Origin of the sequence: Nocardia nepalensis (genome assembly GCF_048910785.1) — a bacterium.
GTDB lineage: Bacteria > Actinomycetota > Actinomycetes > Mycobacteriales > Mycobacteriaceae > Nocardia > Nocardia nepalensis.
Map to the genome: position 1 here is coordinate 226390 of NZ_JBKBET010000041.1, position 56653 is coordinate 283042.

General features: G+C 66.4%; 54 protein-coding genes (2 of these 54 running past the window's edge). 22 read left to right on the forward strand and 32 right to left on the reverse strand.

Annotated elements, in window-relative coordinates; all coding sequences use genetic code 11:
- Positions 1-1023: the 5' portion of an FAD-dependent oxidoreductase gene (locus ACHQ4I_RS40910; RefSeq protein ID WP_420777289.1), read on the reverse strand. The gene continues 591 nt to the left of window position 1, outside the view; only the first 1023 of its 1614 coding nucleotides appear in the window; the start codon lies at positions 1021-1023; the stop codon falls past the left edge of the window.
- Positions 1024-1143: 120 nt separating this feature from the next.
- Between ACHQ4I_RS40910 and ACHQ4I_RS40915 the strand changes: the two genes are divergently transcribed.
- On the forward strand, positions 1144-1629 hold the full coding sequence (locus ACHQ4I_RS40915) for an NHL repeat-containing protein (RefSeq protein WP_420777290.1): 486 nt from the start codon (positions 1144-1146) through the stop codon (positions 1627-1629).
- Positions 1630-1671: 42 nt separating this feature from the next.
- Here the strand turns inward: ACHQ4I_RS40915 and ACHQ4I_RS40920 are convergent, their stop codons facing one another.
- On the reverse strand, positions 1672-2805 hold the full coding sequence (locus ACHQ4I_RS40920; protein WP_420777291.1) for an AraC family transcriptional regulator: 1134 nt from the start codon (positions 2803-2805) through the stop codon (positions 1672-1674).
- 94 nt (positions 2806-2899) lie between these two features.
- Here ACHQ4I_RS40920 and ACHQ4I_RS40925 point away from each other — a divergent pair, with 94 nt between their 5' ends.
- A complete protein-coding gene (locus ACHQ4I_RS40925) occupies positions 2900-4435 on the forward strand; it encodes an aldehyde dehydrogenase family protein (RefSeq protein ID WP_420777292.1) in 1536 nt (511 codons plus the stop codon).
- A 9-nt stretch (positions 4436-4444) separates the two neighbouring features.
- Here the strand turns inward: ACHQ4I_RS40925 and ACHQ4I_RS40930 are convergent, their stop codons facing one another.
- Positions 4445-5089, reverse strand: coding sequence for a formylglycine-generating enzyme family protein (locus tag ACHQ4I_RS40930; RefSeq protein ID WP_420777293.1), 645 nt, complete (start codon positions 5087-5089; stop codon positions 4445-4447).
- A gap of 240 nt (positions 5090-5329) precedes the next feature.
- Here ACHQ4I_RS40930 and ACHQ4I_RS40935 point away from each other — a divergent pair, with 240 nt between their 5' ends.
- Positions 5330-6991: an alpha/beta fold hydrolase gene (locus ACHQ4I_RS40935; protein WP_420777294.1), complete on the forward strand. Its 1662-nt coding sequence runs from the start codon at positions 5330-5332 to the stop codon at positions 6989-6991.
- 108 nt (positions 6992-7099) lie between these two features.
- Here the strand turns inward: ACHQ4I_RS40935 and ACHQ4I_RS40940 are convergent, their stop codons facing one another.
- From ACHQ4I_RS40940 to ACHQ4I_RS40955, 4 genes are all read right to left on the reverse strand, one after another.
- Positions 7100-7786 carry a TetR/AcrR family transcriptional regulator gene (locus tag ACHQ4I_RS40940; RefSeq protein WP_420777295.1) on the reverse strand — a complete coding sequence of 229 codons (687 nt, stop codon included), beginning with the start codon at positions 7784-7786 and terminating at the stop codon, positions 7100-7102.
- Positions 7787-7788: 2 nt separating this feature from the next.
- Positions 7789-8394 carry a TetR/AcrR family transcriptional regulator gene (locus ACHQ4I_RS40945; RefSeq protein ID WP_420777296.1) on the reverse strand — a complete coding sequence of 202 codons (606 nt, stop codon included), beginning with the start codon at positions 8392-8394 and terminating at the stop codon, positions 7789-7791.
- 91 nt (positions 8395-8485) lie between these two features.
- Positions 8486-8932, reverse strand: a complete 447-nt coding sequence (locus ACHQ4I_RS40950) for an SRPBCC family protein (RefSeq protein WP_420777297.1) — start codon at positions 8930-8932, stop codon at positions 8486-8488.
- A gap of 10 nt (positions 8933-8942) precedes the next feature.
- Complete coding sequence (locus ACHQ4I_RS40955; protein ID WP_420777298.1) at positions 8943-10670, reverse strand: nitroreductase family deazaflavin-dependent oxidoreductase; 1728 nt, start codon at positions 10668-10670, stop codon at positions 8943-8945.
- Between the two features lie 301 nt (positions 10671-10971).
- Here ACHQ4I_RS40955 and ACHQ4I_RS40960 point away from each other — a divergent pair, with 301 nt between their 5' ends.
- The 9 genes from ACHQ4I_RS40960 to ACHQ4I_RS41000 are packed head-to-tail and all read left to right on the forward strand — an operon-like array spanning position 10972 to position 19503.
- The gene (locus tag ACHQ4I_RS40960; RefSeq protein ID WP_420777299.1) at positions 10972-11844 is read left to right on the forward strand and encodes an MlaE family ABC transporter permease; all 873 of its coding nucleotides are present in this window, start codon (positions 10972-10974) and stop codon (positions 11842-11844) included.
- On the forward strand, positions 11844-12707 hold the full coding sequence (locus ACHQ4I_RS40965) for an MlaE family ABC transporter permease (protein ID WP_420777300.1): 864 nt from the start codon (positions 11844-11846) through the stop codon (positions 12705-12707). The genes ACHQ4I_RS40960 and ACHQ4I_RS40965 overlap by 1 nt, the downstream gene beginning before the upstream one ends.
- A gap of 7 nt (positions 12708-12714) precedes the next feature.
- Complete coding sequence (locus ACHQ4I_RS40970; RefSeq protein ID WP_420777301.1) at positions 12715-13767, forward strand: MlaD family protein; 1053 nt, start codon at positions 12715-12717, stop codon at positions 13765-13767.
- Positions 13764-14783 (forward strand): MlaD family protein, encoded by a 1020-nt coding sequence (locus tag ACHQ4I_RS40975; protein WP_420777302.1) that lies wholly within the window; start codon positions 13764-13766, stop codon positions 14781-14783. The genes ACHQ4I_RS40970 and ACHQ4I_RS40975 overlap by 4 nt, the downstream gene beginning before the upstream one ends.
- Positions 14771-15772, forward strand: a complete 1002-nt coding sequence (locus ACHQ4I_RS40980; RefSeq protein ID WP_420777303.1) for an MlaD family protein — start codon at positions 14771-14773, stop codon at positions 15770-15772. The genes ACHQ4I_RS40975 and ACHQ4I_RS40980 overlap by 13 nt, the downstream gene beginning before the upstream one ends.
- 4 nt (positions 15773-15776) lie before the next feature.
- On the forward strand, positions 15777-16874 hold the full coding sequence (locus ACHQ4I_RS40985; RefSeq protein WP_420777304.1) for an MlaD family protein: 1098 nt from the start codon (positions 15777-15779) through the stop codon (positions 16872-16874).
- Positions 16871-17935, forward strand: a complete 1065-nt coding sequence (locus ACHQ4I_RS40990) for an MlaD family protein (RefSeq protein ID WP_420777305.1) — start codon at positions 16871-16873, stop codon at positions 17933-17935. Before ACHQ4I_RS40985 ends, ACHQ4I_RS40990 begins: the two co-directional genes overlap by 4 nt.
- Positions 17932-18921, forward strand: a complete 990-nt coding sequence (locus ACHQ4I_RS40995; protein WP_420777306.1) for an MlaD family protein — start codon at positions 17932-17934, stop codon at positions 18919-18921. The genes ACHQ4I_RS40990 and ACHQ4I_RS40995 overlap by 4 nt, the downstream gene beginning before the upstream one ends.
- A gap of 18 nt (positions 18922-18939) precedes the next feature.
- Complete coding sequence (locus ACHQ4I_RS41000) at positions 18940-19503, forward strand: hypothetical protein (RefSeq protein WP_420777307.1); 564 nt, start codon at positions 18940-18942, stop codon at positions 19501-19503.
- A 5-nt stretch (positions 19504-19508) separates the two neighbouring features.
- Here ACHQ4I_RS41000 and ACHQ4I_RS41005 read toward each other — a convergent pair whose 3' ends face one another.
- Complete coding sequence (locus ACHQ4I_RS41005) at positions 19509-20129, reverse strand: TetR/AcrR family transcriptional regulator (protein ID WP_420777308.1); 621 nt, start codon at positions 20127-20129, stop codon at positions 19509-19511.
- Entirely contained in the window at positions 20126-20806 is a 681-nt protein-coding gene (locus tag ACHQ4I_RS41010) for a TetR/AcrR family transcriptional regulator (RefSeq protein ID WP_420777309.1), read from the reverse strand. The genes ACHQ4I_RS41005 and ACHQ4I_RS41010 overlap by 4 nt, the downstream gene beginning before the upstream one ends.
- Before the next feature lie 118 nt (positions 20807-20924).
- Between ACHQ4I_RS41010 and ACHQ4I_RS41015 the strand changes: the two genes are divergently transcribed.
- A complete protein-coding gene (locus ACHQ4I_RS41015) occupies positions 20925-22298 on the forward strand; it encodes an ABC1 kinase family protein (RefSeq protein ID WP_420777310.1) in 1374 nt (457 codons plus the stop codon).
- On the opposite strand, the gene ACHQ4I_RS41020 is transcribed toward ACHQ4I_RS41015, so the two are convergent.
- Genes ACHQ4I_RS41020 through ACHQ4I_RS41060 form a run of 9 tightly spaced genes read right to left on the reverse strand, consistent with a single transcriptional unit; the run spans position 22295 to position 30655 of the window.
- Positions 22295-22861, reverse strand: coding sequence for a hypothetical protein (locus ACHQ4I_RS41020; RefSeq protein ID WP_420777311.1), 567 nt, complete (start codon positions 22859-22861; stop codon positions 22295-22297). The genes ACHQ4I_RS41015 and ACHQ4I_RS41020 overlap by 4 nt on opposite strands.
- A gap of 16 nt (positions 22862-22877) precedes the next feature.
- On the reverse strand, positions 22878-23822 hold the full coding sequence (locus tag ACHQ4I_RS41025) for an MlaD family protein (protein ID WP_420777312.1): 945 nt from the start codon (positions 23820-23822) through the stop codon (positions 22878-22880).
- Entirely contained in the window at positions 23819-24838 is a 1020-nt protein-coding gene (locus ACHQ4I_RS41030) for an MlaD family protein (protein ID WP_420777313.1), read from the reverse strand. Before ACHQ4I_RS41030 ends, ACHQ4I_RS41025 begins: the two co-directional genes overlap by 4 nt.
- Positions 24835-25878 (reverse strand): MCE family protein, encoded by a 1044-nt coding sequence (locus ACHQ4I_RS41035; protein ID WP_420777314.1) that lies wholly within the window; start codon positions 25876-25878, stop codon positions 24835-24837. Before ACHQ4I_RS41035 ends, ACHQ4I_RS41030 begins: the two co-directional genes overlap by 4 nt.
- On the reverse strand, positions 25878-26915 hold the full coding sequence (locus ACHQ4I_RS41040) for an MCE family protein (RefSeq protein ID WP_420777315.1): 1038 nt from the start codon (positions 26913-26915) through the stop codon (positions 25878-25880). Before ACHQ4I_RS41040 ends, ACHQ4I_RS41035 begins: the two co-directional genes overlap by 1 nt.
- Complete coding sequence (locus ACHQ4I_RS41045) at positions 26912-27922, reverse strand: MCE family protein (RefSeq protein ID WP_420777316.1); 1011 nt, start codon at positions 27920-27922, stop codon at positions 26912-26914. Before ACHQ4I_RS41045 ends, ACHQ4I_RS41040 begins: the two co-directional genes overlap by 4 nt.
- Positions 27919-28947, reverse strand: coding sequence for an MlaD family protein (locus ACHQ4I_RS41050; RefSeq protein WP_420777317.1), 1029 nt, complete (start codon positions 28945-28947; stop codon positions 27919-27921). The genes ACHQ4I_RS41045 and ACHQ4I_RS41050 overlap by 4 nt, the downstream gene beginning before the upstream one ends.
- 2 nt (positions 28948-28949) lie before the next feature.
- The gene (locus ACHQ4I_RS41055) at positions 28950-29819 is read right to left on the reverse strand and encodes an MlaE family ABC transporter permease (protein ID WP_420777318.1); all 870 of its coding nucleotides are present in this window, start codon (positions 29817-29819) and stop codon (positions 28950-28952) included.
- Positions 29819-30655 (reverse strand): MlaE family ABC transporter permease, encoded by an 837-nt coding sequence (locus tag ACHQ4I_RS41060; protein ID WP_420777319.1) that lies wholly within the window; start codon positions 30653-30655, stop codon positions 29819-29821. The genes ACHQ4I_RS41055 and ACHQ4I_RS41060 overlap by 1 nt, the downstream gene beginning before the upstream one ends.
- A 155-nt stretch (positions 30656-30810) precedes the next feature.
- Between ACHQ4I_RS41060 and ACHQ4I_RS41065 the strand changes: the two genes are divergently transcribed.
- Together ACHQ4I_RS41065 and ACHQ4I_RS41070 are read left to right on the forward strand one after the other, a co-directional pair.
- Positions 30811-31458 (forward strand): class I SAM-dependent methyltransferase, encoded by a 648-nt coding sequence (locus ACHQ4I_RS41065; protein ID WP_420777320.1) that lies wholly within the window; start codon positions 30811-30813, stop codon positions 31456-31458.
- A 96-nt stretch (positions 31459-31554) separates the two neighbouring features.
- A complete protein-coding gene (locus ACHQ4I_RS41070) occupies positions 31555-32208 on the forward strand; it encodes a histone deacetylase (RefSeq protein ID WP_420777321.1) in 654 nt (217 codons plus the stop codon).
- Positions 32209-32210: 2 nt separating this feature from the next.
- Here ACHQ4I_RS41070 and ACHQ4I_RS41075 read toward each other — a convergent pair whose 3' ends face one another.
- From ACHQ4I_RS41075 to ACHQ4I_RS41110, 8 genes are all read right to left on the reverse strand, one after another.
- A complete protein-coding gene (locus ACHQ4I_RS41075; protein WP_420777453.1) occupies positions 32211-33092 on the reverse strand; it encodes an alpha/beta fold hydrolase in 882 nt (293 codons plus the stop codon).
- Between the two features lie 198 nt (positions 33093-33290).
- Positions 33291-34436 carry an acyl-CoA dehydrogenase family protein gene (locus tag ACHQ4I_RS41080; RefSeq protein ID WP_420777322.1) on the reverse strand — a complete coding sequence of 382 codons (1146 nt, stop codon included), beginning with the start codon at positions 34434-34436 and terminating at the stop codon, positions 33291-33293.
- A gap of 435 nt (positions 34437-34871) precedes the next feature.
- Complete coding sequence (locus ACHQ4I_RS41085) at positions 34872-35771, reverse strand: lysophospholipid acyltransferase family protein (RefSeq protein ID WP_420777323.1); 900 nt, start codon at positions 35769-35771, stop codon at positions 34872-34874.
- Between the two features lie 182 nt (positions 35772-35953).
- A complete protein-coding gene (hflX, locus tag ACHQ4I_RS41090) occupies positions 35954-37420 on the reverse strand; it encodes a GTPase HflX (protein WP_420777454.1) in 1467 nt (488 codons plus the stop codon).
- A 608-nt stretch (positions 37421-38028) separates the two neighbouring features.
- The gene (dapF, locus tag ACHQ4I_RS41095; protein ID WP_420777455.1) at positions 38029-38907 is read right to left on the reverse strand and encodes a diaminopimelate epimerase; all 879 of its coding nucleotides are present in this window, start codon (positions 38905-38907) and stop codon (positions 38029-38031) included.
- Between the two features lie 27 nt (positions 38908-38934).
- Positions 38935-39780: a TrmH family RNA methyltransferase gene (locus tag ACHQ4I_RS41100; RefSeq protein ID WP_420777324.1), complete on the reverse strand. Its 846-nt coding sequence runs from the start codon at positions 39778-39780 to the stop codon at positions 38935-38937.
- On the reverse strand, positions 39777-40694 hold the full coding sequence (gene miaA / locus ACHQ4I_RS41105) for a tRNA (adenosine(37)-N6)-dimethylallyltransferase MiaA (RefSeq protein WP_420777456.1): 918 nt from the start codon (positions 40692-40694) through the stop codon (positions 39777-39779). The genes ACHQ4I_RS41100 and miaA overlap by 4 nt, the downstream gene beginning before the upstream one ends.
- A gap of 62 nt (positions 40695-40756) precedes the next feature.
- A complete protein-coding gene (locus ACHQ4I_RS41110; protein WP_420777325.1) occupies positions 40757-41545 on the reverse strand; it encodes a class III extradiol ring-cleavage dioxygenase family protein in 789 nt (262 codons plus the stop codon).
- Between the two features lie 265 nt (positions 41546-41810).
- On the opposite strand from ACHQ4I_RS41110, the gene ACHQ4I_RS41115 reads away from it, so the two are divergent.
- Positions 41811-43292 carry a DUF349 domain-containing protein gene (locus tag ACHQ4I_RS41115; RefSeq protein WP_420777326.1) on the forward strand — a complete coding sequence of 494 codons (1482 nt, stop codon included), beginning with the start codon at positions 41811-41813 and terminating at the stop codon, positions 43290-43292.
- 288 nt (positions 43293-43580) lie between these two features.
- Here ACHQ4I_RS41115 and ACHQ4I_RS41120 read toward each other — a convergent pair whose 3' ends face one another.
- Complete coding sequence (locus tag ACHQ4I_RS41120) at positions 43581-44330, reverse strand: Rv2732c family membrane protein (RefSeq protein WP_420777327.1); 750 nt, start codon at positions 44328-44330, stop codon at positions 43581-43583.
- Entirely contained in the window at positions 44327-45883 is a 1557-nt protein-coding gene (gene miaB / locus ACHQ4I_RS41125) for a tRNA (N6-isopentenyl adenosine(37)-C2)-methylthiotransferase MiaB (protein ID WP_420777328.1), read from the reverse strand. Before miaB ends, ACHQ4I_RS41120 begins: the two co-directional genes overlap by 4 nt.
- A gap of 264 nt (positions 45884-46147) precedes the next feature.
- On the opposite strand from miaB, the gene ACHQ4I_RS41130 reads away from it, so the two are divergent.
- The 4 genes from ACHQ4I_RS41130 to ACHQ4I_RS41145 all read left to right on the forward strand — a co-directional run bounded on the left by ACHQ4I_RS41130 (position 46148) and on the right by ACHQ4I_RS41145 (position 49471).
- Complete coding sequence (locus ACHQ4I_RS41130) at positions 46148-46876, forward strand: amino acid ABC transporter ATP-binding protein (protein WP_330257363.1); 729 nt, start codon at positions 46148-46150, stop codon at positions 46874-46876.
- A gap of 66 nt (positions 46877-46942) precedes the next feature.
- Positions 46943-47776, forward strand: a complete 834-nt coding sequence (locus ACHQ4I_RS41135; protein WP_420777329.1) for a glutamate ABC transporter substrate-binding protein — start codon at positions 46943-46945, stop codon at positions 47774-47776.
- Positions 47777-47900: 124 nt separating this feature from the next.
- Positions 47901-48575, forward strand: a complete 675-nt coding sequence (locus tag ACHQ4I_RS41140) for an amino acid ABC transporter permease (protein WP_420777330.1) — start codon at positions 47901-47903, stop codon at positions 48573-48575.
- Complete coding sequence (locus ACHQ4I_RS41145; protein ID WP_420777331.1) at positions 48572-49471, forward strand: amino acid ABC transporter permease; 900 nt, start codon at positions 48572-48574, stop codon at positions 49469-49471. Before ACHQ4I_RS41140 ends, ACHQ4I_RS41145 begins: the two co-directional genes overlap by 4 nt.
- Positions 49472-49769: 298 nt before the next feature.
- On the opposite strand, the gene ACHQ4I_RS41150 is transcribed toward ACHQ4I_RS41145, so the two are convergent.
- Positions 49770-50750: a LysR family transcriptional regulator gene (locus ACHQ4I_RS41150; protein WP_420777332.1), complete on the reverse strand. Its 981-nt coding sequence runs from the start codon at positions 50748-50750 to the stop codon at positions 49770-49772.
- Positions 50751-50846: 96 nt separating this feature from the next.
- On the opposite strand from ACHQ4I_RS41150, the gene ACHQ4I_RS41155 reads away from it, so the two are divergent.
- Positions 50847-51731 carry an NmrA family NAD(P)-binding protein gene (locus ACHQ4I_RS41155; protein WP_420777333.1) on the forward strand — a complete coding sequence of 295 codons (885 nt, stop codon included), beginning with the start codon at positions 50847-50849 and terminating at the stop codon, positions 51729-51731.
- Between the two features lie 331 nt (positions 51732-52062).
- On the opposite strand, the gene recX is transcribed toward ACHQ4I_RS41155, so the two are convergent.
- The 3 genes from recX to ACHQ4I_RS41170 form a co-directional block, all read right to left on the reverse strand.
- Entirely contained in the window at positions 52063-52614 is a 552-nt protein-coding gene (recX, locus tag ACHQ4I_RS41160) for a recombination regulator RecX (protein ID WP_420777457.1), read from the reverse strand.
- Positions 52615-53551: 937 nt separating this feature from the next.
- Positions 53552-54595: a recombinase RecA gene (gene recA, locus ACHQ4I_RS41165; protein ID WP_420777334.1), complete on the reverse strand. Its 1044-nt coding sequence runs from the start codon at positions 54593-54595 to the stop codon at positions 53552-53554.
- A gap of 323 nt (positions 54596-54918) precedes the next feature.
- Positions 54919-55941 (reverse strand): Lrp/AsnC family transcriptional regulator, encoded by a 1023-nt coding sequence (locus ACHQ4I_RS41170; RefSeq protein WP_420777335.1) that lies wholly within the window; start codon positions 55939-55941, stop codon positions 54919-54921.
- Between the two features lie 96 nt (positions 55942-56037).
- Between ACHQ4I_RS41170 and ACHQ4I_RS41175 the strand changes: the two genes are divergently transcribed.
- Positions 56038-56653, forward strand: the 5' portion of a protein-coding gene (locus ACHQ4I_RS41175; RefSeq protein ID WP_420777336.1) for an MFS transporter. It continues 794 nt past the right edge of the window; the window shows 616 of its 1410 coding nt (coding positions 1-616); the start codon lies at positions 56038-56040; its stop codon lies beyond the right edge, outside the window.

The following is a 56653-nucleotide window of genomic DNA, read 5'->3' on the forward strand; positions in this document are numbered from 1 at the left end:
GGAGGTGATGGCGATATCGCTGCGATAGTCCGCCGTGCGGTCCATGGTCGTTGCCGCGGGAATGGATTCGTCATTGGTGCGCACCAACTCGCCGAGCCGGTCGGAGAGCCCGGGCAGTGAACCGTTGCGTTTGCAGGCGCTGAGCAATTCGTTCGTGCCGAGCGCGCCTGCCGCGACGACCACCGCGCGTGCGGTGAATTTCCGCGTGGCCCACCGCAATGCCCCCGGCCGCCGTGCCCGGAGCACATAGCCGTGCTCGCCGGTTCCCGGATTTCCGGAACCGTCTGCGAGCGGCGCGATATCGACCACCTTCCGATCGGGCATAATGACTGCTCCGGCCTGCTCGGCCAGCCAGAGATAGTTCTTCGGCAGGCTGTTCTTCGCACCGTAGCGGCAGCCGAGCATGCATTGACCGCAGCGAATGCAGCCGGTGCGTTCGGGTCCGGCGCCACCGAAGTAGGGGTCCGGCACCGTTTCTCCGGGCGCGCCGAAATAGACCGCGACCGGAGTGCGTCGATACCCGTGCGGCACACCGAGATCCGCGGACAGCTCGCGCAACAGGGTATCGACAGGCCGCCCGCCCTTATAGGTCTGGACTCCGAACATCCGTCGCGCCGCATCGAAATGCGGTGCCAGCTCGGCGCGCCAGTCCGCGAGCTCCGCCCACTGCGGGTGTCGGTAGAAATCGTCACCCTGCGGTTGATACATGGTGTTCGCGTAGACCAGGCTGCCCCCGCCCACTCCCACACCGGAGAGCACCGTCGCGTGCTTATAGGGTGCCATCCGCATGATTCCGTGCAGACCGAACGTCGGCAGCCACAGGAATTTGCGCAGCCGCGCCGCACTCGTCGCGAAATCCGCGTCCCCGAAACGCCGCCCCTGTTCGAGTACGCCGACCCGATAACCCTTCTCCGACAACCGTAGCGCGCACACGCTGGCCCCGAATCCGCTGCCGACCACGATCCAGTCGAAATCGAATTCCGCCGAATTCCGTTCCCCCATCCCCGATAGGGACTCCGCCACGATGTAATCCTCCACGCTAACTGTGTTTCCTGGGACGCTAGGCGGCCGGATCCGGACCGGCCATGGCTGGCCGGGCCGTCCAATTGACACTTTCCGCCACCGGCCGCGAGCGTGGCGTCGATGGTCGAACAGCTGGCCGATGCGGTCGTGGCCCGGTCGGAGATCCGCTGGCTAGATTTCGACCACTGCGACGAACACGAGGTTTCCATGAGATCGACATTCGTCCGCCGCGCCGCGACGATCACCGCCGTTCTCGCGGCCACCACCATTCTCGACGGTGGCGCGTCGGCCGATGTTGCTACCGAGGATCCGGCCATCAGCGTCACCCAAAACCCGGTCGGCATCGCAAGTTTCGCCGAGCGCTTCACTGCCGGACCGGACGGCGCGCTGTGGTTCACCCTGCCACCCGCGGATGTAGCCCGCCTCGATACGACGGCACTTCGGCTGGAACGCATTCCGGCCGGGGGTCTGCTGCCGGGCACCACCGGCATCACCACCGGTCCCGACGGTGCCATCTGGTTCGGCACCCTGCTCGGCGGCTATCTCGGCCGCATCGACCCGGCCACCCGCTACCCCATTTGCTCGCGGGCGGGCACAAACTCTTGATCACGCTGGCCGCGAATTCGACCGCGGTGCAATGACAGTCGGCTAACCGGTGCCGACCAGATGGTCCCGGCCGAGTGCGGGTGCCGCTTTGATCGGCGCGACCGTCCGCCCACCTCGCGCCCGAAACTCCTGCGGCGGACAGCCTTTCCATCGCCGGAATGCCCGGATGAACGATGCCGCCTCCGCGTAACCGAGCCGCGCGGCCACCTGTTCGGTGGTCATATCGGTATGGCTCAACAGCTCCTCGGACATCATCTGCCGGACCTCGTCGAGCAGATTGCGGAAGGACGTGCCCTCGTCCCGCAGTCGCCGCGACAGCGTCCGCGGACTCATGAAAAGCTCTGCGGCGACCGCGATCTGATCCGGAATCTCGCCCGGATTGCGAACCAGCAGATCGCGCACCGAACCCGCGACACCGGTGCGCGCACGCCGCGCGGTGAGCAGATCGCGGCAGAGTTGTTCGCAAGTGCCGCGCGCCCAGTCGTTGGCCTGCGGCAGTGCGACATCGAGATAGGCACTGTCGAAGGCCAATTCGTTGACCGCCGCGCCGAAGACCGGCTCGACACCGAAGACGTTGCGGTAGCGCGTCGTATCCGCCGGAGCGGGATGCCGGAAGCCGACCCGGGTGGCGGGCACCCCCGCGGAGAACAGTTCCCGGCCGATGGTCTGGATCCCGGTGATGACACGTTCGGTCAGGAACGCACGCACGTCCTCCGGAATCTCCGAGTCGTCGAAGATCAGCCGCGACTCGGTCGCCCCCTCCTCGAAGGTCAGTCGGCCGAAGACGAAGGCGAGGTCGACGTAGCGCAGCGACACCTCGATCACCTCGCGCACCGTGCGACTGCTCAGCAACGCCAGCCCCCACGGGCCGTACAGCGATATGTGGTAGCGGTCCCCCGCCTCGACACCCAAACCGGATTCATCGCCGAATCGCGCGAGCAGATTCCGCACGACGCGCACCTCCTGGCGCGCGGTCACCTCGGCATTGGGATCAATTACCGAATCGGGCACCAGTGCCGTGCCCTGCAGGCAGATCTCCGCCGGCATTCCGCGTTCCTGCGCCAATTGCATCAGCACATGCACGCTGGATGTACTCCGCAGTAGATCCCAATCGAACACTTGAACTGCATCCTCGTCGAACCGGTCTTCTTGCTGTTGGCGGAACATATCAATCATTCCTTCTCCACCGCAGGAAAATCATGAATCCGCCGATCGAGTGCGGTCGAGGTGCCACGCTGGAACCCTGGACTCAGCACAGGAGGTGAGCCGGATGAGTACGGCAGAACAGCACGCCGAGATCGAGGTCCACAACCCCGCCGACGGCAGCGTCACCGGCCGGGTGCCCGACGAATCGAGCGCCGCCGTCGCCGCGACCGTGCGCGAACTGCGCCTGTTCCAGCCGGAATGGGAGGCGATCGGCCCGGATAAACGCGCCGAATGGCTGTTTCGGCTCCAGGATTGGCTGATCGACAATTCCGCCGAGCTCACCGATGTGGTCCAATCCGAAACCGGCAAAACCCGCTACGACGCGGAAATCGAGGTGCCCGCCGCGGTCAACCTGATCAAGTACTGGGCGCGCAATGCCGCGAAATTCCTCCTCGACGAGCACCCGGCCCCACACAGCCCGCTCGGCCGGACCAAGCGTCTGGTCAAGGCCTACCGACCGCATCCGGTGGTCGGGATCATCACGCCATGGAACTTCCCGCTGCTCAATGTGTGCTTCGATGCGCTACCCGCGCTGATGGCCGGCGCCGCGGTGCTGGTGAAGCCGTCGGAAGTGACGCCACTGAGCGCGCTCGCGCTGGCGCGAGGGTGGTCGCAGATCGGCGCACCGCCGGTGTTCGCGGTGTCGACCGGGCGCGCGGATACCGGACGCGCGGTCGTCGAGGCGGTCGATTATGTGCAGTTCACCGGGTCCACGAAGACCGGTAGGGCCATTGCCGCGGCCTGTGGCGCGACCCTGACCCCGTACAGTCTGGAACTCGGCGGCAAGGATCCGGCCATCGTGCTCGCGGATGCCGATATCGAGCGGGCCGCCGCGGGCATCGCCTACGGCGGGCTGTTCAATTCCGGGCAGGTCTGCGTGTCGATCGAGCGCGTGTACGTCGAGGCGCCGGTCTACGACCGGTTCGTGGCCAGCCTGACCGAACAGGTGCACGAGCTGCGGCAGGGCCACGACGGGCGCGGGTTCGACTTCGATATCGGTGCGATGGCGACCACGGCGCAGCGCGATATCGTCACCCGTCATGTCGAGCAGGCGGTAGCCGCGGGCGCGCGAATCACCACCGGCGGCAAGGCAACTGGCGTTGGCACCTTCTTCGAACCGACCGTGCTGGTGGATGTCGACCACTCGATGTCGTGCATCACCGAGGAGACCTTCGGCCCGACCATTCCGGTGATGAAGGTCGCCGACGAGGACGAGGCGGTGCGCCTGGCCAACGATTCGGTATACGGGCTCTCGGCCACCGTGTGGACCGGAGACCGCAAGCGCGGCGAGCGGGTGGCGCGGCGGCTGGAGGCGGGTGCGGTCAATGTCAATGACGCATTCGCGAATCTGTTCAGCTTCGCGCTGCCGATGGGCGGGTGGAAGGACTCCGGAATCGGCGCGCGGTGGGGCGGTGCCGCCGGAATCCGGAAATACTGTCGCCAGCAGGCGATTACGGTGCCGCGCGGACCGGCACTGAAACGCGAGTTGGCGTGGTATCCGGCCTCGCGGGTGCGATTGCGCGCCCTGGCCGGATTGATGCGAGCGCTCGACGGACGCGGCAAGCGCAAGCTGCCGAAGTTCTTCGGCGGGAGGCGATAACGCGCTGGTTCAGGCGAATACCGAACGGGCAATACGAAATCCGACGTCGTCGATCCGGTAGGTCGGATGGCTGCGCCGCCGCACCGAGGCTCGGCAGCTCCACTTCTCGTCCGACCACCCGCCCCCGCGCAGCACCCGATACGAGCCGTACACCTCGGCATCGTAGATATCCCAGCACCAGTCCCAGACATTGCCCAGCATGTCGTACAGCCCCCACGCATTGGGCAGTTTGCCGCCCACTTCGTGACTGCGCTCCCCGGAATTGCCTCGGTACCAGGCGATCTCGTCGATCTCGCCATAGCGCGGTCCGCTGGTACCGGCACGACAGGCGTACTCCCATTCGGCCTCGGTCGGCAGCCGATACCCGTTCGCGGCGGCATCCCACTCGACCTCGTCATCGTGCACGCGGTACGCGACCGTCAACCCGGCGAGCGAGGACAGGCCATTGCAGAACCGGATCGCATCGAACCACGAGACACCCTCGACCGGCAGCCGATCACCCCGAACGCTACTCGGCCGCGCACCGATGACCTGTTCATACTGCGATTGCGTGACCGAAAGCGCCGCCATCTCGAACCCCGCCACCTCGACGGGCCAACTCCGCTGAGTCCGCCGATCCGACAGCGTCACCCGTCCCGCCGGGACCGCGACCATCTCGATTTCCGCACACACAGGTAGGCGATCTTAGCCGCCCCGCTCGCGGGCCCTGGTCGCGGCAGGCGAGATCGGGTGAGTTCTGGTTGTCCACCACCTGAACGGCTGACGGCGGAATCGCCGGTAACAGGCTTCGTCCGCCACGTGATTCGCAATTCCCGCCAACCACCGTCCATGGCCGCCCGATAGGCCCGGTAGCCGCCATAGGCTCGCAGTGTCTGTGACAGTGAGGAGCTCGAGGTGCGCGCGGAAGAGGTGCTGGAAGTTGTCGACGGTATCGCAGTGAGCATGGTGACCCACCGGGCTCCGCTCCCCGAGGGGTTCCCCGCGCATCCCGCAGACTGTGATCAGCTTCGGCACCTGCGAGTTCGAATGGCCGACGGCCCGGCCGATCCCGCGACCGCCGACGCGATCATCGTCTTGCTGCCGGGGGCCATCGCGGGTGCTCGATCACTACAACCGTTGGCCCGCAATACGATTCGCACCTTGCACGCTGCCGGAGTCCGAGCCGAGTGCTGGGCGATCGATCGCCGCGCCAATGGGGTCGAGGACCACAGCCCTATCGAGGTGGCGCTGGCCGAGAGCGATCACCGGCTGCCCTTCGACTACTACTATCGCGGAATCGAGGTCGGCGGAAGGGTTTTCGGCGGTTTCCGCAAGGACCGCGAACTCGGTTTCCTCGCCGAGTTCGGCATGGCGCGCACTCTCGAAGATCTGCACGCGGTGCTCGTCCGCGAAATCCGCGATCCTGATATGCGCGCGGAAAGGGTGTTCCTCGGCGGACATTCACTCGGCGGGATTCAGGCGGGCGCCTATGCCGCATGGGATTTCGACGGCACACCCGGATACGAGCAGATCGCCGGTCTGATCGCCCTGGACACCATCACCCATCTCGATCCGCTGCGGCTGCGCTCACGCAAGGCGCTCGGCACCGCCCTGCGACCTCTCGCACGCGGCCTCGAGCGAACCCCAGCCGCGATGCGCCGCGGACTGATGCCGCGCAGCACCGCCTTCCTGCGGGGCGGGTGGGGAAATGCCGAACTGTTCGCGATCATCGCGGCCGTCGCGGCGGCGGCGACCATGGCCCCCGAAGACGAGACCGATATCTTGCGGCTGATCCCGGAAAACACCACCACCCGCATCGCCCTGCGCGGTTCGACCGCCCGCACCTGGCGCGAATTCCTCACCGGCACACCCGATTACCGCGATCTGCGATTGACCAATCTGGCGCTGCTCGGTCTGCTCGGCGGCGCGCACACCTCGGTCAATTTCGCCGTTCTCTCGATGAGCTGCGGCACCCTCGACAGCGCCGCGGTCGCGCCACGCACCTTCCCGCTGCCCTTCGAGGCCGGGCGCCTCCCGGGGTTGCGCTCGCTGTACAAGGCCGGTTTGGGCACCCAACCCCGGTACAGCCCAACATCATTCGACGAGCTCTACCACTGGCGCGGCTATCGCCGATGCGGCACACCGGACGCACCGATCCAACTATCCAACAGCGGCAAACCGGCGTCCACGACGGGCGGCGAGGTCGTCGATATCGTCGAACTGGCCAGGATCCTCGCGGGCGGGCGGCTCAACGTATTCGAGGACTACTTCCCGACCCGGCAGACCATCGACGCCGTCGCGGTCCTCGGCGGCTGCCGCACCGGCTCGCTCGCGCCGATCCGCCACGAAGACGGCGCATCTCGACTGCCGTACATCAACGTAATGGGCGAATCCAGCTTCACCAACGTCATCACCCGCTTCGGCGTATATCCGGAACAGGTGCACTGGGTCCCCGGCTATTTGCACTGCGACCTGGCAGCGGGCGCCGACCCGAGCCCGCACGGAACACCCGAACCGGTGGCCGCCCACCTCGCCGAATTCGTCCGCTCCACACTGGGCGCCGAAGCAGCAGCATGATGACCCGAACGCGCCTGGGCAGAGCGGATCGCGCGCGCCGGGCCGACCGAATTATCCATGGCCGCAGCCCATCTCCGTCACGCCGAACGCGCCAGCAGTCGCCGCTGGCTACGACTCGCGAAAGAACAGATAGTCGAACAGCGCCAGAATCCGATCGATATCGAACTGTTCGGGATCGTCGAGCACCAGCCGCGCCGCGGTCTGGATGGTCCCCTGCACGACCTGGGTGAGCACATCGGCATCCACCTCGTCGGCGTCGGGTTGATCCGCCAGCCACAGGCCGATCGCGTGCCCCAGCGGTGTACGCAATTCGTCGCGCGATTTGGCGACCCGCTCCCGCAGCACCGGCGGCACCCCATCGATCGGGAAATACACCAGCCGCCAGGTGTCGGGCATCGAGCGCACCTCGGTGAGGAAGCGTCCGAGCATCGCGGGCAGCTGTTCCGGTGTGACAGAACCCGGATCGGGCGTCGTGGCATCACCGGCGACGGAGCGTTCGACGGCGGCGGCCATGCGGGCGGTCTCGCGTTCGATGAGTTCTTCCAGCAGTTCGTCGCGGCTGCCGAAGGAGTCGTAGACGACCGGTCTGGTCACTCCGCCGCGCTCGGCGACGGCGGCGATGCTGACGCTGGTGAAACCCTCCTCGGCCACGATGGCCAGTGCCGCGTCGAGCAGTTGCTCGCGCCGGTCGGCGGGCTGGAGTCGTTTGGCGTACTTGCGCTTGGCAGGCCGGGGTCCGCCGGTCTTATCGGCCGCCGACTTCTTGGCGGGCGTCACTTGTTTCGCGTTCGCCATCGCTACGACTCCCCGGCTCCGACGGCGGCGACCGCCCGCCGCGCCACCCAGCGCAGTGTCTTCGCCACGGCCTCGCGACGTTCGGCACCACCCTCGGCGAGGACGATCCTGGCTCCGGTCTCGCTCGCGCTGATCACCGCGTGGCTCAACAATTCGCTGTCGATATCTTTTTCGCTCAGCGCGCCCATCACCGCGATCAGCGCCTGGCTGCGCTCACGGATCGCATTGCGGGTGCGATCGACGCGCTGGTGCACCTCTTTGGGCAGACCGTCGCCGGGCATCAGCACGAACCGCCAGGTTTCCGGCGCCGCGACCACGAGATCGAGATAGATATCGACGGCGTCGGCCGCCACATCCGATGCCATCGCGGCTAGGTCGACACCCTCCGGGACCACCGGGGTCGCCGCGGCCGCCATCTCCTGCACGCGCTGGTCCTCGCGATCGAGCAGCGCCTCGAACAGCTCGTCGCGATCGCCGAATTCGGCGTACAGCGCGGGCCGGGTAATGCCCGCGGCACGCGCGATGGCGTGCATACTGACGCTCGCATAGCCCTCGCGCACAATGAGGTCCCGTGCCGCGTCGAGAATGTCGTCACGTCGTGTTGACACTTGCTCCTCCCAACGTCGGCTGACGGACACCTGTTTCAGATTGCTTCCGGCTGGGCCAGTGTACGCATTCCCATCGCGCGCGCTATATACCTCATTGCCTTGCCGCGCGCCGTTCGGATTCGCTGGCCACAGCGCGGATGAGGAATCCGATGACCAACCGTATCCCGGCCCGCACGATCGGCGCGGGCATCGGGAACGGCAGATTCACCTCGTGCCGGTATTCCAGGCGGGTCGAGCCACCGGAATCGGCCAGGTCCACCGCACCGCGGATATCACCGGGCAACCCGGACAGTATCCGGTAGGAAAACCGGTATGGCGCCGCATATTCGGTAACCCCCTCGCGCACCGCGGGAAACCACCGCCCCAGGACGTAGATCGCCCGGACAGCGCCGACGCCGTTCGGCTCCGGCGCGGCGTCGCACTCCATATCCACCGCCCGCAACGGGGTGATATCGGCGTATCCGCGATGATCGGTGAGCACGTCGACCACCACCCCGGGCGGCGCGGCGACGGTCCTGATCATCGTGACCCCAGCCATGACCTCGCTCCTATTCCGCCGCGTCCACGACCAGCTCGGCGAGCAATACCTTGGCGACACGAGCCGCGAACCGGGTCGCGAGCCCGAACTCGTCGCATCCGGTCCTGTCGTACACGCGCGGACCCGAGAGCAGCAGCGTCGATCCCCGGTACCGAATAACGGCGGTACCGGCGGCCAGCACATTGCGCACCCAGTCGGCGGTGTCGCCGTACGGGAGCGGGACCACCACGCGATTCCCGTCGCGGAGTACGAGTACCGGTGTGTGATAAGACTTCCCGGACTTGCGCCCGGTGTGGGTGAGGAGTCCGAGACCGGGCGCCCGTCCGGCCAGCGGCCGCACCAGCCGGTTCGTCACGGCTCGATTGACCGCGGGAAGCCGGGCGGGCATGATCCGATCGCTGTCGTCCTCGGGCCGCAGCAACCGCAGCGGTCCGCGCCGCAGCGCACCCGGCTCCGGTTCGACGCCGAAACTGCGGAACAACATGCCGATCATGTCGTAATGCCCGACCAGCAGGCACAATGCGGCCAGTTTCCGGTCGCTGTAGTGCGCGCGCAAGCGGGTCCAGGTGTCATCGGAAATGAATCGGTCGGTGTGCAGTTCGTCCACCGCGGTCAGCAGCGCCCGCTGCCGCTCGTTCCAGCCCGGCGCGGACGGACCGATCGCCACCCGCTCGACCGTCTGCGGCGAGACGCCGCTGAGCCGGGAAAAGTGTGCGTGGTAATACCATTCGTAGCCCACCCCGCTGTTCCAGGTAATGCGCAATGTGGCCAGCTCGGTATCGGGCCGCGAAAGGTGTGAACCGAGTACCAGTTTCGCCGCGAACGGCAGGTAATGCCGCATCATTCGCGGATCCATGCCGATGGCATCGGCGGCCGCTACCCCGGCTCTCACCCCAGCGCCCGTGGCGAATCCACCGAGCCGGGACAGCGTCCAGGTGAGCGGGCCGACCGCACGCAAGGCGCCGAGCGCGATCCGATCCGGCGGCGCGCCGCGCAGCTGCACTGCAGCGCACAAGCGGGTCAGAATATTCGAATCCGACACGGGGACAGCGTTATTCAGGGCGGTCCCCGCCGGTTCGCGTCGCACGGAATCGCCGGTCAGCACCGCGCCGAGTTCGGCATCACGTCGCAATATCCGAATCGGCCAGGCCTGCCACGCACCGGGTTCCGGACGGACGTCCACACTGTTGAACAACATGGCCAGCATTGCGTAATTGCCGGTCAGCAGACAGATATCGGCCAACTGCGCATCGTCGAAGAACAAACGCACCGATGCCCACGTGTCATCGGAAATCACTCGGCGCGAGGTCAATTCGTCCACGGCGGTCAGCAGCGCCCGCTGCTTCGCCGACCACTCCGCGGCCGCGGGCCCGACACCGACGCGCGCCACATCATCGACCGAAAGCCCGGCCGATCTCGACACGTATACATGGGTGAACCATTCGTAGTACGCCCCGCAATTCCACGCCGTCCGCAGGATCACCAACTCACTGTCGGCGCGACGCAGCCGGGTCAACGAGTTCACATATCCGAAGTACAGCCCGTAGAACTTGACCATTCCCGGCGTCAGCCCGACGGCCTCGATGGCGCGCACGCGCCCGCCGCCGGTCACCGCGCCCGCGGCCCGCGAAGCCGCCCAGGCCAGCGGCCCGATGCTGGTCAGCCGGCCCAACTGCGCGCGCGGTGTCCGCAGCCGCCACCACAGGTCCGGCGCGGTCCGCGCCTCGGTCTCCGTCATCGTCACGCCCTTCCGACGTCGGGCAACGTCGCCCGGGTCGGCATGAATATTACACCGCTGTATTTGATGTCGATCGAAATTGATCCTGTTGTTTTCCCTGCTCCGCAATGTTAGCGTTTGCCCCGGCAGCCGATGGTGTCGATCACACCGGGGGCGGTTGGTGACCGCGTTCACAGCCACTCGCGATCATCACGGCGACGGCTGTCGAGAACTGTCAAAACACTGACGTGTCACGTCAAACGGGCAGTGTGGCCTGGCAATTAGCGTGGCCCTTTGGGGGAAGTACAGGGAGGAACGATCGATGGACTCCGACGCGCCGAGCGCGGCGCCGACGCTGACGCCGATAGCAGCATCGGCACCGACGGCGACGCGAATAGCGCGGAAGAATCTCACCGATACCACGCTGTCGAGCCTGCGCACCTTCGGTCGCGTGGTCGACCTCGGTCTGGAATCGACGCGCGGCACCGTCTCCGATATCGTCGCGCGTGAGTTCCAATGGCACGAAATGCTGCGCCAGGCTTGGTATCTGGTGACCGTCACCGCGATTCCCGCAGTGCTGATGGCGGTGCCGTTCGGAGTTGTCGTCTCGGTGCAGGTCGGCAATCTGATCCATCAGCTCGGCGCGGATTCATTGATCGGCGCAGCGGGCGGGCTCGGGGTCATCCAGCAGGGCGCACCGATCGCGACCGGACTGCTGCTCGGCGGTGCGGGCGCGTCGGCCATCGCCGCCGACCTCGGCGCGCGCACCGTCCGAGAGGAGATCGACGCGCTGCGCACCATGGGCATCAGCCCGGTGCATCGACTGGTGATTCCGCGGGTGACCGCGATGATGCTGGTCGCGCCGCTGCTCAATGTGCTGATCATCTTCGTCGGCATCGTGGCGGGCTACGCCGTCGCGATCGGCGCGCAGAATGTCACGCCCGGTAGCTACTGGGCCACCTTCGGTTCCTTCACCGTGCTCACCGACGTGTGGATTTCGATGATCAAGGCGGTGCTGTTCGGATTCATCGTGGTGATCGTGGCCTGCCAGCGGGGGCTGGAGGCCAGAGGCGGGCCGCGCGGGGTCGCCGACGGCGTCAACGCCGCGGTCGTGCTGTCGGTGGCGTCGATCATCGTGGTGAATCTGGTGATCACCCAGGTCGTGGCCATGTTCCTGCCGCTGCGGGTGGCGTGATGACCGCTACCGCGTACGTACCCAAGGGATTTCGCTGGGCCAACCGCCTATTCGACCGGGTCCGGGTGCTGGCACCGCTGGAGAACGCGGGCTTCGCACTGGGCTTCGTCTTCCAGGCGCTGGCCGCTATTCCATTGACGCTCAGGCGCTATCGCGGCGAAACCATGCGCACCATCACCGATATGACCTGGGGGCGCGGCTCGGTCATCGTCGGCGGCGGCACGGTGCCGATGTTGATCGTGCTCGGCATCGCCATGGGCGCGGGCGTCGGCATCCAGGGCTTCACCACCCTCGACCTGATCGGGCTCGGCCCGGTCACCGGTGTGGTCTCGGCCTTCGCGAATACCAGGGAACTGGCCCCGATCGCCGCGGCGGTCGGATTCGCCGCGCAGGCGGGTTGCCGGATGACCGCCGAAATCGGCTCCATGCGGATCTCCGAGGAGATCGACGCCATCGAATCCCTCGGCCTGCGCTCGGTTCCGTTCGTGGTGACCACCCGGGTGATCGCCGGAGCGATCGCGATCGTGCCGACCTTCCTCATCGCGCTGATCCTGAGCTACCTGGCCTGCGACACGGTGGTGGTACTGCTGCACGGCCAGGCGGGCGGGGTATACGAGCACTACTTCTTCCAGTTCACCAGCGGCTACGATGTCCTCGCCGCGGTGGTCAAGATCCTGGTGTTCGGCGTCGCGGTCATCCTGATCCATTGCTATTACGGGTTTTTCGCCTCCGGCGGACCCGAAGGCGTCGGCATCGCATCCGGACGCGCGGTGCGTGCCAGCTTCGTCGCGATCATCGCGCTGGATATGGTGCTGACCCTGCTGCTGTGGGGCGTCAACTCCTCGATCGAATTCCCGGGATAAGAAGAAGATGCCCAATTACGGATTGCCAGGTGTCACCATGGGCAAGCGCGGCTCGCGCGCCCTCGGCGCGGCGGCATTGGTCGTCGCCGTCGGAGTCACGCTGGCCTGGACCGGATATCAGAACCGACCCGACGGCGAGCGCATGCAGGTGCAATTGCGCACCCAGCAGATCGGCGAGGGCATTATCGAGGGCACCTCGGTGCGTCTGGACGGCGTCGATATCGGCACGATCACCGATATCGCCAGCATCGGCCAAGGCCGCCAGCTCATCACCCTCGACCTCGACAAGTCCCAAACCTCCGGACTCACCGAAGATCTCGCCGTCGACTACACACCGGAGAACCTCTTCGGCATCAGTGCCGTCACCCTCGAGCGCGTCGACGGCGGCGCACCGCTGCACTCCGGTTCGGTGGTCGATCTCGCGGGCGCGAATGCGAACCGGGTCGCCGATGCCACGATGGGACGGCTACTGCGAGCGCTCACCGAGACCTCGACCGAGGTATTCACGCCCCAATTCGCCCAGGTACTCCAGACTTTCAGCGGTGAGCTACAGGCCTTCACCCCGATACTGGAGGCCGTCATCATGCTGAGCCGGGCGATCGCCGACACCCAGCGCTACCCGTCCTCGTTCCTGATCGACCAATACGCCTCGTTCTACGACGGATTGGGCTCATTCACCTCCTCGACCTTCAAACTGCTCAAGTCGGTGCTCGATATCGAGGTCCTGCAAAACGATCGTCCCAAATACGACGCGTCCATCACCATGATCACCGACCAGGCATTTCCGGCCGTCGGCACCATCGGCGACATTTCCCGCCAACACTTCTCCGGCTATACCGACATGTTCGCGCCCTTGGTCGCCGCCCTCGCCGCGACCGTCCCGAATCCCGGACAGTCCCATGCCGAGCTGACCGAACTGATCCAACGCCTCGATCGCATGTTCGCCGACACCGCGAACGGACCGACGCTCAATGCCGCCATCACCCTGCGCGGCGTGCCGGGTATTGCCGTGCCGCTGCTCGGGCAGCAGGGATTCGCCATGCTGGGAGGCGCGTCGTGAAACCGACCTCGACCATCGCGGTGGCATGGAAGCTCGGACTGTTCGCGGCCGCGATGATCGCACTGCTCGCGGTGATCGCCGCGGCCATCGTCCGGCCGGTCGGCGGCGATACCACCACCTATCGTGCGGAATTCACCGACGCCAACGGCTTGAAGACCGGTGACGACGTGCGCATGTTCGGCGTCGCGGTCGGCAAGGTGGCCGATATCTCCCTGGAAAACGGCCGCGCCGCAGTCGAATTGACGGTGCAGCGGGACCGGCCGGTCTACGACGCGAGCGTGCTCGCCATTCGCTACCAATCGCTGACCGGTCAGCGCTATATCGATATCCGCCAACCCGAACATCCGACGCCGAAACAGGCCGAGGGTGTCACCATCGGCACGGATCGCACCATCCCGTCCTTCGATATCACCCAGCTCTTCAATGGGCTGCAGCCGGTGCTGCAGGAGTTCTCTCCCGGCGCGCTCAATCAGTTCACCGAGAGCGTCCTCGCGGTGATCGAGGGCAATGGTTCCGGGGTCGGGCCCGCGCTCGACGCGATCGGGCGGCTCAGCTCGTATGTGTCGGATCGGCAAGCCGTGCTCACCACGATCGTCGGCAATCTGGAGTCGATTTCAAACCAGATCGGCGGTCGCTCACCGCATTTGGTGACCCTGCTGCGCGGCCTCTCCGATGTGTTCACCGCATTCCAGGAGAAACTCGACGGCTTGATCGACTTCGCCAATGTCGCCCCGTCCGCACTGGGCCCGCTCAATAGCCTGCTGGCCACTCTCGGCTTCACCGAAGTCGCCAACCCGAATCTGGAAAACGATCTACACCTGCTGTTTCCGGATCCGGCGACGGCCTTGGATCTGCTAGGCAAACTCCCCGGCCTGCTGCAATCGCTATCCGCACTGGTGCCATCGAGCCGCACCGGGGTCCAGGTCGACCTCACCTGCTCGAAGGGCCGAGCCCAGGTGCCGTCCATGGTGGCGGTACTGATTGCCGGGCAAAGGATTTCGATATGCAACAGCTGAAACACGGGCATGACCGGCACGAGACCACCAAACAGCGCCGGGAACTGCGCCTCGGCCTGCTCGGCGCGATTCTGCTCGTCCTCGCGCTCGGCGCGACCGCGGTGATCTACGTGCTGCCGATCGGCAAGGCCAGCTACACCGCCTATCTGCCCGAGGCGCAGTCGATTCGCGTCGGCAATCAGGTGCGGGTCGCCGGGATCACCGTCGGCGCGGTGACTTCGCTGGAGTTGCAGCCGGATCGGGTGAAGATGAAGTTCACGGTGGACCGCAATGTCTTCGTCGGCGACGCCACCACTCTGGAAATCCGGATGCTCACCATTGTCGGGGGTCATTACGTGGCCATGACTCCGGCCGGGCAGAAACCGTTGGGCAAGACGGCGATTGCGCCCGATCGGGTGAAGCTGCCGTACAGCCTGGTGCGCACCCTGCAGGATGCGGCCAAACCGGTCGCCGACGTCAATGCCACGACGCTGCGCGAGAACCTGGCCGCCTTGCAGACCTCGCTGGATCAGAGCCCGGATGGCCTGCGGCGCATGGGAAATGCCATGCAGTCCTTCGTGACCATCCTCAACAGGCAGAACGCCGAGGTGTCGCGATCGCTGACCGTCACCGACGAATTCCTCACCGTCATCAATGGAAACCGTTCGCTGGTCGGCCAATTCGTCCGCAAGATCGGTCTGCTGGAGGTGCAGGGCCTGAACAAGAAGGCCGAGATCACCGAGGCACTGGTGATCGCCGCCGAACTGCTCTCCAGGATCGCGGGCCTAGAACCGTCCTGGCGCGAACAACTACAGCCGATGGTCGACAAACTCATGGAGGCACTGCCCGCACTGCGCGAACTCGTCGGAAAGCTCGACGATTCGCTCAACACGCTGCGCGGTGTCAAGGAGAAGCTGCAGACCGCGGTCGATCCGCAGGACGGCATTGTCATCGATCAGTCGGCGGATACGATCACCACCTGCATCCCGGTCCCAGGAAAGGGGTGCTGAGGCCGTGAGACGCCTACTCGGTTCGCAGGGTTTCGTCACCATTATCGGCGGAATCGTCATCGCGGTCGTCGCGGTGGCGGGCTATCTGGTGGCATTTCGGCCCCTGGAGAAATCACTCGGTTACTGCGCGATCATGCCGGACGCCGTCGGCCTCTACGTCGGCAACCACGTCACCATGCTCGGCATGCCGGTCGGCAACGTCACCTCGGTCGAGCCCCAAGGCGACGGCGTGCGCGTCGATTTCGAGGTGAACGCCGACCATCCGCTGCAGGGTCAGGTCAGCGCGACCACCGTCTCCGACACCCTCGTCGCCGACCGCGACCTCGCGGTACTCGGCGAGCCCGGCGGCCCCGCGTGGAAGCGCGACACCTGCATCACCCAGACCTTCACCCCCAAGAGCATCACCGAATCCCTGTCGGCCTTCTCGCGCCTGGCCAGTGAGCTCGACGCGCACGGCGCACCGGGCGAACAGACGCGCATCCGCGATAGCGTCGCCGCCTTCCAAAGGGCCACCGCCGGAACCGGACCCGCGATCAATGGCCTGATCAAGGACCTCGGCACCGCGCTGCGCGCCCCCGATGCCGCCATCGGACATATCGGCGCGCTGATCGATGCGATCGGTCAGCTCTCGAAAAGCATCTCGACCAACTGGGACGACATCAAGACCGCGCTGGTCAACGCCGGAGCCGGTATCGCCTTCGTCAACGAAATCTGGCAGAAAGTGGTGCAATTGGTCGATTCGCTGCTCGTCGACCTGCCGCTGTTCAACGACATCTCGCGCAAGTACGGCCGCGAAATACTGCGCGGACTCGACGATCTCGCACCGAATCTGCGCTTGCTCAGCGCCAATGTCGCGACGCTGCAACAGATCGTCGATATGATCCCGGCACTGGTCGGCGCCTTCCAACATGCCATCGACCCGCAGAGCGGGCAGATGAAACTCACCTATGCGCCACCGAAAGTCGCTCTGCCCCAAGAGAACGCCGATCAGATCTGCGCCACGCTCAATGCCGTGACGCCCGGTCGGTGCCGCGGCGCGGCGAACGGTCTGGCCGCAGTCGACCTGGCCGCACTCGTTTTCGGACCGGTAGGTGCCCGATGAGAAATTCCACACTCGTGCGACGCGCCGGAACCGGTCTCGCGGCGGCGTTGGCGGCCGCAATGCTGCTCGGCGGTTGCGCTTTCGATCCCTCATCGGTGCCAGTGCCGGGGGCGTCGGTGGCGGGCCCGACCTATCAGGTGCGGATCGAATTCGCGAACGCGCTGAACCTGCCGAAGCAGGCCAAGGTGGTGGCCAACGGCGCTCAGATCGGCAGTCTGCGCAGCGTCACCGTCGTCGACCCGTCGGCACAGAATTCGGGCCGCATCGACGCCGTCGTCGACATCTCCCGCTCAGTCGAACTGCCGACCACCACCACCGCGCAACTGCGGCAGAACACCATCCTCGGCGATATCTACATCGGACTCACCACTCCCCCAGCCGATTTCGCCAGCACCATCGCACCGGGCGGCACGATTCCGCTGAAACAGACGCGGCCCGCACTCCAGATCGAGGACCTGATGGCGGGCATGTCCACCTTCATCGGCGGCGGGGCGCTGCACAGCATGCAGGAGATCATCAACCGCACCAACGCGGTACTGCCCGCGCAGTCCACCGAAACGGCGCGGATCTTCCAGACGCTCGGCCACGACGCCCAGGACGTCGCCGACAATCTGGACTCGGTCGGCCGCCTGCTCGACGCGATCCAGCAGGACCTCGGCGCGGTGCTGGACAATAAGGAAGAGCTGGACGCCCTGCTGTCCGAACGCGGTGCGCGCGATATCCCGGCGTTCGCGAATTCGCTGGTGCTCACCCTCGGCGTCGTCGGCGCCCTCGGCATCATCGGACACGCGATCGACTGGCTCGGCCCCTTCCTGCAGGCCAGTGACGCCGCCGCCAAGGCGTTCGTGCCAATGCTGTTGGCGGCCAACCCACTCGACCTGTCCGCGCCGTCCAACCTCAACCGCCTGGTGGCACTGCTGCGCGACAAGGTCATCCCGTTCGTGGAGCAAGGACCGAAAGTGAATCTGACCCGCATCGGCGTCGAGGGCGCGCCCGTCTCCACCGACGAACAGGTCGATCGCATCATCGCGAACCTGCGGATGATCGGCGCGGTGCGTTGAAACCCCGTCGCATCAAACCCGGTTCGGTGGTCTCCCTGGCCGCCATCGCCGCGATCCTGATCATCGGCAGTAGCTACCTGAGTTTCGGCGTGGTCAAGGTCGGCTGGCTGAAGAACTACACCGACGCGACCATGGTGCTCGCCGACTCCGGCGGGCTACTGCCCCGGTCCAAGGTGCTGTTGTCGGGCATCGAGGTCGGGAAGGTGACTTCGGTGTCGCACACCGGAAATAAGGTCTCGGTGCGGTTCCGCGTCGACGACAGATACCGCATCCCGACCTCGAGTATCGCGCGGATCGAAAGTCTGTCCGGACTCGGCGAGTCCTATCTGGACTTCCGCCCGCGCGGCGGTGGCGCGGGCCCATATCTGCGCGACGGCCAGACGGTGGACGCCGACAAGATCGTCATGCCGATCTCCATCGCGGAGGTGGCCCAGACCGCGACGCGCATCTTGAACCAGCTCGATCCGCAGGCGATGGGCGCGATCATCGAAACCTTCAGCCAGGGGCTGGCGGGCACCGAAGGGGTCATTCCGCAGTTGTCCCGGTCCACGGATCTGCTCGCGGCGACGCTGCTGGCCCGCTCGGATGTCATCCGGGACATGCTGGTCGCATTCCAGGCCAAGGCCACCGATATGTCCTGGTCCGGGCCGGCGCTGCACGACGCCGCCGATCCGTGGGCCGCGTTCGGGCCCCGGGTCAGCGAGGTCGCCGCCTCGATCGCCAGGGTGATCCGCAAGGGCGATGTGCCCGCCGACTATCTCACCGATACCGCCGATACCGTCGGCCTCGTCCCGTTCCTGCGCCAGCTGGCCGCCAAGATCGACCAGATCGGACCGGACCTCGCGTCGATGATCCCGCTATTGCAGCCACTGACCGCGCTCGCGACGAATGCCGTGCGCCCCTTGGATATCGGCGGTCTGATCACCCAGGCGCTCAGCGCCACCAGCCCCGACGGCACGCTGAACTTCCAGATCACCGTCAAATAGCCACCTTTCGGAGCAGCAATGACAGTCGATACGACCAAGTCCGACACCGATGCCGGTGCGGCACAACACCGTTCGATCTCGATTCCGATCGCAACCGTCGCCTGGGGCACGGCGCTGGCCGCGGTGACCATCCTCGCCGTGACGCTCGCCGGATTCCTCTTCGCCGCCCGCAGCGACCTCGCCGACCGGGACGCCGTCGCCGCGGACAATAAACGCGCCGAGCAGGTCGCCACCGACTACGCCGTCGGCGCCTCGACCGTCAATTACGCCGAATTCGCTTCGTGGGTAGGCAGACTCAAGCAGAACACCGCACCGACCCTGGCCAACAAATTCGACACCACCGCGCCGAAGCTCGAGGAACTGCTCACCCCGCTGAAGTGGACCTCCACCGCCAATCCGATCACCGCCAAGGTGGTCTCCGATAACAACGGCGTCTACCAGGTCGACGTTTTCGTCAATGTCAGTTCGACCAACGCCCAGAATCCCGACGGCGCGCAAACGACGGTCACCTATACCGTCACCGTCGACCGCAATTCCGACTGGAAGATCACCGATGTCGGCGGCGGCCTGCCGATGAAGTAACCCGGTCAGGGCTCCGGGGCGAAGGCCGCGCGGATGAAGGCGGTGAGCTCGGCGGTGACGCGCTGCTGCGACAGCCCGTCCGCATCGCCGCGCATCGCGGAGAGCAGGGCCGACAAGATGACCGAGAGCATCACCTCACCGGCGATGCGCGGGTCCAGATCCGGATCGAGGAAGCCGCGGGCGATGCCGTCGCGGATGCGTTCGCGCGCGGCGTCACCGTAGGCGCCCATATTCTCGACCGAACGGTGGATGACCCGGTCATCGATCGAGGAGACCTCCAGCAGAATGAAATTCACCAGACCGGGTTCGCTTTCGACCAGCGCGAAGCAGCGGTCGACCGCACGGCCGAACATCGCGCAGAATTCGTCCAGCGTGGTCGGCGCCTCGGTATCCGGCCCGATCACGCGCTCCCCGATCAGCGCGTAATAGTGGTCGATGACCGCGTCGAGGATGTCGCGCTTATTGTCGAAGTAGTTGTAGAAGGTCCCATGGCTCACCCCGGCCCGGGCGACGATATCGGCGACCGCGACATTGCGATAGCCCTTGCCGACGAACAGCTCGTAGGCGGCCAGCACCAGCTCCGAACGCCGCTTGGCACTGCGCTCGACCGCCGCCTCGGTACTCATCGGGCCGCACCCCGCTTCGCCGCCGCCTTACCGTGCGGCCGTAGCGCTTTCATCATCAGATTCAATACGACGGCCACGGTGTGCTCACGCTTTTCGGCGTTGCCCGGTCCGAACAACTCCCGCATCAGTCCCGGCATCACCAACGTCAGAATGGTATGCGAAAGCACATCGACATCGATATCGTCGCGGATCCACCCGGCCTCGATCCCCCGGCGCAATTCCTTGGCGACGAATTTGGCGACCACCATCTCCAACCCGAGCAGCCGGTCCGCGAGTTCCTTATCGATGGCGCTGGCCTCGACGAACAGCAGCCGGACGAATTCCGGTTCACGCTCGACCAAGTCGTAGAGCCGCACCGACGCGGCCCGCAGACTCTCCATCAGCGCCTCGAGCGAATCGGGCCGTTCCATCACGGTCTTCGGGTCCACCGTGACGCTCAGCTTCTCGATGCCGAAATCGACCACATGGTCCAGGATTTCGCGCTTACTCGTGAAATACCGATAGACCGTGCCCTGTCCGATGCCGGCGTGCGCGGCCACATCGGAGATGGCCGTGCCCTCATAGCCCTTCTCGACGAAGACCGCGTAGGCCGACTCGATGATCTGCTGGCGCCGCCGCTGCGCCAACCCGGCCTCCGGCGGGCGACCGCGACGCGCGGTGCGCGGCTGCTCCGCCACATTTCTCCCATCGACAGACTTATCGGCCGGTGTCTACCATCGACCATGAGTTGGGACTGATGTGTCAGTCTATCAACGCGGACGTACGCGCGAGGGCCCCATCGGAATGGAGATTCCCATGTCGGATCGTATCCGCACCTCGCGCATCGCCCGTGGCGGCACCGTCGGGCGCTACGCCGCGCGGCAGGCGGTGCGCAATGCCCGCACGCGATTCGCCCGCATGACCCGTCCGTCGAATCCGGACGACGAGGCGACCACGCGCGAATTCCTGCGCGCCACCGACGAACTGGTCGAAATGCTGGGCACCATGAAGGGCGCGGCCATGAAGGTCGGCCAGATGCTGTCGATCATCGACCTCACCCTGATTCCGCACGATAAACGCGCGGACTTCCAGCGCAAACTCGCCGTCCTGCGCGATAGCGCGCCCGCGATCTCGTTCGAGCGGATGCGCACGGTGATCGAGGACGACCTCGGCCAAACCCTCGCGCAGGCGTTCGCGGAATTCGACACCGAACCGCTCGCCTCGGCATCCATCGGTCAGGTCTATCGCGCTCGGTTGCACGACGGCATGGCGGTGGCGGTCAAGGTCCAGTACCCCGGCATCGCCTCCGCCGTGCGCGCCGATCTGAAGAATCTTGCCCTCCTGCTGAAACTTTCGAAGCGGATGCTGCCGACCGCGGGCAGCGACGCATTCATTGAAGAGCTTACATTTCACATATCGGATGAGACCGACTATCTGCGCGAGGCGAAGACCCAGCACGAAATCGCCACGCAGTACGCCGGACATCCGTTCCTGCGCATTCCCGATGCCGTACTGCCGCTGTGCTCACCGCGGGTGCTGGTCACCGAATTCGTGGACGGCATGCGTTTCGACGCGATCACCCGCGAATCCGCCGCGGTGCGCGACCGGGTCGCCGAGATCATCTACCGGTTCTACATCGGATGCATCTACCTCGACGCACAATTCAATGGCGATCCGCATCCGGGCAATCTGCTGCTGACCCCCGACGGCCGGGTGGCCTTCCTCGACTTCGGTCTGTTCAAACGAATGGATCCGGCCAGCGTCGATTTCGAGCGGGCGTGTGCCGATCTGGCCTTCGACGAGCGCGCGGAGGAATTGCACGCGCTCCTGCGCACCGCGGGGGTCCTGGAACCGAATGCGACGATCACTCCGGCGCAGATTCTCGAATACTTCTACGACGCCTCGCCGTGGACCTTCGACGATGAGGAACTCGAGGTCACCGGCGAACTCGCGGGCGGGGCGCTCATGACGATCGTGGATCCGCGCACGGCGGCGTTCGAACGGATGCACCGGCAGACGCTGCCGCCGGAGCACTTCTTTTCCCGGCGCGCGGATTTCTACGCCTTCGGCATGATCGGCCAACTGCGCGCGAGCGCGAATTGGCATCGGATCGTGCGGGAATGGGTACGCGGTGAGCCACCCGCGACCGAACTCGGCCGTGCCGATGCCGAGTGGCGGGCGCTCCGCTAACGCGAGGCGACCGCCTGCTTCGGACCGTAATCCACGACCTGCCAGGCGCCGCCGTTCTTCGACACCGTGACGATCAGCAGATTCGCGGCGGTGGCCGGTTCGGGCTGCTGAACATTCTGGGTGCGCTGGGTCGCGAAGACGGTGACCGCGTACTGGTCGTTGTCCTTGGGTTCGACCGCGGTGCCGATCACCTCGCCGGTCGCGACGACCTGGGCGCCGGTCATGATGTTGGCGAGGGTGTCGTGCACCTCCCGGTAGCGGTTGCGCAGAGCGTCCGAGGTGCCGCTCTGCACGCCGTCGAAGAAGGCTGGGATATTGCGATAGTCGTAGGTCAGCGATTTGAGGGTGTAGTCCTTGGCCACCTCGGCGGCCTTGTCGCGGTCGGCGTTCTGCTGCCGCAGGGCGTCGAGGTCGTTGCCGGTGGCCTGCCAGCGCAGTCCGAGCATGGCGGCGAGGACGGCCATGAGGACCGCGACGCCGGTGAGGGCGTAGATTCGGGCATCGTGTCGGGATTCGACGGACGTCGGGACATCGATCGCTGGCGCATTTTCGTTGTCGCTCACGGCTTTCCTCACTTCGCTACTTCGGGAACTCGACCGTGACCCGCGCGGGGCCGCCCGCCGAGAAGACGGTCGACAGGAGGTCGATGATCGAACCCGCGTCCACGCGTAGCGGTTTGATCACCGACGTCGCCGGTTTCAGCACCGTGGCCAGATACGCCAGGTCCGGTCCGAGCAGCCCCAGGTATTCGTCGATCTTCTGCACCAGCGGTCCGATCGAGTTGTCCCACACGTTTTCACCTGCGTAGGAGTAGTCCTGGAAGGACCGGATCAGATGCAGCACATTGGGCAGTCCACGGTCGATATCGCCGTGCACGTCACCGATTTTCGGGCCGTAGCCCTGGAAGTGGTCACCGAGGGTCTGCCCGTTCAGGTACAGCCGGGTCAGCGCATCGCGCTTGTCCCGCAGCATCTGACCCACGAGAGTCAATGCGCGCGTGAGGTTCTCGACATCGGCCCGACGCCCCGCGAAGCCCTCCGACAGTGTGCTCGCCAGCCGGGTGACCTTATCCGGATCGATCTGCGCCGAGAGCGCGTCCATATTGGCGAGTGCGTCACTGACCGTGGTGGCGATCTTCACCTGCGCGGCCGGAATCACGCTGCCGTCACCGAGATACGGGCCCTTCGTCGTGGCCGGGCGGAAGTCCATGAACTGCTCCCCCGCCGCCGACAGGTTGCTGATGCGCACCGCACTGTCGCGGGGCAGTCGATATTTCGCGTCCACCTCGATCCGCACGGCCAGCCCTGCGGCCGTCGCGGTGATCGCCCGGACCCGCCCGATCGGCATGCCGCGCAGGTCCACCTCGGAGGTCGGCATCAGCCCACCTGACGAAACCATCAACACCGTCATGGAATTGGTGTCCTTGCGCGGATCCATGTCCAGCACGCCGACGATCATGTAGGTGGCGCATACCAGTGTCATCACCGTCAGCAGGATCAGCGAGACCGGGCCGGACAGCTTCATCGGACCATCCCCATCGAACGCAGCACCTGGATCAGCTGATCCGAACGGACTTCGGCATCGGTGTGCACCGCGGCGGCGCTGACCTGCCGCACCCGGATATCGGGCGGTGCGCTGAAGAACGGAATCAGCTTGTCCCGCAGCAGCTTGTTCACCAATTCGGCGTTCATCGCGACTGTGGTGTCGGCCGAGGCGATGGTGAGCGCGGTCGGAGCGATGATGCCGATGATCTGGTGCAGATCACCGACGAGCGGCAACGCCAGATCGCCCACATTGTGGGCGAGCGCGCCGGCCTTCACGATCGTGTCCACCACGCCGAGCAGGACATCGGCGAGACCTTCGGCACGGCTGGGCCCGAAGGTGAGGGTGCGGTCGACGCCGCTCTTATCGGCCTCCAGCGTGGTGGTGACCGCGGCCGCGGACCGCAGGATCCGATCGAGGTCATCGGTATTGGCGGCGAGATCGCGCAGCGCATTGCGCCCACCGGCCAGGATGCGGTCGAGTTCGGCCGGATCGGTCGGGTGGGCGGCATTGAGCTGGGTGATGACGCCCTGCATATCGGCCCAGCGGCCGCCGGTCACGATATTCGACAGTGCGCGCAGGATGTCCTCGACATTGGTGGCGGGCAAGGTCTGCGACATCGGGATCACGTCGCCATCGCGCAGGAAGGGGGCGCCCGCGTTCTTCGGCGCCTCCAGTGCGATGTGGATATCGCCGAGGATGGTGCTCTGGCGCAGTTCGGCCTTGGTCGACTTCGGCAGTTGCACATCGCTTTTCAGCTCGACCGTCGCGATGGCGGTATCACCGACCAGGTCGATGTGTTGCAGCACACCGACTTCCACGCCCTCGGAGATCACCTTGGCCCGGTCGGGCAGATTCAGCACGGAACCGAATTCGATGGTGATCGTGTACTTATCGCCGGTGAGATAGGTTCCGGGAATCGGGATGTCGGTCGCGCGCACACCGCAGCCCGCCACCAGGAACAGGGCCGCGAGCAGGGCTGGGATCATTCGTCTCATCGGGGAGCTCCCAGGATCACCTGCGCCAGACCGACTTCGCTGGTCTTGCCACCCACGGTCTGTTCGAATCGCGGTGGGCGATAGTCGATTCTGGCGGCACCGAGATTCGCGTCGAAGAGCGCGCCGAGGGCTCCGGCGACCTGCGGCACGTGCAGCAGGATGTCGGAGATATCGCCGGAGCGCCGGGTGATCTGTTCGATCACCGGCATCGCCTGATCGAGGAAGCCGTAGGCCTGCTGATCGTATTTGTCGACATTGCGGGCAATAACGGGCAGGAACTGCACGGCCAGGTCGATCGCCTGGGAGAACTCGGTGCAGACCCCGTCGATCATCTGGATGCCGTCCTTCAAATTGTCCAGCAGCGTCTGCATATCCGGCCAATTGGTGACGAACATGGTGACGAGTTGATCGAGGTTGTCGATGAGCCGGCGGAAGACCACATCGCGGTCGGCCGGATTGCCCACCAACTGGGAAAGCCTGGCCATCAACGTATTCCACTGTTGACCGGTGCCAGCGAAGGCGCGGTCGGCGGCGGTGAGGGTGTCGTCGAGTAGTGCGTCGCCGGGACGGCCGCCCGCCGCGGACTGTCCGCCGAGGAGATCGGAGGAGAGTCTGCCCACCGCGTCCAGCGCCTCGCTGATGCCGATCGGAGTCCTGGTCCGCTCCAGCGGAATACACTGTGCCGAATCGAATTTCGCGCCGCCGGTATAGGACTTGGTGAGCTCGACGCGGCGGTCGGTGACGATCGAACTCGACAATGTGACCGCACCGACATCCGCGGGCAGGGCAATGCTGTCGGCGACCTTCATCGAGACCCGCATGCGATCACCGCGCGGCTCGATGGCCGAGACCGTGCCGACCTCGACGCCGAGCACGGTCACGTTATTGCCCGGATAGAGCCCGACGGTATCGGCGAATTCGGCGCAGATCTGCTGTTGCGGCCGATACAAGTACGACACCGAGGACGCACCCGTCGCCCCGATCGCGACCACCGATGCGAACGCCACCGCGACCACTACCGCCTTGCCTCGTCTGCGCATCAGCAGGCCTTGCCTTCGAACGGAATACAGAGCTGCGGCCCCTGCAGCACGCTGGCCGATTGGTCGACGGTCACGCCGTCGACGCCGAGCATGGCCGAGATCTTGGTCATGAAATCCTTGATGCCGGTGACGACGGTATCGATGCGAGCCGGATCCTGGACCAGCTTGTTGAACAGCTCCTCCAGCTGCGTCACCGAAGGCTCGAGCGAGTCCCCATACGCCATGACCGGGCGGTGCACCACCAGGAACAGCCGCTTCAATAGGTTGAACACCCTGACCACCTCGACCTTGCGCTGGCCGAGCACCACCGCGACGACACCGAGTTGGCGGACGAAATCGGCGAGCACTTCCCGATCGTTGGTGATGGCGCCGATGTATTCGTCGGAGACCGCCAGCGCCGCGTCCAACTGCCCGGAGCGGTTGGCGAGCACATCGCTGAGCTCGGTGAAGTTGCCGACGATAGCGCGGATCGCATCCGGCTGACCGGCCAGCGCCCGGTTCACCTGCGCGATGGTCGCGCGCAGTGTCGCGCCGTCCACATCGCGCACCGCCGGCGTCGCGGTCTCGAGGACATCGGTCAGTTCGAACGGCGTCAGCGTGCGCTCCGGCGGAATGTGCTTATCGCCAAGGGGTTCGGTACCCGCCGGACTCAGCGACAGATAGTGCCCGCCGATCGGGGTCAGCATCTTCAGTTGCACCGCGGACTTATCGCCGACGCGCACCCCGCGATCCACGCCGAAACGCACCTCGACATGATCGCCCGCCAACCGGACCGAGCGCACCTGCCCGACCTTGATGCCGGCGATGCGCACCTCATCGCCCGAGCGCGCACCCCCGGAACTGCGGAAGTCCGCAATGTAGGCGTCTTCCCCGAATGGGACCGCGTACACGACACCGGCGGCCAACAGTGCGACGACGCTGACCACGACACCCGCGATCCCCCAGCGCAATTGCCTGCGCGATTGCTTACCCTCGGCGTGCTTGCCGAGCACCGCGGCGATCAATTCGCCGATCGTGGCGACCGCATACCGGATCATTGGCACACCACCAGCTTCTGATTACCGAGCACGACCCGACCGATCCCGGGAATCGCGGCCTCGCCCGCACTACAGGTGAAAGTCCTTGGCGGCGTGCTATTTCCGAGCAGCGAATTGTTCAAACCGGTGAGCAGTCCCGGCATCAGCGATAGCACTTCGACGATCTGGTCGGTCTGCGGCAGCAGCCTGCGCAGCAGCCCGTCCAACGGTCCGTAGCTGTCGTCGTAGGCGCCCTGTAGCTCCTCCAATAGCGGAACCAGCGGCGCCATCGTGCGATTCGCCTCCTCGACGGCGGTTACCAGAGTGGAGGTCTTGGTGCTGAACTGGCGCAGGATGCCACCGAGCTGTTTCACGAGATCGCCGACGGCGGCGGACTTTCCGCCGATCTCGCCGGAGATCGAGCCGAGATTGCGAATCAACAGCACGATCAGCGCCTCGCGATCCTTGGCGTAGGCGGTGAGGTGGTCGAGGTCCGCTAGCACGGGACCGATGCCGGTGCCGTCACCGTTCAGGACGCGAAGCAGGTTCTGCCCGAACTGATTCAGCTGAGCGGTATCGAGAGTGCTGAACAACGGCTTGAATCCGTTGAACAGTTTGGACACATCGAAACTGGGGATGGTGCGCTCGACCGGGATCGTGGCTCCCGAGGCCAGCCGCGCGCCAGCGGGCTGCTGGTGCACCAGCTCGATATAGCGCTGCCCGATCAGGTTCTGATAGCGGACCGCCACCTGGGTGTTGTCGTAGACCGGGCGGTTCTTGTCGACGGTGAATCGGACGCGGGCGAGCGTGCCTGCCAGCTCGACGGATTCGATCCGGCCCACCGCCACGCCGGACATGCGCACGGTATCGCCCTCGTATAGTCCGGAGATATCGGTGAATAGCGCGCTGTAGGAGATATCGGTCTCGGGTACCGGAACCTTCAGTGCGGCAATGACGAATGCCGAACACACCGAGACAATGGCCACGAAGACCGCCAACTTCACCGACGCACTCGCCACCGGGTTCATCGCGCACCCCCGATCAGCGACTCGGCAAGGTAGGGCATGTTTTTCACGATCACCTCGAGCTGAAGCTGCACCCGGCCGTCGACGACCGGGAAGGCGGAGCCGATGGCGTCGATGAGCTCGGGAACGCGGTGATAAGCGGGCGCGACGGAACCGATCGATGCGGCGATCGGCACGACCAGATCCAGCAGCGTATCGATGATCTCTGCCAGATTCGGGTTCTTGTCCCGCAGCAGATCCGCGACCGCGACGACCAGCTTCTCGCTCACCCCCGACACCGATTTGCGGGTGCGCTCCCGATTGACCGAATCGCCGAAATACGCACTGTGGTCGAGGACTCCGAGAATGACATCCACCGCCGACGGCGTGGTCTCGGCGACGCCGACCGAGGTCTGCGCGCCGATATCGAGGTAGTGCGCCAATGGCGCGCGCTGGTTGTCGGCGAGCACACGCGCCATATCGAAGAAGGCCGAAACCGTCGGGCCCAGCGTCGCGGAATTGTCGATCAGCAGGTCGAAGACCTTGCGCACGTCATCGGAGTCGAGCACCTGCGCCAGCCGGGCCGCGCGCCGGAATACGCTCGCCACCGTCGCGTTCGCGGCATTCTCGCCGATCGAGAGGGTGGCGTTCTCGCGCAGCGGCGCGCCCTTACCCTCGGTCACCAACTCGATGGCACTGGAGCCGAAGACATTCGAGGAGCTGAAGCGCGCGGAGACATCGTCGGTGAGCGCCGCGGCCTGGGTTCGATCCAATTCCAGCACGATGCGCTGATGGCCGTAGCCGACGGTATCGACACGGCGCACCGTGCCGATCGCGAAGCTGTGGAACTTCACCTCCGCACCCGGCGCGAGGCCCTCACCGAGGGTTGCCGCGTCGATGGTGATGGTGAAGCGGTCGGCGAATTTACCCTGGGCGTAGTTCGTAATGACCAGGCCCGCAACGACAATGACAGCGGCGACGAGCAGCCCGCGCGCCCGCAGCGCCCACGGTCGCGCCGACCGTCCGGAATAATCACGAAAGACCGGCATGGCTACCCCGAAATCCTGATGCCGACATCGAGTCCCCAGAACGCGATCGTCATGATCATGTCCGCGATAACCACCAGCACCAGGCTGGCCCGGATCGCGCGCCCGGAGGCCCGGCCGACGCCCTCGGGCCCGCCGGTGGCGTAGAAGCCCTGGTAGCCGTGGATCAGGATGATCATCACCACGAAAACGGTCGCCTTGACCAGCGAGGCGAGGACGTCACCGGGTTGCAGGAAGGCGTCGAAGTAGTGGTAGTAGGTGCCCGAGGATTGGCCGTGCAGCACATTCACCACCACCGCGCACGACAGGTAGCTGAGGATCAGCGTCAGCAGGAACAGCGGCACGATGGTGATGACTCCCGCGATTACCCGGGTGGTCACCACGAACGGAATCGGCCGGATGCCAATGGCTTCCAGCGCGTCGATCTCCTCGGAGATGCGCATGGCGCCGATCTCGGCGGTCATCCGGCAGCCCGCCTGGGCGGCGAAGCCGATCGCGGCCACCATCGGCGCCATCTCCCGGGTATTGGCGTAGGCGGAGACGAATCCGGTCAGCGGACCCATGCCGACCATATTCAACGCCGTGAAACCCTCCACCCCGATGGAACCGCCGACCGCGACGCCGAGGAAGATCAGCACCGCCACGGTGCCGCCGCCGACGATCAAAGCGCCACTGCCCCAGGTGATATCGGTGAGCACGAGCATGGTCTGGCGGCGATAGGCGCGCAGTGTATGCGGCACCGCGGCCAGCACCTGCGCGACGAAAGTCACTTGATGACCAAGGGATTCGAGCACGGTCATCGGCGCGCGGACGCCGCTCGCGGCAACCCGGCCCGCCGTTCCGAAGGGTTGATAGCGCGCGGGTACCTCGACCATCAGCCCACCCGCTGCGGGATGAACATCGAAACCAGCTGGGTGATCACGAGATTGACGCCGAAGGCCGCCATCACCCCGATCACCACGGCGGCATTCACCGCATTGGCGACCCCCTTCGGTCCCGAATGCGCCTCCAGACCGCGCTGGCAGGCCACGATCAATACGATGACGCCGAAGATCACCGACTTCACGATCGCCACGACCAGATCACCCATCGATGCGAAGGCCGCGAACGAGGACAGATAGCTGCCCGGCGTGACGCCTTGGAATCCGACGGCTATCACATAGCCGGTGAAGACGCCCATGAAGATGATCAGCAGGCACAGCAGCGGAGTCAGCAGAATCATCGCCGCCAAGCGCGGGGCGACCAGCCGCCGCACCGGGTCGATCCCCATGGTGCGCATGGCGTCCACCTCTTCACGGATGGTGCGCGCGCCCAGATCCGACGCGATCGCCGAACCCGCCGCGCCGCCGAGCAGCAGCGCGGTCACCATCGGCGCGCCCTGCCGGATCACCCCGAGCCCGCCCGCCGCGCCCGCCACCGAGGTCGCGCCCACCTGCTGGGTGAGGCTGCCGACCTGGACCGAGACGATGACACCGAACGGAATCGCCACCAGCACAGCCGGAATGGCGGTGACACTGACGATGAACCAACCCTGCTGAATCGTCTCGCGCCACGGATGGCGCAGCGCGACAATGTCGCGGACCAGGTACCCGAAGGCCGCCACTGTGAGTTGCAGCGCCCGGCCGAAGGTACGCAGCCCGGAGAAGACCAGATCCAGCCCCCACCTGATAATTGGCTCCGGTAATCGAGCCACCCTGTCAACGAGCGCCAACTTGACCCCACCTTGCGTCTTGCCCTGCTGAGACAGTAACGCTTACCTGACTGACATATCACTCTTTGCGAAAAATTCGCATCCGCCCCGGTCAGGGGCTTCCCAATCTGTCTCAGACAACTTAGGCTGGGCTAAACCTTCGGAAAGGGACAACGATGTCTGCCATGCAACACGCGCCCGCGCGGGCCCTCAACGGGCTGGTGACGCACGGGTGGAACCGGGCCGCCCAGCTCTACAACTTCCCGATCCTGCAGCGTCTGGCCTATCGCCCGCCGCAGGACGAGATCATCGCTCAGTTGCGGCGCAGCGGGGCGCGGCGGATCGCCGATGTCGGTTGCGGCACCGGCATTCTCGCCTCGCGCATCGCATACGAATTGCGGCCGGAGGTGGTGTACGGCTGCGACGCGTCAGTGGGAATGTTGAAGCAGGCGAGGTCGCGTTCGGACCAAGTGCAGTGGCGTAATCGGCAGGCCGAAGATCTCGGGTTGCCCGACGAGGCGGTGGAGGCGGTGGTGTCCACGCATGCGTTCCACTTCTTTGACCATGCGGCGGCGCTCGCGGAGTTCCATCGGATACTGGTTCCCGACGGATTGCTCGCGATCGTGATCAATAACCCGCGCAGCCGGTGGGCCATGGCATTGCAGCCGCCCGCGGTGCAGGGTCTGGCGTACTTCCCGCCGCCGGACGAGATGCGCTCGCTGGTCGAGGCGGCCGGATTCACCATCACCGAGCAGCGGCCGGTGCGTCGGCCGATGCCGAATTCGATGGTGCCGGATGTGCTCACGGTGGCCCGGCGCGGCTGAGAAAGCCCGCCCTCCGGCGCGGCTGGCCCAAGCGTGGCATGCTCGATTCATAGGCGATTTCGAATCGAAGGTGGGTGTGATGCCCGGACCAGCGCCATGACCGCCACCGTGTGGTACGCGTCCTACGGCTCGAATATGCATCTGAGCCGCTTTCGCTGCTACCTCGCCGGAGGCACACCCGACGGCGGCGCAATGACACTGCCCGGCTGTCGTGACCGGGCCGAACCGCTGCGCTCGGTCCCGATCACACTTGCGGGCCTGCAGTACTTCGCCACCGAATCACTGACCTGGACCGGCGGCCGAGCCTTCTACGACCCCGACGCCCCCGGCGAGACCCCCGCCCGCGCCCACCTCGTCACCATCGCCCAGTTCTCCGATATCGCCGCCCAGGAGATGTACCGAGCACCCGGCACCGACCTGGACCTGACCGAGGCAATCACCAACGGCCGCCTGACCATTGGGCCCGGCCGCTACGAAACCCTCGTCTGCACAGGCACTTTCGAAGGCCATCCGGTCTTCACCATCACCGCGCCCTGGCGCTACACCGACCTGCCCGGCAACCCGCCCGCTGCCACCTACATCCGCCATCTCGCGGCGGGCCTCACCGAGTCCCACGCATGGGCCGTCGAGGAAATCGCCACCTACCTCGCCACTCGCCCCGGCGCGGATCTCGGCTGGACGCCCGCGACCATCGCTGCCCTGCTGGACAGTCAGCCCACTCAGCCGGCGGCGGAGACGATCGGTCCGTAGTCCTAGTCGGTGTCCGTGATGCGCAGGATCTCCTCGACGATCAGCTCCGGTTCGGTGAACATGATGAGATGACCCGAGCGCTGCGCCTGGACCAGTCGACCGTTGGGGAAGGCGGCCGCGGTACGGCGATGCGCGGCGGTCAGCGCTGTTCGGGTCGTCTTGTCGAGCCGTGGCAGTTTCGTTCCGGTAATGACGCTGACCTCGAGCGCACCGAGTTCGTGGGGCTGTTCGCGGAGGTTTCGCAGACCCTCGGTGAATTGGTCCTGTTCGGCGATCATGGTTCGCGCGGCTCGCATCGTGAAGTCCTCGGCGCGATGCTCGGCGGCGACGTCGGCGGGTTGCCTACCGCCCATCCGGCTGCCGAGCAGCCGATACAGGCCGGATCCGGCGAGCGCGGGCATGAGGACCCGGGTCATCGCATACCGCTTCCGCGCCGAGGGCAGGAAATACAGTTCGCAATTCTCATCGCTCTGGTCGACCAGCACGATGCCTTGAACGCCTGCGGGATTCGCCCGCGCGGCGACCCGCACGATGGGGCCGCCCCAACTGTGCCCGACGAGGATGACGGGCCCATCCCCCAGTTCCCGAAGAACCGCGGCGAGATCGTCGGCCATCCGGTCGAGCGTGCGCGGTCGCGGATCGTCATCGCTGCGCCCCGTCCCGGACCGATCGTAGACAACGGCGCGTACGCGCTCGGCCACCACAGGCTGCACCAACCCCCAGATCGAGCGCGAAAATCCCATCCCCGACTCGAAGACAACGGTCGGCCCACCCGTTCCGCGCACCATATAGTGCAGCCGACGGCCGTCGGTTGTCGTCGCGAATCCGCTTGTCCCGAAGGTGTGTACCTCTTGGCGCCCCTGCCCGGCGACCCGCTCGATCACTGTGCCCAACCCGTCTTCCGTCGATGGTCCGCGGAGCTCGCTGTGCCTGCCGCTCGAGCCTCGATGGCCCGATTACAGGACTAGACAAGTTCGGCCGATGATGCAAACCGATCCGCTATCGGCCGAGTCGATCTCGGCGGGGGCACTCCAGCCGGAGGCGGGGCGAGCGCCGCCGACTGGAGTCGAAACCGGCTGCGGTCAGGACAGTTTCAGCGAACGCCCGATGATTTCCTTCATGATCTCGGTGGTGCCGCCGTAGATGGTCTGGACGCGAGCGTCCATGTACGCCTTGGCGATCGGGTATTCCTTCATGTAGCCATAGCCGCCGTGCAGTTGCAGGCAGCGGTCGATGAGGTCGAGCTGTTCCTCGGTGCTCCACCATTTGGCCATGGCGGCGTCCTCGACGGAGAGCTTGCCCGCGTTGAGATCTTCGATGAAGCGGTCCACCAGGACGCGGACGGCGGTGGTCTTGGTGGCCAGTTCGGCCAGCACGAAGCGGGTGTTCTGCAGTGCGCCGATCGGCTTGCCGAAGGCCTTGCGGTCGCGGACGTACTGGATGGTCATATCCAGGCAGGCTTCCATGGCCGCGGCCGCCATGACGGCGATCGACAGGCGTTCCTGCGGCAGGTTGTGCATCAGGTGGATGAAGCCCATGCCCTCGGTGCCGAGCAGGTTCTTGCCGGGGACGCGGACGTCGGTGAAGCTCAACTCGGCGGTGTCCTGGGCCTTGAGGCCGAGCTTGTCGAGGTTGCGGCCGCGTTCGAAGCCGGGCATGCCGCGCTCCACGACGAGCAGGCTGAACCCCATCGCGCCCTTGGTCGGATCGGTCTGGGCGACGACGATGACGATATCGGAGTTGATGCCGTTGGTGATGAAGGTCTTGGCGCCGTTGAGGATCCAGTCGTCGCCGTCCTTGACCGCGCGGGTCTTGATGCCCTGGAGGTCGGAGCCGGTGCCTGGTTCGGTCATCGCGATGGCGGTGATGATCTCGCCGGAACAGAAGCCCGGCAGCCAACGCTGCTTCTGCTCGTCATTGGCGAGCTCGAGCAGGTAGGGGGCGATCACATCGTTGTGCAGCGCGAAGCCTAGACCGGAGTACTGGCCGCGCACGGACTCCTCGGCGACGATCGCGTTGTAGCGGAAGTCCTTGACCCCGCCGCCGCCGTACTCCTCCGGCATGGCCATGCCGAGGAATCCCTGTTTACCGGCCTCGAGCCAGACAGCGCGGTCGACGATGCCCTGCTCTTCCCACTTCGCGTGATTCGGCGCGACGTGCTGATCGAGAAACTTGCGGAACGACTCCCGGAACAGCTCGTGTTCGGGTTCGAACAGTGTGCGCTCCACGCCAACCTCCTAGTGACCACACGGCCGGTCCACACCGACCCGTCGTTGCTACATACGGTACCCGGAACGAGAACCATCGTTCACTTCCGGTCCCGAAATCGTCGTCTCACCTGGACCGGTGGAGGCGATTCAGCGAGCAAATCGGCAAACGCGGGCGATCACGAAGGCACCCCCGGGCCCTGCGCCAGCACCGGCCACGACGCCTTCAGCGTGTCTTGCCAGACCGGAGTGGGTTCAGGCGGGCTGGAAGTCGTAGGTAGCGGAGATGCCGCCGGTTCTGCGGTTTGTGCGCGCGACAGTTGCGCGCGGCCCCGAGCACGCCGCCGACGGCGACCTGGTTGGCGCGGCAGCCGACCCCGGGCATGGCGTGCGGGCAGTCGAGTGTGCCCCACCGGCCCGGAATTCCGATGAGCGGCGGCAACTCCGAGAGTGAACTCAGAACAGACTGCGCAGCCGGCCCAGGAGTGTGCGGCCCGGATCCCGATCGCGCTCACTGAACAGGAACCTCAGTTCCTCCTCCAGTTCCTTGCGCACCACATCGCGCAATTCCACCGCAGCGACGTGTTTATCGACCGCATCGCGCCACGGCGTCGGGTCGATCGGCGCACCGGCGGAGAAGTAGAAACGCTCGGGGCGCGGAATGCCGGTCGGGCCGACACCGCGCAGCAGCGGCGGGGTCAGCTCCCGGTTCAGGCCGAGCGCCTCCACGGCCCAGCGCAGCGGTCGCATGACCGGGTGGTCGCCGTCGAAGACGATGTCGTAGGCGTCGTCGACACCGATCATCGCCACCGGGACGATCGGCGCGCCCGCCTCGATCGCCATATGCGCGAAGCCGGAGCGGCCCTCCCACTTGAGGACGTACTTCTCGTTCTTGCGGCGCACCGCCTCCCGGCCGCCGCCAGGAAAGACGATGACGGCCTCGCCGCGCGCCAGCAGCGCCAGACAGTTGCGGCGGTTGCCGCGCACCGCGCCGAAATGGTGCAGCAACTGGCGGACGCCGGGCACGTTGATGAGCACGTTCTCGGCCAGCCCGCGGATCAGTCGCCCGCGACGGCGCAGCACCTCGGGCAGCAGCAGCGGCGCATCGATACCGCCCATCAGATTGTGGTTGCCGACCAGCAATACCGGGCCCTCGGCCGGAATGTTCTCCAAGCCGTAGAACCGCGGGCTCGTCCACGCGCGCAACGGCGCGAGCAGCGCGTCGAGCACTCGGATATCGGTGTCGGTGAGCGAAACCGACAGTGGCGCACCGTCACTCAGCACTGGCGTGGCGAGCGACGAATCACCGGAGCGCCGATCACCGGAATCGGCCGAACCGGAGTGGTCATGCGACATTGAACCCTCCTGATGTCGATTCGATGACGATAGCGCAACGAATTCGCCTGTGTCGCACCGGATGTGCCGGCGATGCGCTACCGACCGGCCGGTCCGTGAGCGAACTGGGCCGACGCGTCCGCCACCCGGCCACCATCAGGGACGTGGCCGACTGCTCGCCGGTCGCTGGATGCCGTAACGGCTCAGCGTGACGACCCATTGGTCTCGACCGAATCCGATCCATCGGTTTGCGCCGAACCACCCGCGTGCGCGTACTGCGACAGTGCCGCGGCCAGCGCGTGCGGAACTCGGGCGCGCACCCGGGTGCCGCCCTCCTCGTGCTCGGAGGTGGTGATGCGCCCGTCCGCGTGGATGCGGGCGAGCAGATCGCCACGGGTGTACGGCAGCAGCACGCTGATCTCGACATCGAGGCCGCCGAGCACCTCGGCCAGGCGCTCGCGCAGTTCGGGGATGCCGGTCCCCTTGCGCGCCGACACGTAGGACGCGTCGGGCAGCATGGCGCGCAACCGGGTGAGCTCGACCGGTTCGACCGCATCGATCTTGTTGACCACCAGCAGTTCCGGCGGCGCTGGCGTGCCCGACTGCTTGATCACGTCGGTGATCACCTCGCGGACCGCCTTGATCTGTTCGGCGGGCAGCGCGTCGGAGCCGTCGACGACGTGCAGCAGCAGATCGGCGCCGGTGACCTCCTCCAGGGTGGATCGGAACGCCTCGACCAGCTGAGTCGGCAGATGCCGCACGAAGCCGACCGTGTCGGTGAAGACGACCTCGCGGCCGTCGTCCAGTTCGGCGCGGCGGGTGGTCGGATCCAGGGTCGCGAACAGTGCGTCCTGGACCAGTAGGCCCGCGCCGGTCAGGGCGTTCATCAGACTGGATTTGCCCGCATTGGTATAGCCGACGATCGCGACCGACGGGATGCCGCTGGACGTGCGACGGGCCCGCTTGGTGTCGCGCGCGGTCTTCATCTCGCGAATCTCGCGGCGCAGCTTGGCCATTCGCTCGCGAATCCGACGCCGGTCGGTCTCGATCTTGGTCTCACCGGGACCACGCAGACCGACACCGCCACCGCTGCCACCGGCTCGACCACCGGCCTGCCGGGACATGGACTCACCCCAACCGCGCAGCCGCGGCAGCATGTATTCCATCTGGGCGAGCGAGACCTGCGCCTTACCCTCGCTGGAGGTGGCGTGCTGGGCGAAGATGTCCAGGATCAGCGCGGTCCGGTCGATCACCTTGACCTTGACGACCTTCTCCAGCGCGGTCAGCTGCGCTGGGGTCAGTTCACCGTCGCAGATCACGGTGTCGGCGCCGGATTCGAGCACCACGGCGCGCAGTTCGTCGGCCTTGCCGGAACCGATGTAGGTGGCCGGGTCCGGCTTGTCGCGACGCTGGATCAGGCCCTCCAGGACCTCCGAACCCGCGGTCTCGGCGAGTGCGGCCAGTTCGGCCATGCTGGCCTCGGCCTGGGTAGCCGAGCCCGCGGTCCACACGCCGACCAGCACGACCCGTTCCAGGCGCAGCTGCCGGTACTCGACCTCGGTGATATCGGTGAGCTCGGTGGACAGACCGGCGACACGACGTAGCGAGGAGCGTTCGTCGAGCTGCATCTCGCCGACCGTGGGATCGGCGCTCCACCCGGACCGCTTCATCCGCGCGGCGTGCTCGGCTACTACGTCACCGATGTCTTCCGTCGTGTCCTCGACGGCCTCGACGAGGTCCTTGTCGTCGTCGGCCGGAGTGAATTCATAAGTCTTCGATTTCGTCATACACCATCCATGCTGCCACGTGAGCTCGCATATGTGCATTCGGTTATCCCGGACACGGCCGACGCCGGTGGTTCACCCCGGTTCGGGCGAGCCGCCGACTCCGACACGTTCTCCGCGGTTCTGCTACCAGGAAACCGTGACCCGAATCCGCAGGTCGTGATCCCGGCCGGCCTCAGCGCGCACAGCAATGCGGCCCGCGCGCGGCACCCCCGGATCATCCCGGGGGGACCACGTAGTTCGATTCCCGGTGCGCCTCGATCGACGCGCTGTCCGGGTGCGGTAGATCGTCGCTCGGCTCAGCGAGTCGGGCGGCCAACCTGCTCGCGGCCGTAACCCCGCTCAGGTTGTCCAGGGTGGTTCGGGAAGACGCGACGTGCGCTGCTGGGCGTCGGTCCCGATGGCATTGATCGTCTCCGTTCTCAGTGCTGGTTGATTCCGAGCACTGCGGAGCACGGTGGGCCGGTGCGGACCGAGACCGCGCGAGTAGCGAACTACGTGCTCGCCCACCAGTTTTCGGCAATCCGACCGGTTGCCACCAGCACCGAAGGCCCGCGCAGCCACGCGACCCCCTCGGCGAGGCGGACGGTGACCTCACCGCCCGGCACTCGGACGCGAACCTCGCCGCTGTCGGTGGCGATGCGGAAACCGTTGGCGGCCAAGGCGGCCGCCGCGGTGGCGACGGTTCCGGTTCCGCAGGAACGGGTTTCGCCGACGCCGCGTTCGTAGACGCGCATATCGACCGCACCGTCGACCAGTCCGGTCACGATCTCGACATTCACGCCCTGCGGGAACAGATCCGGATCGAATCCGGGGGCGACGGTGAGGTCGAGTTTGGCAAGCGCGTCGACGGACAGGCTCGCATCGACACAGGCCAGGTGCGGATTGCCGACATCGATGCCGATGCCGGGAAATGCCCAGCCGCCGATGGTCGCGGTCGATGGGCCCAACTCACGCACGACCCCCATGCCGACGGTCACCTCACCGTTGACCGGTCCGCCGCTGTGCACGGTGACCGGACGGGCTCCGGCCCGGCTGCCGACCACGTAGTCCGCACGTGATTCGAGTCCCTGCGCCGCCAGATAGTGCGCGAAAACCCGCACGCCGTTGCCGCACATCTCGGCGATCGAGCCGTCGGCATTGCGGTAGTCCATGAACCAGTCGGACTCGGCGACGCCCTCCGGAATCTCGGCGAGCACACCGGCATCGCGCAGCGCGCCCGCGCGCGCCACCCGCAGCACACCGTCCGCGCCGAGGCCGCGCTGGCGATCGCATAGCGCCGCCACCCGGTCCGGGGTCAGGTCCAGGCGGACCTGCGGATCGGGCAGCACCACGAAATCGTTCTGGGTGCCATGCCCCTTGGTGAACTCGATATCCGACACGTCGCGCATTCTCCCTGCTTATCGTCCTCGAACCAACGTACGGCGCTGCCGCGAAATTTCGTAGAGCGCGACCGCCGCGGCCGACGGCGCGCCGAGCGAGCTGGCGGTGCCGCCCATCGGGATGTAGACCATATCGTCACAGGCCTGCTGCCAGGCCGCGCTCATGCCGCTGGTCTCGTTGCCGACGACCAGGATGGTCGCCTCGGTGAAGTCGTAGTCGAAGACCGCGTCCGCGCCGTTCTCGTCGGTACCGACGATGCGGGTCGGGATGCCGCGCCGCACCTGCCGGTCGCGGAATTCGAGCACCTGCGCGGTCCCGGCGGCACGGAATACCGGCATGGCGAACAGCGAACCGGTGGACGCGCGGACCGACTGCGGGTCGTATTGGTCGGCGCCGTGGCCGGTGACGACAATGCCGCTGGCGCCGAACGCGTCGGCGGAGCGGATGAGGGTACCGAGATTGCCCGGCGAATTGGGCCGGTCGAAGACCACCACGACCGGTGGCGCCGCGTCACCGGGTTCGCCGGGTTCGAAGGTATCGAGCTCGGGTTGTTTCGATATCGCGACGGCCACCAATTCCGGTATGCCGGAGGACTTTTCGCCGAGTTCGGCCATCAGCTCCGGAACCAGGCCGACCTGCGGTACGCCACTGGTCGCCAGCAGTTCGCGCGCCCAGCTCGACAGCTCGGGCGTGCCGAGGCGGTAGAGCATGGTTTCCAGGGGCCAGTCGTTGGCGATCGCCTGGGTGATCGGACGCACGCCCTGTACGAGGAAGCGACCGTCGCGGTGGCGTTTGGTGCGGTTGTTCAGGTACGCCTGCCACACCTGCACCGAGGCATTGCGGGTACTCACACGACGGGTCACTGCGGCATCGGTTCTTTCTCGAGCAGGGTCAGCACGGTCGCGACCAGATCGGGATCGGCGCCGTCCACCCAGCGCACCCGGGGATCGCGGCGGAACCACGAGCGCTGCCGCCGGACATAGCGCCGGGTGCCGATCAGGGTGCGTTCCTGTGCGTGGTTCAGGTCGTATTCGTTGTCCAGGTACGACAGGACTTGTGCGTAGCCGATCGCCCGGCGCGCCGTGACGCCCTCGCGCAGGCCCTGTTCGATCAGACCGCGTACTTCGTCGACGAGACCGGCCTCGAACATCCGCGCGGTGCGCAGTTCGATGCGCGCGTCTAGTTCGGCGGTCTCGCGATCGACGCCGATGATCACGGTGTTCCAGCGCGGTTTTCCGATGGCTGGCGCGGAGGCGGCGAACGGGCGGCCGGTGAGTTCGACGACCTCTAGCGCGCGGACCATGCGGCGGCCGTCGGTGGGCAGGATGGTCGCGGCGGCGGCCGGATCGGCCTTCGTCAGCGCATCGTGCACCGCGGCGACGCCGCGCTCGGCCAGTAGCGCCTCCCAGCGCGCGCGGACCGTGGGGTCGGTGGCCGGAAACTCCCAATCATCCAGCAGCGCTTGGACGTACATCATCGAGCCGCCCACGATGATCGGGGTGCGGCCGCGGGCCATGATCTCGCGCACGTCGACACTGGCCGCGGCCTGGTAGGCGGCGACGGTCGCGGTTTCGGTCACGTCCAGGACATCGAGTTGATGGTGCGGGATGTCGCGGCGTTCGGCCGGAAGGAGTTTCGCGGTGCCGACGTCCATGCCGCGGTAGAGCTGCATCGCGTCGATGTTCACGATTTCGCCGCCGAGACGTTCGGCGAGATCCAAGCCGAGATCGGATTTGCCGGTGGCGGTGGGGCCGACGACGGCGATCGGGGTCAGCACGTTGCCGGACAACGGGTCCGGCTGCGGGTGCGTCCGCTCCGACGGATGCGAGTGCGAGTCGGTCACGAATCACCGCCCGATGCACTGGGCCGCCAGACGCTCACCTGATAGCCGACGCCGAACGGGGCGGCGCTGTAGAGGGTTTCGACGGAAGGGGCCTTCGAATCGGCGGCGAACAATCCGGCGAGTACCTGATAGGCCGCGCGCCCGGACAGTGCCAGTTCGGCGCACAGTGCTGGGTCCAAAGCGAGCAGTCCACCCGTATCGCCCTGCGCCAGCGCCCGGTCCAACTCGCGCTGCACGCCTGCGGCGCGCTCGTCGAGATAGCCGGGTGCCTTCAGACTCAAGGTCGCGGCGCCGTCGGCGATCACGAGAACGCCCGCCGGTTCGGGTGAGCCGTCCAGGGCGGTACGCAGTTCCGCGCCGATCCGGGCGCACCGATCGACGGGGGTGTCGGCGGCGACGACGGTCGTCGGGGCCACCGCCTCGGGTGCGATCTGTCCACGCAACCACCCGGCGATCAGAGCGGGCAGCGGCTGCTGCGGATCCGCTGTGCCGGGAGTGTGCCGGGCTCGCGATAGCGCGTCGTCGGAGAGCGCGACCTGGACGTCCGCACCGAAACCGCGGAAGGTGCCGACCGCATCGGGGCCCACGACCTGCGCGGCGTCGCCCACTCCGATGACCGTCCAGTGTCGAGTCGTCGCGGCCAGCGCGCCCACAGCGGTGAGCGCGGCCGCACGCAGTACGGCTGGCGCATCGCCGGGATCGGTCCCGACCGCGTGCGCGATACCGCCGCAGAGCTCGGGCACCAGGATCGGCGGCGACGGGACCAGGGCCGCAATGGAGAACACGCCGTAACCGTAGTCGTTGGCCGAACGAGCGATCCACACCGCCGCTGCCGTGGCCCCGAAGGCCCGGCTTCGAGTGTCTCTGCCGCAAACCTGCCCGAGATTGATAGTGTTCGAGGTGCTACAACCCAGGTCATCACGGGTTGATTTCCCTGGGAATCATCAGTCGGAGGGCATTGATCGATGGTTTACAGGGCTCGGACCGGGTTCAATGGAGTGAGCTAGGGCGTAACCAGGCAGCCGTGACGCGCGGCAGGGACGAGGAGCAATGAGTCAAGCATCGCGCAGCGATTCAGTGAGGGGTGGTGGCCGGGAGACGGGTGGGCGCGAGAGCAACGGAACGGCCAAAGCGAACCCCGGCAGCACGCCGCCCCCCTCGGATGCCCCGAAGGCCGCCGCGCCTAAACCTTCCGCCACCCCGAAACCGTCCGCGACCCCCAAACCGGGTGGGTCGGCGGCACATCCGAAGCCGCATGCGGTCAAGCCCGCGCCGGGTCCGGCCGCACAGCATCCGCATCCCGTCGCCGTCCCGACCGTCACCGATCCCAGTGCCTGGGGCCGCGTCGACGACGACGGCACCGCGTGGGTGAAGACCGCCGACGGCGAGCGCATTGTCGGTTCCTGGCAGGCCGGTGACGCCGCCGAGGGCCTAGCGCACTTCGGCCGCAGATTCGACGACCTAGCCACCGAGGTGGCGCTGCTCGAGGCGCGACTGGCCGCGGGCGCGGATGCCCGCAAGACCAAGGCCGCCGCGGTCACCATCGCCGAATCGCTGCCCACCGCGGCCGTCATCGGCGATATCGACGGCCTGGCCCGACGGCTGCAGGCCATTGCCGAACACTCCGAAGAGGCGGCGGCGCACGCCAAGGAGGAGAAGGAAAAGGCCAGGCACGAGCACACCGAGCGCAAGGAAGCGCTGTGCGCGGAGGCCGAGAAGATCGCGACCGAATCCACCCAGTGGAAGGCCGCCGGCGATCGGCTGCGCGAAATCCTGGACGAGTGGAAGTCGATCCGCGGGGTGGACCGCAAGGTCGACGACGCGCTGTGGAAGCGCTACTCCAAGGCGCGCGAGGCGTTCAACCGGCGCCGTGGCGCGCACTTCGCCGAACTCGATCGCGAACGCGCGGCCGCGAAGACGCGCAAGGAAGAACTCTGCGTGCGGGCCGAGGAACTCTCCGGCTCCACCGACTGGGTCGGCACGGCCGGTGTGTTCCGCGACCTGCTCGCCGAGTGGAAGGCTGCGGGCCGGGCGCCGCGCGAGGCCGACGAGGCGCTGTGGCGGCGGTTCAAGAGCGCCCAGGATGTGTTCTTCGCGGCGCGCAATGCCGCCGTCTCCGAACGCGACGCCGAATTCGAGCACAACGCGACCGCCAAGGAAGAGCTACTGCGCGCCTACGAACACATCGATCCCACCCACGACCTGGACGCGGCCCGCGCCGCGCTGCGCGAACTGCAGGACAAGTGGGACGCGATCGGCAAGGTGCCGCGCGAGCGCATCCAGGAACTGGAAGGCAAGCTGCGCACTATCGAAAAGCGAGTCCGCGAAGCCGTGGACGCCCAGTGGCGCCGCACCGACCCGGAGGCGATGGCACGGGCTGCGCAGTTCCGCGAGCGGGTGGCACAGTTCGAAGAGCAGGCCGCCAAGGCAACCGCAGCGGGCAATAAGCGCGATGCGGAGAAGGCGCTGGAGCAGGCCAAGCAGTGGCGTGAGTGGGCCGAGGCCGCTGAAGGCGCGGTAAGCAACCGCTGATTCCGCGGCGCGTCGGCACGGTCCGCCGGGTCGCATCGGTCCGCCGGGTCGCATCGGTCCGCCGCGTCGCATCGGCCCGCCGCCCGATCGGTTGATGGCCTCGGATGCGATTGTGGCGGCCCGAGCTGGATGCGACTCGCTCGTCGGATAGCCGCGCAGACCGCGCGCCTCAGGCGCTGCGAGCGCTCGAGAGGTTCAGGATTCGCCGAGCCAACTACGCTGACGGTGCACTTATCGCATTCTCGCGAAAAGCGCACGCTCAGCGTAGTTGCGGGCGTGCGCGGCGGTTCAGGAATCGCCGAGGAGCCGGCGGCGGTCGCGCTCCTCTGCGGCGGCCGCGGCGTTGCGGCGCTGTTCTTCCGCGGCGAGTTGCAGTGCCGTGCGGCTCCAGACGACGCGGATCCAGTGGAATGTCAGGACGATGATGGCGATCGTGCCGAGGATCAGGCCGACGCCGGGGCCCGCGCCGTGATAGTTGCCCAGGCCGGGAGTCTGGCGGTGCCAGATGGAGAAGACGCCGAAGACGCTGCCGACGGCGGACCCGGCGACCGCGATCCAGGCGAGCACCCAGCGGCGGGTCATCAGCGCGAGCAGCGAGAAGCCGATACCGAACACGACGGCGATCCAGACGAAAACCCGCGACGGCAGGCCGATGTGCTCGGCGCGCGCCACGTCGGTGCCGAGCAGCACGTCGAAGCCGCGCGCGCCCCCGGCGTGCGACAAGACCAGCGACAGCAGCAACAGGAATACCGCGCCCGCGACTATCAGGGCGCGCACGCCGGGATCGATTTCTCCGGCGATGCGCCGCTCGACCGCGTCGAGTTCATCCTTGAACTGCTCGAAGTCGTTGCTGCTCTCGACCGAGTTCACTGAGCCCTCGTTTCCTTCGGCTGATCCGTGGTCCGCTGCCTTGCCCGCGTCCACTGTGCCATCACCGCCCTCGGCACCCTCATCCGCCCCACTACGTCCGGTAGTACTCGCGGCATCCTCCGGCTCGGGTACCGAATTCGCGCCCCCGCTGCCGACCTCGCCGCTCATGAGCCGCAACCGGTCGAGCAGCCCGACGTGGCCGGTTCCGGTGCGGGGGCGCCGATTCGGGGCAGGCCGAGGCCGACGCCGATGGGTTCGGTCTTCGGGGTGATGCCGCGTTCATGGGCGTCGCCCGCGCGGGTGCGGCGGTGCGACTTGATGGCCGAGTCGGCGATCAGGTGGTGCGGGGCGGCGGCGGTGATGTCGACGGTGATGATGTCGCCGGGGCGGATCGGCTCGGCGGTACCTTCGGGACGGAAGTGCACGAGTCGACCGTCGCGGGCGCGGCCGCTCATGCGCGCGGTCGCGGCATTCTTCTTGCCAGCGCCCTCCGCGACGAGCAGTTCCACCTCGGTGCCGATCAACGCGCGGTTCGCGTCGAGGGAGATCTGCTCCTGCAGCGCGATCAACCGCTCGTAGCGTTCCTGGACCACGGCCTTCGGCAGCTGGTCGGGCATATCCGCGGCCGGTGTGCCGGGCCGCTTGGAGTACTGGAAGGTGTAGGCGCTGGTGAATCGCGCCTGCCGGACCACGTCCAGGGTTTCCTGGAAGTCCTCCTCGGTCTCGCCCGGAAAGCCGACGATGATGTCGGTGGTGATCGCGGCGTGCGGCATCGCGGCCCGCACCTTCTCGATGATGCCCAGGTAGCGCGCCTTGCGATACGAGCGGCGCATCGCCTTGAGCACCCGATCCGAACCGGACTGCAGCGGCATATGCAACTGCGGGCAGACATTGGGCGTTTCGGCCATCGCCTCGATCACGTCATCGGTGAATTCGGCCGGATGCGGCGAGGTGAAGCGCACCCGTTCCAATCCGTCGATCCGTCCGGCGGCACGCAGCAGTTTGGCGAACGCGCCGCGGTCGCGTGCCTCGTCGGGATCGGCGAAGGACGCGCCGTAGGAGTTCACGTTCTGGCCGAGCAGCGTCACTTCCAGCACGCCCTGGTCGACCAGCGCCTGCACCTCCGCGAGCACATCACCCGGACGGCGGTCGACCTCCTTGCCGCGCAGCGCGGGCACGATGCAGAACGTGCAGGTGTTGTTGCAGCCCACCGAGATCGAAACCCAACCCGCATAGGCCGACTCGCGCTTGGCGGGCAGGCTCGACGGGAACGCCTCCAGCGATTCCAGGATCTCCACCTGCGCCTCGGCATTGTGCCGCGCCCGCTCCAGCAGTACCGGCAGCGAACCGATGTTGTGCGTACCGAACACCACATCCACCCACGGCGCCTTGCGCACCACGGTATCGCGGTCCTTCTGCGCCAGGCAGCCGCCGACGGCGATCTGCATGCCCGGCCGGTCGGCCTTGATCGGCGCGAGATGGCCGAGGGTGCCGTAGAGCTTATTGTCGGCGTTCTCGCGCACCGCGCAGGTATTGAAGACGATGAGGTCGGCCGTCGCGCCCGGCGCGGCCTTCACATAACCCGCATCCTCGAGCAGGCCCGACAAGCGTTCGGAATCGTGCACGTTCATCTGGCAACCGAAGGTGCGGACCTCGTAACTGCGCGTGCCGTACTCGGCCGAAGGTGCGGGAGACAACACTGCCTGTCCGATCGAATCCACCCGTCCAGGGTACGGGGGCGCGCAACGCGGGTTTTCAGCGCATCGGCGCAGGCTCCGGGGCCCGGCCGGGCCGCATCGGAAGGGTTACGGCGCTGTGTCGTTTCGGCGTGGCGTGACGGTGTGTCGCCGAAACCGGGGCAAATCCTCGTTTTCCCCTTAAGGTCTTGGACCATGACCGACGACGCCACCGCACCCGACACAATCGGGTTGGCCAAAACCGGGGCAGCTAGTTCTGAGATGGGCAGCACCGCCACAAGCGCGCCGATGATTTCGATGCGCAATGTGGACAAGCACTTCGGTGAACTCCACGTGCTGCGCGATATCAACCTCGAAGTCCCCAAGGGGCAGGTCGTCATCGTTCTGGGTCCCTCGGGATCCGGGAAGTCGACGCTGTGCCGCACCATCAACCGACTCGAGCCCATCGACTCCGGCGATATCGCCATCGACGGCGTGCCACTGCCCGCCGAGGGCCGTGCGCTCGCCGCGCTGCGCGCCGACGTCGGGATGGTGTTCCAATCGTTCAACCTCTTCGCCCACAAGACGATCGTCGAGAATGTGATGCTCGCGCCGCTGAAGGTGCGCAAGGTGAAGAAGGACGACGCCCGCAAGCGCGCGATGGAGCTGCTCGAGCGCGTCGGCATCGCCAACCAGGCCGATAAGTACCCGGCGCAACTGTCCGGTGGTCAGCAGCAGCGGGTGGCGATCGCCCGCGCACTGGCGATGAGCCCGAAGGTGATGCTGTTCGACGAGCCGACCTCCGCGCTGGACCCGGAGATGGTCAACGAGGTGCTCGATGTCATGGTGTCGCTGGCCAAGGAGGGGATGACGATGCTTGTCGTCACCCATGAGATGGGGTTCGCGCGCAAGGCGGGCAACCGCGTGCTGTTCATGGCGGACGGGCTGATCGTCGAGGACGACACGCCCGAGGTGTTCTTCACCGCGCCGAAGTCCGACCGCGCCAAGGATTTCCTCGGCAAGATTCTGAGCCACTGAACCGGGTAGTCACCGCAACCGTAGAAGACTTCGGCCATCGAAACCACCAGAGGGAGAAGGAACTCGATGAGGATCAACCGTTCGCTTCGACTCGGCATCGGGGCAGTAGCCCTGACGCTGGCCGCCACGACCGCCGCCTGTGGCGGTGGCAGCGACAAGTCCGCGCTCGACCACGCCAAGGACGGAAAGCTGACCGTCGGCATCAAATTCGATCAGCCGGGCATGGGCCTGCGCAATAAGGACGGCTCCTACAGCGGCTTCGACGTCGAGGTCGCCAAGTACGTCGCGGACAAGCTCGGCGTGAAGCCGGAGAACATCACCTTCAAGGAGTCGCCCTCCGGTCAGCGCGAGACGCTGATCGAGAACGGTCAGGTCGACTACATCGTCGCCACCTACTCGATCAACGACAAGCGCAAGGAGAAGGTCGACTTCGCCGGACCGTATTACGTCGCGGGCCAGTCGCTGCTGGTGAAGGCCGACAACAACAGCATCAACGGCCCCGATGACCTCAAGGGCAAGAAGGTCTGCTCGGTGAAGGGCTCCACCCCCGCCCAGAACATCGAGAAGAACTACCCGGACACCCAGCTGCAGACCAACGACACCTACTCGCTGTGCCTCGAGGGCCTGCAGGCCGGTTCGTACGACGCGGTGACCACCGACGACATCATCCTGGCCGGTTACGCCGCGCAGAGCGCCGGCACGTTCAAGGTCGTCGGCAAGCCGTTCACCACGGAGAACTACGGCATCGGCCTGAAGAAGGGCGATAAGGAGCTGCGCGACAAGGTCAACGACGCGATCGAGGCCATGATCGCGGACGGGTCCTGGAAGAAGGCGTTCGACACCACGGTCGGCATCTCCGGGTACCAGGCGCCCACACCGCCGACGGTGAACCGCTACTGAGATTCGTGATCGGGTGGTCCGGACCGGGCCACCCGATTTCTTCGCTACGAGCAACCCTGTACACGCGCGCGGAAGGACGACCTCCGGCCGCCGCACATCGATCCGATCGGAGGGCGCGCCCACCGTGTTCGACCTGATCTCGAGGTATGACGTCCTCGGCGCCTTCTGGGTGACCATCAAACTGACCGCGTCAGCGGCGGTCCTGGCCCTGATCCTGGGCACATTCGTCGCCGCGATGCGCGTATCCCCGGTGCCGGTCGCCCGATTCCTCGGCACCGCCTACGTCACCATCTTCCGCAATACCCCGCTGACGCTGATCATCGTGTTCTGCTCGCTGGGCCTGTACTCCACGATGGGCTGGAAGCTCGCACCGGAGGGTCCGAACTCGCTGGCGCAGAACAACTTCCGCTATGCCGTACTCGGACTCAGCATCTACACCGCGGCATTCGTCTGCGAATCGCTGCGGGCGGGCATCAATACCGTGCCGATGGGCCAGTCCGAGGCGGGCCGCTCACTGGGCTTCACCTTCACGCAGAATCTGCGAATCGTGGTGCTGCCCCAGGCATTCCGCTCGGTCATCGCCCCACTGGGCAGCGTGCTGATCGCGCTCACCAAGAACTCCACGATCGCCTCGGCGATCGGCGTCGCCGAGGCCGCGACCCTGATGGCCAAGATGAACGAGAACGAGGCCGCGCTGATCACCATCGGCTTCATCTTCGCCCTCGGCTTCGTGATCCTGACCCTGCCGACCGGCCTGCTGTTCGGCTGGCTGGCCAAGCGATTCGAGGTGGCTCGATGAGTGCAGGTGCTTCGGTACTTTTCGATGCGCCGGGCCCACGGGCGCGCATCCGCAATTACCTGTATTCCGTCATCGCGATCGCCGCCGTATTGGCGCTCGGCTGGGTGTTCTACCGCGGCTTCGCCGATAAGGGGCAGTTCACCGCGGAGAAGTGGAAGCCGTTCATCGAGCCGGACGTCTGGAAGACCTACCTGCTGCCCGGTCTGCGGGGCACCCTCGTCGCGGCACTGCTGTCGATTGTGTTCGCGCTGGTCATCGGCATGGTCTTCGGCATCCTGCGGCTCTCGGACCACCGCTTGGTGCGCTGGGTGGCGGGCGCGATCGTCGAGGTGGCCCGGGCCATTCCGGTGCTGATCCTGATGATCTTCCTGTTCTACGTCTTCTCCGATTACAAGGTATTCAAGGTCGATCAGCTCGCGCTGTGGGCCGTGGTGATCGCGCTGACCGTCTACAACGGCTCGGTCATCGCCGAAATCGTGCGCGCCGGTATCAAATCGCTGCCGAAGGGCCAGACCGAGGCCGCGGTGGCGCTGGGTCTGCGCAAGGGCCAGCTGATGCGATTGATCCTGTTGCCGCAGGCGATTACCGCGATGCTGCCCGCATTGATCTCACAAATGGTTGTCGCGCTGAAGGATTCGGCACTCGGTTACCAGATCACCTACCTCGAGATCGTGCGTCAGGGCTCGCAACTCGGTGCGGCCGAACGCAATACGGTGCCCGCGCTGATGATCGTCGCGGTCGTGATGATTCTGCTGAACAGCACACTGACCTTCGTGGCCAATAAGCTCGAGCAGCGATTGCGCTCGCGCAAGCGGAAGAGGGGGGCCGCGGTCGTCGCAGCCGCCTCGATTCTGACGGACGCCACTCCGGGGATGGACATCACTCAGAAGCCTTGAGTCGCGGCTGACCCAGCATGGGCAATGGGTCCGAGCGTGTGGCCGTGTTTGCCTGCACCCGGCCCTCGGCCAGTCCGCGGACGGCGCGGCGCGCGAGTGTGGCGCACGAAACGCGGCCGCACCCGACCGTCGATCAGCGGCGCGGTCGGAGTGCAGAAGCTGCTCTCGCAATCGCCCGGCTCCGGGCGGGTGTGACGCCGGTTCGCTATTCGACAGCAAGCGGGTGACGCGAATCGGGTGGGTCAGGAATCGGACCGCAGTCGAGATCCGATTACTTGCTCGCAGTCGATCACGGTGATCAGGATGAGGCCACGATGCCTCGACGCTCTTCGGTGTCGAATAGGCGGCGGGCGGGTGCGAAAGGTTCTTCTGCCGTGACAGATTCGGGTGGGTAGCTGGCTGCTGCGATAGTTGTGGCGGCGCGGACGAAGGCGGCTACGGCGGGTGAGTTGCAGGTCTGAGGCCAGGCTACGGCGAGAGTGGTCGGCTGGAGGTCGATGACGGGGCGGTAGGCGATATTCGGGCGGGTGTGGCGGCGGGCTACCGAGGACGGCGGGAACCAGATGATGTTGCCGAGTTCGATCAGGTTGAAGATCTGTGCCAGGTCCAGATACTTCCGTCCGGCGTCCGGCGTCGGGCTGTGGGATCCGCTGTGCGGGTTGGGGATCAGGTCGCCCCGATCGGCGGGTGTGCCGTCGGGAAGCGTTCTGCCGGTGAGGTCGGCCAGGCGCAGGGTTGCGCGGGCGGCCAGCGGGTCGGACGCCGCCAGTGCGACCAGGCGGGGCTCGGTCAGCAGGGGTTCGACATCAAGGTCGCGGTCGTCGAACGGGGTGGGCAGGAGTGCGACATCGGCTCGGCCCTGGCGTAGGGCCGGGTCCTGCTCGCCCCGCCCACCCAATACCAGCTCGACCGGAATCGCCGCTTTGTCACGGTGGTATGCCTCGAGGATCTGTGGCAGGAGTCCGGCGTCGTAGTCGGCCTTGAGCGCCAGCCGCAATCCGGGTGCGGGCTGTCCGACGTGCCGGGCTCGCTGAGCGGCGGCGGCGACCGCGTCGAGCGCGGTCCGGGCGTCGCGGAGCAAAACCTCCCCGGCCGGGGTGAGTACGACGTGCCGGGTGGTGCGCTCGAACAACTGAACACCCAGTTGACGTTCCAGTTCCCGAATCGCCCGGGACAGCGGCGGCTGCGCCATACCCAGCCGCTCGGCGGCGCGCCCGAAATGTAGTTCCTCCGCAACGGCCACGAAGTATCGGAGTTGCCGAACCTCCAGATCACTCATATCCCCACGGTATCAACGGGTATCGGATCGGTCCTTCAGGTTCGGTCCCGTGCCGAGTTGACTGGCCGATGCCAAGTCACTCGAACAGAGGTCGTCATGATCGTTGTCACCACCCCAACCGGCACCATCGGCCATCAGGTCGTCCAGCGTCTGCTCGACGGCGGCGCACCGGTCCGCGTCATCGTGCGTGATCCCGCACGCCTGCCCGCACAGACTCGCGAGCGCGTCGAAATCGTGCAGGGCTCGCACGGGGATATCGATGTCGCCACCAAGGCGTTCGCCGATGCCGACGCCGTATTCTGGCTGCTTCCCCCGAACCATCGCGCCGCCAACCTCGAAGCAGCCTTTCTCGACTTCACCCGGCCCGCATGCGAGGCATTCCAGAGCCAGGGCGTCGAGCGAGTGGTCGGAGTCTCGGCCCTCGGGCGCGGGTCGGCGGTGGCCGGACACGCCGGGCACGTCACGGCCTCGCTGGCCATGGACGATCTGATCGCGAGCACCGGCGTGAGCTACCGAGCACTGGCATTGCCCTCGTTTATGGACAATATGCTCGGCCAAATCGAGGCGATCAAAAGGCAGGGCGCGTTCTTCTGGCCACTCGCCCCCGACCGCAAACGCCCCACCTGCGCGACCCGCGATATCGCCGCCGTCGCCGCCGAGCTGCTGCTCGATGACTCCTGGACCGGGCAGGACAGCGTTCCCGTCCTCGGACCCGAGGACCTATCCGGTAACGACATGGCGCAGATCATGTCCGAAGTGCTGGGCCGACCGATCCGCTACCAACAGATCCCCGGCCCCGCCTTCAAGGCCAGACTGCTCGAATCAGGCATGTCCGAAGCGGTGGCACAGGGCATGCTCGACATGTTGGATGCCAAAAACAACGGCCTCGACAACGCCGAACCCCGCACCCCCCAATCCTCCACCCCCACCACCTTCCGCCAATGGTGCGAGGAAGTCCTCGCCCCCGCCACCCACCCCTGAGCCTCCTAGCTGCCCGCCCTGTTGGTCGGCCGATCAGGTGGAACTGATGGCGGCATCGGCCGAGAGAGTACCGCCGCCAGTTCCACGTGATCACTTGTCCAGTAGTGCATCTCCGCCACTCCGGCAAGAACCGGCGTCGAAATGGGCGGGTTCGAGTTGGCCATGTACGCCGTGGATTGGCGCGGCAGCGGTCAACTCGTCTGCCGACCAGGTGCGGGGCCCCTCAGGCGACGTCCGGCGTACCCAACTGCGCGGGTTCGACATCGACAGTGGACGCCACGGATTGATATAGCGGCGGTCAGCTGCCGACCAGGCGGCGCATCATAGACGCTCAGTCGAGGTCTGGTGCGTCGAATTGTGCTTGGGCGAGTTCGGCTTTCACTACCGCGAAGGCGGTGGACTGGTTGTAGCCACGGCGGGCGAGCATGCCGACTAGGCGGCGGATTGTTTTGTCGCGGTCCAGGTTTGGGGGCATGGTGCGTAGTTTGCGGCGGACCAGTTCGGTGGCGCGTTGTTCCTCGTCGTCGGCGGTGATGGCCTCGAGGGCGGAGGCGGCGTCGGATTGGGATACGCCCTTGCGGCGGAGTTCTTGGGCGAGGGCTTGTTTGCCCTTGCCGGAAAAGGTGTGGCGGGAGTGGACCCATTGTTCGGCGAAGGCGGCGTCGTCGATCAGGCCGACCTCGGTGAAGCGGTCGAGGGCGCGTTCGGTGATATCGGCAGTGAAGCCCTTGGCCGCGAGGCGCTGGGCCAGTTCGGCACGGCTGCGGGCACGGACGGCGAGCAGGCGAAGACACGCCTCCTTCGCCTGCTCGACCGTCCCGCCTTGGGGGGTGCGCTCGGACCGAGACCTCGGATCATCCCCACCTGCGTGGGGAGTGTCGATGCCCGCCGGTTCACCCTCCTCAGATCCGGCCGCCACCGGATCCGCCCATCGGCCTTCGGAACTCTGAAAGTCAGCCGACTGGGAGTCGTTGCGCCGGAACTCGTTCCGGCGCCCGCGACCGCGCCGGGACCCAGTCGAACGCGCCCGCTGCGGATCGGGCGCGCTCGACCGAGTTCCCATGATGTCCGAATCGGCCAAACCACCTTCGGCCAACCGGACCCGTCTATCCCCCCGCCCTTCCCCCCGAAACCCCGCAGCCTCCGAATCCATCTCGGACCACCGGCCTCGACCCAACTCGAACCCGCCGGACAAAGATCCGACGCGCGCCGAGTAAACCTCGGATCGCCTCCGCCCCGCCCCGGACTCACCTGACCGGAAACTCTCGGCGTCCGACTCAACCTCGGGCCACTGGGCCCGCCCCGACTCGAACTCACCCAACCGGAACCCACCGGCCACCGAATCATCCTCCGGCCGCTGGACTCGCCCCGACTCGAACTCGCCCACCCGAGGTCCCCCATGCGCCGACTCGACCTCGGACCACCGAACTCGACCCGGCTCGGGCTCACCCGAATTGAAGCCGTCGGCCTCTGAATCCATTTCGGACCGCCGAGCACGCCCCGACTCGGAGTCACCCGACCGAAATCCAACAGGGCCTGATTCAACCGCGGACCATCGACCACGTTCCGACGCAAGCTCGCCCGATCGAGATCCGATGTGCTCCGCGCCGGTCTCAGACCATCGAGCACGGCCCGAATCAGACCTATCCGAACGGAATCCGTCGGTCTCCGACTCGACCACGGGCCCCGGATGGACTGGCCGACCCGAAGCGGAGAGCAGTTCGTTCAGTTGGCGACGGGCCTCGCTGACCGGGTCGGGCCGCGCCGCATCGGGCGCGGGCCGACCGGGGCGTGGAGCTGGGCGCCGAGGGGTCATCGGATCAGAAATCGGCGGGGACCTCGGTCGCTCCGTCCGCGGTTACATCGGCGCCGATGCCGAGCTTTTCCTTGATCTTCTTCTCGATCTCGTCGCGGACGTCGGTGTTCTCCAGCAGGAACTTGCGGGCGTTCTCCTTGCCCTGGCCGAGCTGGTCGCCCTCGTAGGTGTACCAGGAGCCGGACTTGCGGATGAAGCCATGCTCGACACCCATGTCGATGAGCGAGCCCTCCTTGGAAATGCCCTGGCCGTAGAGGATGTCGAATTCGGCCTGCTTGAACGGCGGGGAAACCTTGTTCTTCACGACCTTCACGCGGGTGCGGTTGCCGACCGCGTCGCTGCCGTCCTTGAGGGTCTCGATGCGGCGCACGTCCAGGCGCACCGAGGCGTAGAACTTCAGCGCCTTACCACCGGTCGTGGTCTCGGGCGAGCCGAACATCACGCCGATCTTCTCGCGCAACTGGTTGATGAAAATGGCGGTGGTGCCGGAGTTGTTCAGCGCGCCGGTCATCTTGCGCAGCGCCTGGCTCATCAGGCGAGCCTGCAGACCGACGTGGCTATCGCCCATCTCGCCCTCGATCTCGGCGCGCGGCACCAGCGCGGCCACCGAGTCGATGACGATGATGTCGATCGCACCCGAACGCACCAGCATGTCGGCGATTTCCAGCGCCTGCTCACCGGTATCGGGCTGGGAGACGAGCAGCGCGTCGGTGTCGACGCCGAGCTTGCGGGCATAGTCGGGATCGAGCGCGTGCTCGGCGTCGATGAATGCGGCGACACCGCCCGCGGCCTGTGCATTGGCCACCGCATGCAGTGCGACGGTCGTCTTACCCGAGGACTCCGGACCGTAGACCTCGATGATGCGGCCGCGCGGCAAACCGCCGATACCGAGCGCCACGTCCAGCGCGATGGACCCGGTCGGGATCACCGAGATGGGCTGGCGGGCCTCCTCGCCGAGACGCATGACCGCGCCCTTGCCGAAGCTCTTCTCGACCTGAGCCAGCGCCAGCTCGAGCGCCTTATCACGGTCGTACGCCTGTGGTGCCATATCCTGATCCCCTTTTCGACGGGTAAGTCTCGTTCTTGGTTGGCGCCCACATTAGAGGGCGGCACCGACAAGTTCTGGCGACCAGCCTAGACGAACAGATGTTCGAGTCAAGCGACGCGCCCGACAACACGCGCCCCGACTTTCCGAACACGGCAACCGCCGCGCTACGGCCGATCGCGGCCCGCTCCGACCACAGTTCACAGCCCCAGCACCGTCGAATCGCCGCCGCCGCACCCAGCACCGCTGGACCCTCACCACAGCCCCCAGCACCGTCACTCAGCGCTGCCGCCAGCACGGTCCGATCACCGCCCGGGCACCGGGCTTCACCGCACCAGCGATATCCGATCAGTGTCCAGCAGCGTCTGCGCCTGCTTGAAGACCCGAAGGGCTGGCGTCACCTCGACATCGGTGATTCCATCGAGCGCACCGAGCCGCTGCGTGACGTAGCGGTAGAGGTGGGCGGTGTCGCGGCACATGATCGACGCCATCAGATTGGTCGGCCCCGTGGTGGCGCCGACGAATACGGTCTCCGGATGGGTGGCGATGGCCGCACCGACCGACTCGAGATCGGCCGGTCGGGTGCGCAACCACAGCGCCGCCCGCACCGCGTACCCCATCCGTTCGATCGCGAAATCGAGATCGAAGTACAGCACCCGGGATTCGACGAGTTCGGCCATGCGGCGCGCCACCCTGGTTGCGCTCCAGCCGATTTCGGCGGCGATCTGCGCGTAGGGCGCGCGACCGTCGCGACCGAGCAGTGCCAGCATCGCCTCGTCTTCCGCCGAAAGCGCAACGGACACTTCCGGTCCCGCATCGGACGGTATCGACGGCCGCGAGCCGAGGTCGCGCAGTTGTGCCGCGGTGAACAGGTGCCCGAAATGCGGCCACTCCTCGTCCAGCGGGAATCGGTGGATCACCTCGTGGGCGGTCAGCCCGATCACCTGGCTGGCCTGGGGCAGCGTTTGCAACAGCAGTTTGTCGCGCCGCTCGACCGAGCGCGGCCTGCTCACGCAGCTCACCTCGGATCCGGTGGACAGCAAGGTGACCCAGCTCAGATCCGGAAACCGGGCCAGCGATTCGGCCAGTCGGGCCGCCTTGTCCGGCGTCGACCGAAGCCGGATCACCCAGCGCGCGTGCCCGAGGGGTACGGCGTTCACCTGGCCCGATACATGCAAGATGCCGCGCTGGCGCAGCGACCGATAGCGTCGCGCCACGGTCTGCTCCGAGACTCCGAGAATGGCGCCGAGCTTGGCGAAGGGAATTCGGGCATCGGTCACCAGCGCGTGCACGATCTGTTTCTCGAGCACATCCAGCACGGAGGATTCCGCACCATCTTCGGATTGCATAGGAGGAATCTAACGCAAATCCCCGCGTGGCTATGTGGATATCGGCGACTGCCCCACCCTGAGTGTCGATATCTTTCCAACGCCTCGGAGGCACCAGTGAAGAAATGGCTCCCCTTATTCGCCGCGTGTCTCGGCACGCTGATGCTGCTCATCGACGTCACCATCGTCAATGTCGCGCTCCCCGACATCGCCGCCGATCTCGGCACCGGACTCTCCGGACTGCAGTGGGTGGTGGACGGATACGCGCTCGCGCTGGCCGCGCTGCTACTTGTGCTCGGTTCGCTGGCCGATCGAGTGGGTGCGAAGCGCGCCTATCTCGCCGGGCTGATCGTCTTCGCGATCGCGTCGCTGATCTGCGGCATCGCCGATAGCTCGCCGAGTCTCATTGCGGCGCGGGCACTTCAGGGTGTCGGCGGGGCGGCGATGTTCGCGACCACGCTGTCGCTGCTGAACTCGACCTATACCGGCCGCGACCGCGGCGTCGCCTTCGGCGTCTGGGGTGCGGTCGCGGGTGCGGCGGCCGGAATCGGTGTGGTACTGGGCGGCGTGCTCACCGAGGCGCTGTCGTGGCGGTGGATCTTCTTCGTCAATCTGCCCATCGCGGTGGTGGCGATCGTATTGACCGCCATCGTGTTCCAGCCGTCGCCGCGGCAACAGGATCGAGCCGTGGACGTGGCGGGAATGCTCGCGTTCGCGACCGCCGCGACGGCGG

Excerpts from the sequence above, each read along its gene's own strand:
- ACHQ4I_RS40915 (WP_420777290.1), top strand. The coding sequence starts at position 1,144 with ATGGTCGAACAGCTGGCCGATGCGGTCGTGGCCCGGTCGGAGATCCGC.
- ACHQ4I_RS40920 (WP_420777291.1), bottom strand. The coding sequence starts at position 2,805 with ATGATTGATATGTTCCGCCAACAGCAAGAAGACCGGTTCGACGAGGAT.
- ACHQ4I_RS40925 (WP_420777292.1), top strand. The coding sequence starts at position 2,900 with ATGAGTACGGCAGAACAGCACGCCGAGATCGAGGTCCACAACCCCGCC.
- ACHQ4I_RS40930 (WP_420777293.1), bottom strand. The coding sequence starts at position 5,089 with ATGGTCGCGGTCCCGGCGGGACGGGTGACGCTGTCGGATCGGCGGACT.
- ACHQ4I_RS40940 (WP_420777295.1), bottom strand. The coding sequence starts at position 7,786 with ATGGCGAACGCGAAACAAGTGACGCCCGCCAAGAAGTCGGCGGCCGAT.
- ACHQ4I_RS40950 (WP_420777297.1), bottom strand. The coding sequence starts at position 8,932 with ATGGCTGGGGTCACGATGATCAGGACCGTCGCCGCGCCGCCCGGGGTG.
- ACHQ4I_RS40955 (WP_420777298.1), bottom strand. The coding sequence starts at position 10,670 with ATGACGGAGACCGAGGCGCGGACCGCGCCGGACCTGTGGTGGCGGCTG.
- ACHQ4I_RS40960 (WP_420777299.1), top strand. The coding sequence starts at position 10,972 with ATGGACTCCGACGCGCCGAGCGCGGCGCCGACGCTGACGCCGATAGCA.
- ACHQ4I_RS40965 (WP_420777300.1), top strand. The coding sequence starts at position 11,844 with ATGACCGCTACCGCGTACGTACCCAAGGGATTTCGCTGGGCCAACCGC.
- ACHQ4I_RS40970 (WP_420777301.1), top strand. The coding sequence starts at position 12,715 with ATGCCCAATTACGGATTGCCAGGTGTCACCATGGGCAAGCGCGGCTCG.
- ACHQ4I_RS40980 (WP_420777303.1), top strand. The coding sequence starts at position 14,771 with ATGCAACAGCTGAAACACGGGCATGACCGGCACGAGACCACCAAACAG.
- ACHQ4I_RS40990 (WP_420777305.1), top strand. The coding sequence starts at position 16,871 with ATGAGAAATTCCACACTCGTGCGACGCGCCGGAACCGGTCTCGCGGCG.
- ACHQ4I_RS41000 (WP_420777307.1), top strand. The coding sequence starts at position 18,940 with ATGACAGTCGATACGACCAAGTCCGACACCGATGCCGGTGCGGCACAA.
- ACHQ4I_RS41005 (WP_420777308.1), bottom strand. The coding sequence starts at position 20,129 with ATGAGTACCGAGGCGGCGGTCGAGCGCAGTGCCAAGCGGCGTTCGGAG.
- ACHQ4I_RS41015 (WP_420777310.1), top strand. The coding sequence starts at position 20,925 with ATGTCGGATCGTATCCGCACCTCGCGCATCGCCCGTGGCGGCACCGTC.
- ACHQ4I_RS41025 (WP_420777312.1), bottom strand. The coding sequence starts at position 23,822 with ATGAAGCTGTCCGGCCCGGTCTCGCTGATCCTGCTGACGGTGATGACA.
- ACHQ4I_RS41030 (WP_420777313.1), bottom strand. The coding sequence starts at position 24,838 with ATGAGACGAATGATCCCAGCCCTGCTCGCGGCCCTGTTCCTGGTGGCG.
- ACHQ4I_RS41035 (WP_420777314.1), bottom strand. The coding sequence starts at position 25,878 with ATGCGCAGACGAGGCAAGGCGGTAGTGGTCGCGGTGGCGTTCGCATCG.
- ACHQ4I_RS41040 (WP_420777315.1), bottom strand. The coding sequence starts at position 26,915 with ATGATCCGGTATGCGGTCGCCACGATCGGCGAATTGATCGCCGCGGTG.
- ACHQ4I_RS41045 (WP_420777316.1), bottom strand. The coding sequence starts at position 27,922 with ATGAACCCGGTGGCGAGTGCGTCGGTGAAGTTGGCGGTCTTCGTGGCC.
- ACHQ4I_RS41050 (WP_420777317.1), bottom strand. The coding sequence starts at position 28,947 with ATGCCGGTCTTTCGTGATTATTCCGGACGGTCGGCGCGACCGTGGGCG.
- ACHQ4I_RS41055 (WP_420777318.1), bottom strand. The coding sequence starts at position 29,819 with ATGGTCGAGGTACCCGCGCGCTATCAACCCTTCGGAACGGCGGGCCGG.
- ACHQ4I_RS41065 (WP_420777320.1), top strand. The coding sequence starts at position 30,811 with ATGTCTGCCATGCAACACGCGCCCGCGCGGGCCCTCAACGGGCTGGTG.
- ACHQ4I_RS41070 (WP_420777321.1), top strand. The coding sequence starts at position 31,555 with ATGACCGCCACCGTGTGGTACGCGTCCTACGGCTCGAATATGCATCTG.
- ACHQ4I_RS41085 (WP_420777323.1), bottom strand. The coding sequence starts at position 35,771 with ATGTCGCATGACCACTCCGGTTCGGCCGATTCCGGTGATCGGCGCTCC.
- hflX (WP_420777454.1), bottom strand. The coding sequence starts at position 37,420 with ATGAAGCGGTCCGGGTGGAGCGCCGATCCCACGGTCGGCGAGATGCAG.
- ACHQ4I_RS41115 (WP_420777326.1), top strand. The coding sequence starts at position 41,811 with ATGAGTCAAGCATCGCGCAGCGATTCAGTGAGGGGTGGTGGCCGGGAG.
- ACHQ4I_RS41120 (WP_420777327.1), bottom strand. The coding sequence starts at position 44,330 with ATGAGCGGCGAGGTCGGCAGCGGGGGCGCGAATTCGGTACCCGAGCCG.
- ACHQ4I_RS41130 (WP_330257363.1), top strand. The coding sequence starts at position 46,148 with ATGATTTCGATGCGCAATGTGGACAAGCACTTCGGTGAACTCCACGTG.
- ACHQ4I_RS41135 (WP_420777329.1), top strand. The coding sequence starts at position 46,943 with ATGAGGATCAACCGTTCGCTTCGACTCGGCATCGGGGCAGTAGCCCTG.
- ACHQ4I_RS41145 (WP_420777331.1), top strand. The coding sequence starts at position 48,572 with ATGAGTGCAGGTGCTTCGGTACTTTTCGATGCGCCGGGCCCACGGGCG.
- ACHQ4I_RS41150 (WP_420777332.1), bottom strand. The coding sequence starts at position 50,750 with ATGAGTGATCTGGAGGTTCGGCAACTCCGATACTTCGTGGCCGTTGCG.
- ACHQ4I_RS41155 (WP_420777333.1), top strand. The coding sequence starts at position 50,847 with ATGATCGTTGTCACCACCCCAACCGGCACCATCGGCCATCAGGTCGTC.
- recA (WP_420777334.1), bottom strand. The coding sequence starts at position 54,595 with ATGGCACCACAGGCGTACGACCGTGATAAGGCGCTCGAGCTGGCGCTG.
- ACHQ4I_RS41170 (WP_420777335.1), bottom strand. The coding sequence starts at position 55,941 with ATGCAATCCGAAGATGGTGCGGAATCCTCCGTGCTGGATGTGCTCGAG.